Origin of the sequence: Achromobacter agilis, from assembly GCF_900496965.1 — a bacterium.
GTDB classification, from domain to species: Bacteria; Pseudomonadota; Gammaproteobacteria; order Burkholderiales; family Burkholderiaceae_B; genus Achromobacter; species Achromobacter agilis.
In genome coordinates this window covers 1-56164 of sequence record NZ_UFQB01000034.1, presented here as the reverse complement: position 1 = coordinate 56164, position 56164 = coordinate 1, and the positions used below count along the sequence as shown (strand labels likewise).

Annotated in this window: 55 protein-coding genes; 18 read left to right on the top strand and 37 right to left on the bottom strand. The window is 66.9% G+C overall.

All coding sequences use genetic code 11. The features are described from left to right. The 10 genes from AGI3411_RS27610 to AGI3411_RS27565 form a co-directional block, all read right to left on the bottom strand. Positions 1–506, bottom strand: a 506-nt coding sequence (locus AGI3411_RS27610; protein ID WP_129530507.1) for a biotin/lipoyl-containing protein, incomplete at its 3' end; no start/stop codon positions are given. A gap of 10 nt (positions 507–516) precedes the next feature. After that, positions 517–1008 carry a VOC family protein gene (locus AGI3411_RS27605; RefSeq protein WP_129530506.1) on the bottom strand — a complete coding sequence of 164 codons (492 nt, stop codon included), beginning with the start codon at positions 1006–1008 and terminating at the stop codon, positions 517–519. Then, positions 1005–3188: an alpha-ketoacid dehydrogenase subunit alpha/beta gene (locus tag AGI3411_RS27600; RefSeq protein ID WP_129530505.1), complete on the bottom strand. Its 2184-nt coding sequence runs from the start codon at positions 3186–3188 to the stop codon at positions 1005–1007. Before AGI3411_RS27600 ends, AGI3411_RS27605 begins: the two co-directional genes overlap by 4 nt. A 36-nt stretch (positions 3189–3224) precedes the next feature. After that, positions 3225–4013: an SDR family NAD(P)-dependent oxidoreductase gene (locus AGI3411_RS27595; protein WP_129530504.1), complete on the bottom strand. Its 789-nt coding sequence runs from the start codon at positions 4011–4013 to the stop codon at positions 3225–3227. Positions 4014–4048: 35 nt separating this feature from the next. Further along, the gene (locus AGI3411_RS27590) at positions 4049–4768 is read right to left on the bottom strand and encodes an ABC transporter ATP-binding protein (RefSeq protein ID WP_129530503.1); all 720 of its coding nucleotides are present in this window, start codon (positions 4766–4768) and stop codon (positions 4049–4051) included. A gap of 8 nt (positions 4769–4776) precedes the next feature. Further along, positions 4777–5529, bottom strand: a complete 753-nt coding sequence (locus tag AGI3411_RS27585) for an ABC transporter ATP-binding protein (protein ID WP_129530502.1) — start codon at positions 5527–5529, stop codon at positions 4777–4779. Further along, a complete protein-coding gene (locus AGI3411_RS27580; protein WP_129530501.1) occupies positions 5526–6794 on the bottom strand; it encodes a branched-chain amino acid ABC transporter permease in 1269 nt (422 codons plus the stop codon). The genes AGI3411_RS27585 and AGI3411_RS27580 overlap by 4 nt, the downstream gene beginning before the upstream one ends. Beyond that, a complete protein-coding gene (locus tag AGI3411_RS27575; RefSeq protein ID WP_129530500.1) occupies positions 6791–7732 on the bottom strand; it encodes a branched-chain amino acid ABC transporter permease in 942 nt (313 codons plus the stop codon). Before AGI3411_RS27575 ends, AGI3411_RS27580 begins: the two co-directional genes overlap by 4 nt. A gap of 264 nt (positions 7733–7996) precedes the next feature. Next, a complete protein-coding gene (locus AGI3411_RS27570; protein WP_129530499.1) occupies positions 7997–9232 on the bottom strand; it encodes a branched-chain amino acid ABC transporter substrate-binding protein in 1236 nt (411 codons plus the stop codon). Between the two features lie 54 nt (positions 9233–9286). Continuing rightward, a complete protein-coding gene (locus AGI3411_RS27565; RefSeq protein WP_129530498.1) occupies positions 9287–10084 on the bottom strand; it encodes a shikimate dehydrogenase family protein in 798 nt (265 codons plus the stop codon). Positions 10085–10322: 238 nt separating this feature from the next. Here AGI3411_RS27565 and AGI3411_RS27560 point away from each other — a divergent pair, with 238 nt between their 5' ends. Together AGI3411_RS27560 and AGI3411_RS27555 are read left to right on the top strand one after the other, a co-directional pair. After that, a complete protein-coding gene (locus AGI3411_RS27560) occupies positions 10323–11060 on the top strand; it encodes an SDR family NAD(P)-dependent oxidoreductase (RefSeq protein WP_129530497.1) in 738 nt (245 codons plus the stop codon). Between the two features lie 97 nt (positions 11061–11157). Then, entirely contained in the window at positions 11158–11904 is a 747-nt protein-coding gene (locus AGI3411_RS27555; protein ID WP_129530496.1) for a FadR/GntR family transcriptional regulator, read from the top strand. A gap of 275 nt (positions 11905–12179) precedes the next feature. Here the strand turns inward: AGI3411_RS27555 and AGI3411_RS27550 are convergent, their stop codons facing one another. The 6 genes from AGI3411_RS27550 to AGI3411_RS27525 form a co-directional block, all read right to left on the bottom strand. Beyond that, positions 12180–13517 carry an NAD(P)H-dependent oxidoreductase gene (locus AGI3411_RS27550; RefSeq protein ID WP_129530495.1) on the bottom strand — a complete coding sequence of 446 codons (1338 nt, stop codon included), beginning with the start codon at positions 13515–13517 and terminating at the stop codon, positions 12180–12182. Positions 13518–13605: 88 nt separating this feature from the next. Next, complete coding sequence (locus AGI3411_RS27545) at positions 13606–14166, bottom strand: 5'-3'-deoxyribonucleotidase (protein ID WP_129530494.1); 561 nt, start codon at positions 14164–14166, stop codon at positions 13606–13608. Between the two features lie 48 nt (positions 14167–14214). Next, on the bottom strand, positions 14215–14745 hold the full coding sequence (gene thpR / locus AGI3411_RS27540) for an RNA 2',3'-cyclic phosphodiesterase (RefSeq protein ID WP_129530493.1): 531 nt from the start codon (positions 14743–14745) through the stop codon (positions 14215–14217). Between the two features lie 30 nt (positions 14746–14775). Further along, positions 14776–15489, bottom strand: coding sequence for a chemoreceptor glutamine deamidase CheD (cheD, locus tag AGI3411_RS27535; protein WP_129530492.1), 714 nt, complete (start codon positions 15487–15489; stop codon positions 14776–14778). A gap of 312 nt (positions 15490–15801) precedes the next feature. Continuing rightward, complete coding sequence (locus tag AGI3411_RS27530) at positions 15802–16710, bottom strand: cell division protein FtsX (protein WP_129530491.1); 909 nt, start codon at positions 16708–16710, stop codon at positions 15802–15804. Next, positions 16707–17435, bottom strand: coding sequence for a cell division ATP-binding protein FtsE (locus tag AGI3411_RS27525; RefSeq protein WP_129530490.1), 729 nt, complete (start codon positions 17433–17435; stop codon positions 16707–16709). Before AGI3411_RS27525 ends, AGI3411_RS27530 begins: the two co-directional genes overlap by 4 nt. 312 nt (positions 17436–17747) lie before the next feature. Here AGI3411_RS27525 and AGI3411_RS27520 point away from each other — a divergent pair, with 312 nt between their 5' ends. The 4 genes from AGI3411_RS27520 to AGI3411_RS27505 all read left to right on the top strand — a co-directional run bounded on the left by AGI3411_RS27520 (position 17748) and on the right by AGI3411_RS27505 (position 22022). Next, positions 17748–18764: an amino acid ABC transporter substrate-binding protein gene (locus tag AGI3411_RS27520; protein ID WP_129530489.1), complete on the top strand. Its 1017-nt coding sequence runs from the start codon at positions 17748–17750 to the stop codon at positions 18762–18764. A gap of 164 nt (positions 18765–18928) precedes the next feature. Further along, complete coding sequence (locus tag AGI3411_RS27515; protein ID WP_129530488.1) at positions 18929–20119, top strand: amino acid ABC transporter permease; 1191 nt, start codon at positions 18929–18931, stop codon at positions 20117–20119. Between the two features lies 1 nt (position 20120). Beyond that, a complete protein-coding gene (locus AGI3411_RS27510) occupies positions 20121–21221 on the top strand; it encodes an amino acid ABC transporter permease (protein WP_129530487.1) in 1101 nt (366 codons plus the stop codon). Between the two features lie 60 nt (positions 21222–21281). After that, complete coding sequence (locus tag AGI3411_RS27505; RefSeq protein ID WP_129530486.1) at positions 21282–22022, top strand: amino acid ABC transporter ATP-binding protein; 741 nt, start codon at positions 21282–21284, stop codon at positions 22020–22022. Between the two features lie 90 nt (positions 22023–22112). Here AGI3411_RS27505 and AGI3411_RS27500 read toward each other — a convergent pair whose 3' ends face one another. From AGI3411_RS27500 to AGI3411_RS27475, 6 genes are read right to left on the bottom strand one after another with little or no spacing between them, the layout of a single operon-like run. Continuing rightward, positions 22113–23270 (bottom strand): acetyl-CoA acetyltransferase, encoded by a 1158-nt coding sequence (locus AGI3411_RS27500; RefSeq protein ID WP_129530485.1) that lies wholly within the window; start codon positions 23268–23270, stop codon positions 22113–22115. After that, entirely contained in the window at positions 23267–23635 is a 369-nt protein-coding gene (locus AGI3411_RS27495) for a Zn-ribbon domain-containing OB-fold protein (RefSeq protein ID WP_129530484.1), read from the bottom strand. The genes AGI3411_RS27500 and AGI3411_RS27495 overlap by 4 nt, the downstream gene beginning before the upstream one ends. Positions 23636–23645: 10 nt before the next feature. Beyond that, a complete protein-coding gene (locus tag AGI3411_RS27490) occupies positions 23646–24908 on the bottom strand; it encodes a CaiB/BaiF CoA transferase family protein (RefSeq protein ID WP_129530483.1) in 1263 nt (420 codons plus the stop codon). A gap of 8 nt (positions 24909–24916) precedes the next feature. After that, positions 24917–25903, bottom strand: coding sequence for a Bug family tripartite tricarboxylate transporter substrate binding protein (locus AGI3411_RS27485; protein ID WP_129530482.1), 987 nt, complete (start codon positions 25901–25903; stop codon positions 24917–24919). Positions 25904–25958: 55 nt separating this feature from the next. Next, positions 25959–26393 carry a MaoC family dehydratase gene (locus AGI3411_RS27480; protein WP_013397125.1) on the bottom strand — a complete coding sequence of 145 codons (435 nt, stop codon included), beginning with the start codon at positions 26391–26393 and terminating at the stop codon, positions 25959–25961. A gap of 12 nt (positions 26394–26405) precedes the next feature. Further along, the gene (locus tag AGI3411_RS27475; protein WP_129530481.1) at positions 26406–26879 is read right to left on the bottom strand and encodes a MaoC family dehydratase; all 474 of its coding nucleotides are present in this window, start codon (positions 26877–26879) and stop codon (positions 26406–26408) included. Positions 26880–27043: 164 nt separating this feature from the next. Here AGI3411_RS27475 and AGI3411_RS27470 point away from each other — a divergent pair, with 164 nt between their 5' ends. The 6 genes from AGI3411_RS27470 (at position 27044) to AGI3411_RS27445 (ending at position 35659) form a co-directional block, all read left to right on the top strand. Next, positions 27044–27817: an IclR family transcriptional regulator domain-containing protein gene (locus tag AGI3411_RS27470; RefSeq protein ID WP_129530480.1), complete on the top strand. Its 774-nt coding sequence runs from the start codon at positions 27044–27046 to the stop codon at positions 27815–27817. A gap of 246 nt (positions 27818–28063) precedes the next feature. Next, a complete protein-coding gene (locus tag AGI3411_RS27465) occupies positions 28064–29680 on the top strand; it encodes an acyl-CoA carboxylase subunit beta (protein ID WP_129530479.1) in 1617 nt (538 codons plus the stop codon). Between the two features lie 12 nt (positions 29681–29692). Beyond that, complete coding sequence (locus AGI3411_RS27460) at positions 29693–30862, top strand: acyl-CoA dehydrogenase family protein (protein WP_129530478.1); 1170 nt, start codon at positions 29693–29695, stop codon at positions 30860–30862. A gap of 19 nt (positions 30863–30881) precedes the next feature. Continuing rightward, positions 30882–32843 (top strand): acetyl/propionyl/methylcrotonyl-CoA carboxylase subunit alpha, encoded by a 1962-nt coding sequence (locus AGI3411_RS27455; protein ID WP_165359294.1) that lies wholly within the window; start codon positions 30882–30884, stop codon positions 32841–32843. Then, a complete protein-coding gene (locus AGI3411_RS27450; RefSeq protein ID WP_129530476.1) occupies positions 32840–34654 on the top strand; it encodes an acyclic terpene utilization AtuA family protein in 1815 nt (604 codons plus the stop codon). Before AGI3411_RS27455 ends, AGI3411_RS27450 begins: the two co-directional genes overlap by 4 nt. 30 nt (positions 34655–34684) lie before the next feature. Continuing rightward, on the top strand, positions 34685–35659 hold the full coding sequence (locus AGI3411_RS27445) for a Bug family tripartite tricarboxylate transporter substrate binding protein (RefSeq protein ID WP_129530475.1): 975 nt from the start codon (positions 34685–34687) through the stop codon (positions 35657–35659). A 23-nt stretch (positions 35660–35682) separates the two neighbouring features. Here the strand turns inward: AGI3411_RS27445 and AGI3411_RS27440 are convergent, their stop codons facing one another. After that, positions 35683–36531 carry a LysR family transcriptional regulator gene (locus AGI3411_RS27440; RefSeq protein WP_129530474.1) on the bottom strand — a complete coding sequence of 283 codons (849 nt, stop codon included), beginning with the start codon at positions 36529–36531 and terminating at the stop codon, positions 35683–35685. 95 nt (positions 36532–36626) lie between these two features. Here AGI3411_RS27440 and AGI3411_RS27435 point away from each other — a divergent pair, with 95 nt between their 5' ends. The 4 genes from AGI3411_RS27435 (at position 36627) to AGI3411_RS27420 (ending at position 40491) form a co-directional block, all read left to right on the top strand. Next, positions 36627–37847: a CaiB/BaiF CoA transferase family protein gene (locus AGI3411_RS27435; RefSeq protein WP_129530473.1), complete on the top strand. Its 1221-nt coding sequence runs from the start codon at positions 36627–36629 to the stop codon at positions 37845–37847. 13 nt (positions 37848–37860) lie between these two features. After that, on the top strand, positions 37861–38706 hold the full coding sequence (locus AGI3411_RS27430) for an enoyl-CoA hydratase/isomerase family protein (RefSeq protein ID WP_129530472.1): 846 nt from the start codon (positions 37861–37863) through the stop codon (positions 38704–38706). Positions 38707–38996: 290 nt separating this feature from the next. Continuing rightward, positions 38997–40013: a Bug family tripartite tricarboxylate transporter substrate binding protein gene (locus tag AGI3411_RS27425; RefSeq protein WP_129530471.1), complete on the top strand. Its 1017-nt coding sequence runs from the start codon at positions 38997–38999 to the stop codon at positions 40011–40013. A 115-nt stretch (positions 40014–40128) separates the two neighbouring features. Then, positions 40129–40491 carry a glyoxalase superfamily protein gene (locus AGI3411_RS27420; RefSeq protein WP_129530509.1) on the top strand — a complete coding sequence of 121 codons (363 nt, stop codon included), beginning with the start codon at positions 40129–40131 and terminating at the stop codon, positions 40489–40491. Here AGI3411_RS27420 and AGI3411_RS27415 read toward each other — a convergent pair. The 14 genes from AGI3411_RS27415 to gtdA form a co-directional block, all read right to left on the bottom strand. After that, positions 40488–41180: an ABC transporter ATP-binding protein gene (locus AGI3411_RS27415; RefSeq protein ID WP_129530470.1), complete on the bottom strand. Its 693-nt coding sequence runs from the start codon at positions 41178–41180 to the stop codon at positions 40488–40490. The two genes, AGI3411_RS27420 and AGI3411_RS27415, sit on opposite strands and share 4 nt — an antisense overlap. Next, positions 41180–41932: an ABC transporter ATP-binding protein gene (locus AGI3411_RS27410; protein WP_129530469.1), complete on the bottom strand. Its 753-nt coding sequence runs from the start codon at positions 41930–41932 to the stop codon at positions 41180–41182. Before AGI3411_RS27410 ends, AGI3411_RS27415 begins: the two co-directional genes overlap by 1 nt. Next, positions 41925–42893 (bottom strand): branched-chain amino acid ABC transporter permease, encoded by a 969-nt coding sequence (locus AGI3411_RS27405; RefSeq protein WP_129530468.1) that lies wholly within the window; start codon positions 42891–42893, stop codon positions 41925–41927. Before AGI3411_RS27405 ends, AGI3411_RS27410 begins: the two co-directional genes overlap by 8 nt. An 11-nt stretch (positions 42894–42904) precedes the next feature. After that, complete coding sequence (locus AGI3411_RS27400; protein WP_129530467.1) at positions 42905–43819, bottom strand: branched-chain amino acid ABC transporter permease; 915 nt, start codon at positions 43817–43819, stop codon at positions 42905–42907. A gap of 9 nt (positions 43820–43828) precedes the next feature. Next, positions 43829–45004 (bottom strand): ABC transporter substrate-binding protein, encoded by a 1176-nt coding sequence (locus AGI3411_RS27395; protein ID WP_129530466.1) that lies wholly within the window; start codon positions 45002–45004, stop codon positions 43829–43831. Positions 45005–45186: 182 nt separating this feature from the next. Continuing rightward, positions 45187–46395: a 3-hydroxybenzoate 6-monooxygenase gene (locus AGI3411_RS27390; protein WP_129530465.1), complete on the bottom strand. Its 1209-nt coding sequence runs from the start codon at positions 46393–46395 to the stop codon at positions 45187–45189. 18 nt (positions 46396–46413) lie between these two features. Continuing rightward, a complete protein-coding gene (locus AGI3411_RS27385; RefSeq protein ID WP_129530464.1) occupies positions 46414–47766 on the bottom strand; it encodes an FAD-dependent oxidoreductase in 1353 nt (450 codons plus the stop codon). Positions 47767–47809: 43 nt separating this feature from the next. Continuing rightward, a complete protein-coding gene (locus AGI3411_RS27380) occupies positions 47810–48823 on the bottom strand; it encodes a Bug family tripartite tricarboxylate transporter substrate binding protein (RefSeq protein ID WP_129530463.1) in 1014 nt (337 codons plus the stop codon). After that, complete coding sequence (locus tag AGI3411_RS27375) at positions 48816–49199, bottom strand: chorismate mutase (protein WP_129530462.1); 384 nt, start codon at positions 49197–49199, stop codon at positions 48816–48818. Before AGI3411_RS27375 ends, AGI3411_RS27380 begins: the two co-directional genes overlap by 8 nt. After that, positions 49196–49834, bottom strand: coding sequence for a maleylacetoacetate isomerase (gene maiA, locus AGI3411_RS27370; protein WP_129530461.1), 639 nt, complete (start codon positions 49832–49834; stop codon positions 49196–49198). The genes AGI3411_RS27375 and maiA overlap by 4 nt, the downstream gene beginning before the upstream one ends. Before the next feature lie 52 nt (positions 49835–49886). After that, entirely contained in the window at positions 49887–50855 is a 969-nt protein-coding gene (locus tag AGI3411_RS27365) for a Bug family tripartite tricarboxylate transporter substrate binding protein (protein ID WP_129530460.1), read from the bottom strand. An 84-nt stretch (positions 50856–50939) separates the two neighbouring features. After that, entirely contained in the window at positions 50940–52199 is a 1260-nt protein-coding gene (locus AGI3411_RS27360; RefSeq protein ID WP_129530459.1) for a flavin-dependent oxidoreductase, read from the bottom strand. Positions 52200–52201: 2 nt separating this feature from the next. Next, the gene (locus AGI3411_RS27355; RefSeq protein ID WP_129530458.1) at positions 52202–52900 is read right to left on the bottom strand and encodes a fumarylacetoacetate hydrolase family protein; all 699 of its coding nucleotides are present in this window, start codon (positions 52898–52900) and stop codon (positions 52202–52204) included. A gap of 85 nt (positions 52901–52985) precedes the next feature. Beyond that, positions 52986–54038: a gentisate 1,2-dioxygenase gene (gene gtdA / locus AGI3411_RS27350; protein WP_129530457.1), complete on the bottom strand. Its 1053-nt coding sequence runs from the start codon at positions 54036–54038 to the stop codon at positions 52986–52988. A 171-nt stretch (positions 54039–54209) separates the two neighbouring features. Here gtdA and AGI3411_RS27345 point away from each other — a divergent pair, with 171 nt between their 5' ends. Then, positions 54210–55145 (top strand): LysR family transcriptional regulator, encoded by a 936-nt coding sequence (locus AGI3411_RS27345; protein WP_129530456.1) that lies wholly within the window; start codon positions 54210–54212, stop codon positions 55143–55145. Next, entirely contained in the window at positions 55145–55696 is a 552-nt protein-coding gene (locus AGI3411_RS27340; protein WP_129530508.1) for a hypothetical protein, read from the top strand. The genes AGI3411_RS27345 and AGI3411_RS27340 overlap by 1 nt, the downstream gene beginning before the upstream one ends. Positions 55697–56164: the final 468 nt, after the last annotated feature.

Below are 56164 nucleotides of genomic sequence, written 5' to 3'. Positions count from 1 at the left end.
TCCACGTCGCGGCGGACGATGCGGCCGTGCGGGCCGGTGCCGGCCACGCCCAGCAGGTCCACGTGCCATTGCGAAGCCAGGCGGCGGGCCAGGGGGCTGGCGAAGAGGCGGCCGCCGGGGACCAGAGTGTTCGAGGCCGGCGCGGGCGCCGGCGCTTGCGGCGCGGGGCTGGCGGCAGGGGCTGCGGGCGCGGCGGCGGGCTGGGCGGGCGCGGCGGCAGCCCCGCTTTCCGCCAGGGCCTGCTCGATGGCGGACGCGTCTTCGCCCGCAGCCAGCAGCACGCCGATCACGGTATTGACCGGCACCGACGCGGCGCCGGCCGGCACCACGATGCGGCCCAGCACGCCGGCCTGTTCGGCATTGATTTCGACGATGGCCTTCTCGGTCTCGATTTCCGCCAGCGCATCGCCCACGGCAACCGCGTCGCCTTCTTTCTTGAGCCACTGGTGCAGCGTGCCGCCCGAGGTGTCGGCCGCTACGGAGGGGAGTTTGATAAGGTGTGCCACGTTGTTCGTCCTATTGTTCGGCGCCGGCCAGGTCCGGCCGGTAGGAGGCGGGGTCGTCGTATTCGACCAGTTCCAGCACGTTCCCTTCGGGGTCGCGGAAGAACGCCAGCCAGGTGCCGGGCCTGACTTCCATCGGGGCGGGCTGGCTGTCGAACACGACGCCCTTGGCTTCCAGATTGCGCACCAAGCCTGACAGGTCGTGCACGATGAAGGTCAGGTAGGTGGCGCCCTGGCGGTCCAGGATGGCAGCGCCGCGCGCGGCGGCCTCGGGCGCCACGGCGGGCTGCAGCAGCTTGATGCGTTCGCCGTAGGGCGTCTGCAGGCGCGCCACGTCGTAGCCGTGCCGCGTCAGGCCGGTGGCCTGCGCCTTGTCGGCGGGAACGGTTACGCGGTTGACGAGCTTCAGGCCGATCACGTCGGTGTAGAAGCCCAGCAGCGCGTCCAGGTCGGCGCAGCAGATGCCGACTTCCATCGGCACGGTCATTCGCAGGGGCGCGTTCATGCCTTTTCCCCCAGGTCGGCCAGCACGTCTTCCAGCCCGGCCACGACTTCCTCGGTGTCCGCGAACGCCGCGCGTTCCAGCACCTTGGAGATGCTGGGCGAGGCCTCGCCGCCGGTCACGCGCTTGATGGGCTGGTCGAGCCAGTCGAAGTAGCGGCGCTGGATCTCGTCGGCGAGCATGGCGCCGTAGGACGTGCCCCGGACGCCCTGTTCCACGATCAGCACGTTGTTGGTCTTCTGGATGCTGGCGCCGATGGTGTCCCAGTCCAGGCTGGCGCGGTCCAGGGTGCGCAGGTCGATGACCTCGGCGTCCACGCCCGCTTCTTCGGCGGCCTTGAGCGCGCGGCTGACCATCGACAGGTAGGTCAGGATGGTGACCTTGCCGCCGGTGCGGCACACGCGCGCCTTGCCGAACGGAATGGCGTAGTCCAGATCGCTGGCGGGCACCTGGCCCGACGAGGCGTACAGGTCCACGTGCTCGATCACCAGCACCGGGTCCTTGGAGGCCAGGGCGGTGTTCATCAGGCCGACGTATTCATAGGGCGTGGACGGCGCCACGATGCGCCAGCCCGGCGCGGTGGCGAAGATGCCGGCCGGGTCCATCGAATGCTGCGAGCCGTAGCCCGTGCCCATCGCGACCTTGGTGCGCAGGACGAAGGGCACGTCGATATCGCCGCCGAACATGTGGCGGGCCTTGCCGATTTGGTTGAAGATCTGGTCGGCCGCGACCCACATGAAGTCGGGGTACATGAATTCCACCACCGGCTTGTAGCGGCCGTCCATGGCCAGCCCGCCGCCCAGGCCGGCGAAGGCGTTCTCGGAGATGGGGGTGCCCAGCACGCGGTCGGGGTACTTGTCCTTCAGACCGCGCGTGGCGCCGTTGGTGCCGCCCTTCAGGCGGTGTACATCTTCGCCCAGCACGACCACGCCGCCGTCCGTTTCCATGCGGCGGTCCAGCACGTCGGCCACGGCGTCCACGAACTTGCGTTCGACGGACTCGCCCGCGTAGTCGGCGGCTTCCTGGTAGCGCAGGCCGGCCAGTTCCGAGCCGTCGCTGCGCAGGCCCACGTCGCGGAATCCCGGGCTGGGCCACAGCTCGGCGCGCACGCGGCGCTTGCCGCCGTCGGCGGCTTCCGTCAGGCGGCCGGACACGTCTTTCATCACGTCTTTGCAGCGCTGGCGCAGCGCGTCGACTTCAGCCTGCGAGATCAGCCCGCGGGCGATCATTTCGGCGGCGATACGGTCCAGCGGGTCGCGGCGGCGCCACTGCGCTTCCTCGTCCTTGCTGCGGTAGCCGAAGGCGCTGCCGGGGAAGGGGCCGTTCTGGTGGAAGAAGCGGTAGACGTCCACTTCGACGATGGTCGGGCCGTTGCCCGCGCGCATGTGCGCCACGGCCTCGGACATGGCCAGGTAGACCGCCAGCGGGTCCATGCCGTCCACTTGCCAGGACGGAATGTTGAAGGCCTGGCCGCGCGCGGACAGGCGCGGCTCGGCGGTGGATTCTTCCACCGTGGTGGACACGGCGTAGCGGTTGTTTTCGATGAAGAAGCACAGCGGCGTCTTCCAGGCCGCGGTCAGGTTCATGGTTTCCAGCACGGAGCCGATGTTCACCGCGCCGTCGCCGAAGTAGGTCACCGCCACGCGGTCGGTGCCCGCGTGCTTGTGGGCCCAGCCGGCGCCGGCCGCCAGCGGCACGCCGCCGCCGACGATAGCGTTGGTGCCCAGCGCGCCGGCTTCCAGCCAGCGCAGGTGCATGCTGCCGCCGCGGCCGCTGCAATAGCCCTGGGCCAGGCCCATGATCTCGGCCAGCGTCTTCTGCAGGACCTCGTCGATGGCGGGCGTGAGCGGGTTGCGCGGATCCAGGCCCAGCGGCGCGACGTGCTGCAGCGCCTTGGCGAGGAACTGATGGTGGCCGCGGTGCGAGCCGTTGATCTGGTCGCCGGCGCCCAGCGCCAGCACCGAGCCGACCGCGCCGCCTTCCTGGCCCACGGACGAATGCGCGGGGCCGTGCACCAGGCCCTCCGCGGCCAGGTCCAGCACGGCCTCTTCAAATGCGCGGATCCAATGCAGCTGGGTCAGCATGGAGCCCAGCAGGGCGGGATCCGCCTGTTGCCAGTCCTTGGCTTCGACCGTCAGTTGCCGCCAGGGCGCTTGGGAACCAAGCGGTTGGTAGGTGGCCATGAATGAATCTCCAGAATGTGGGTAAGCGTCAGTGCGTTAGAGGTAGCTGTAGCGGCTCCAGCCGCCGTCGGCCACCAAGGTGTGTCCGGTGATGTAGGCGGCCTGGCGCGAGGCCAGGAAAACCGCCAGGTCGGCCATCTCGGCCGGCTGCGCCAGGCGCCGCAGCGGCGTGCGCTGCTTGAGGCGTTCGGGGTCCAGGCGGCCACGCGCGGCCAGGTCGCGCACCAGGTCCGTTTCCACGTAGCCCGGCGCCAGCGCGTTCACGCGCACACCTGCGGGGCCCCATTCCACGGCCAGCGTTTCGGTTAGCAGCACGACCGCGCCCTTGGTGGCGCAATAGGCGGCGCGGTCGGGCGCGGCCACCACGCCGTACATGGAGGCCAGGTTGATGATGGCGCCCGAGCCGGCGGGCACCATGCGGCGGCCGGCGGCCTGGGCGCACAGGAAGACGCCGGTCAGGTTGATGTCGACGGCGCGGCGCCATTCGTCCACGCTGACGTCCAGCGTCGGCTTGTTGGCGGACACGCCGGCGTTGTTGACCAGCACGTCGATGCGGCCATAGGCCTGTTCGACCCGGGCGAAGGCGCGCTCGACGGCGTCGGCGTCGGTGACGGAGGCCTGGCAGGCCAGGGCCTCGGCGCCCAGCGCCGCGAGTCCGGCGACGGCTTCGTCCAGCGCGGCGGCGTCCATGTCCAGCAGCGCGATACGGGCGCCCTGGCGCGCGAACGCCTGCGCCGTGGCCAGGCCGATGCCCTTGGCGCCGCCGGTAATCACGACGGTTTGGCCGCGCAGCTCGGGATGGAGGGGTTCGTTGGTGTTGTCCACGATGTATGCCTGTAATGAGGGAGGGGCGCTTGCGCTCAGACCGCCAGCCATTCCTGGACGACGTCCTGGCGCTCATGCAGCTGCGCGGGCGGTCCTTCGAAAACGATGCGGCCGTGGCCCATCACGCTGACGCGGGTGGAAACCTTGAGCGCGATGGTCAGCTTCTGCTCCACCAGCACCACGGACACGCCGCGCTTGTGGATGTCGCGGATCACGTCGGCGATCACTTCCACGATCTTCGGGGCCAGGCCTTCGGTGGGTTCGTCGATCAGCATGATCTTGGGGTTGCCCAGCAGCGAGCGGCACATGGTCAGCATCTGCTGTTCGCCGCCGGACAGGTTGCCGGCCTTGGTGCCGCGGCGTTCCTTCAGGCGCGGGAAGTAATCGAACATCTGGTCCACCGACCAGAAGGGCGCGTCGCCGCGCTTGGGCTGCTCGCCCATGCGCAGGTTCTCGTCCACGGTCAGGTTGGCGAACACTTCGCGCTCTTCCGGCACGAAGCCCAGCCCGGCGCGGGCGATCTCGAACGGGCGTTTGTTGGTGATGTCGCGGCCTTCGATGGCGATGCTGCCGCCGGTCACGTCCACCAGCCCCATGATGCTCTTCATGGTGGTCGAGCGGCCCGCGCCGTTGCGGCCCAGCAGGCTCACGACTTCGCCGCGGCCGATCGACAGGTCGATGCCGTGCAGGATGTGGCTTTTGCCGTAATGGGCATGCACGCCGCGCAGGCTCAGCAGCGGGGCGGGTGTACTCATCGGGGTACTCATACCGTTTCCTCTCCCAGATAGGCTTCGCGCACACGGGCGTCGCTACGGATGTCGGCGGGCGTGCCGGTGGCGAGGATCTCGCCGTACACCAGCACGCTGATGCGGTCGGCCAGCGAGAACACCACCTGCATGTCGTGCTCCACGATCAGCAGGGTGCAGTCGCGGGTGACGTCCTTGATCAGCTCGACCGTGTAGTCCACTTCGTGCTGGGACATGCCGGCCATGGGCTCGTCCAGCAGGATGACCCTGGGGCGCGATGCCAGCGTCATGCCGATCTCCAGCGAACGCTGTTCCGAATAGTTGAGGTCGCCGGCGGCGGTGTCCTGCTTTCCCGCCAGCCGGACCTTCTCCAGCAGACGGTCCACGTCTTCGTTCACCGCGCGGTTGCGGGCGATGGGGCGCCAGAAGTTGTAGACCAGGCCATGCATGCGCAGCACCGCCAGGCGCAGGTTCTCGCGCACGGACAGGCGCGGGAAGACGTTGGTGATCTGGAACGAACGCGCCAGGCCCAGGCGGTTGATGCGCTCCGGCGCCAGGCCGCCGATCGGGCGCGACTGCAGGCTGATGTCGCCGGAGGTCGGCGCGAACGAGCCCGACATCAGATGGAACAGGGTGGACTTGCCGGCGCCGTTAGGGCCGATGACGGCGTGGCGCTCGCCGGCGTGCACCTTCAGGTTCACGCCGCGGATGATTTGCGCGTCGCCGAAAGACTTGCGCACGTCGGTCAGGGTCAGGATGTCGTGGCTCATTTCGCGGCCTCCAGCGAGGGTGCGGCTTCGGCGTCGTCGCGCCACAGGGCCAGCGCCCAGCGGCAGGCCGCGAGGCCCACGGCGAACAGCGCCAGCGGAACCAGCCAGGTGGACAGCGCCAGGGGCGCCCAATCCTGGCCGAACAGCGGGATGGGAGGCCAGCCCGCGCCGGGATTCATCTCGAGCAGGGAGCGGTAGTCGCGGGCGAACATGCGTTGCAGCATTTCCACCGTGAAGACCGTGGCGCAGGTCAGCAGCAGGCCCGCCGCCACCGACACGGCGGCGCGCGGCAGCCAGCGGGCCAGGCCGAGTTCGCGCAGCGCCTTGGCGGCGCGCTGCACCAGGCCGACCAGGCCGTCCGGCACGAACAGCATCACCAGCACGAAGAGAATCCCCTGGTACAACAGCCAGGACCGGGTGATGTCGGCCAGCGTCTGCGACAGGAATGTGAGGATGGAGGCGCCCAGCACGGGGCCCAGGAAGGCGTTGACGCCGCCGATGTAGGCGAACAGCACCGCATCGGTGGACAGCTTGACCTCGAACAGCACGTAGTTGCCGGCCTCGATGTTCAAGGCCTGCAGGCCGCCCGCGATGCCGGCGAACATGGCCGACAGCGCGAACACCATGGTCTTGAGCGTGTGCGGGCGGTAGCCCAGGTAGCGCAGGCGCTGGGCGTTTTCGCGCAGGCCCAGCGTCAGGCGGCCCAGCGGGGTGCGGGTCAGGCCGTACAGCGCCGCCAGCGACACCAGCACCCAGGCCAGCACCAGGAAGTACACCTCGATGTCGGAGCCGAATGTGAAGCCCCAGGCCGGCATGCGCATGGCGGACAGGCCCGCTTCGCCGCCGAACACGCCTTTCAGGTGCGGCGCGAGCGCGTGTAGCAGCTCGGCCAGCGCCAGCGTGATCATCGAGAAGTACACGCCGGCGCGCATGGTGGCGAACCAACCGGCGACCAGGCCGAACAGCAGGCCTGCCACGCCGCCGGCCAGCGGCATCAGGGGCGTGGGCAGCAGGCCCGCGCCGCCCAGCGCGTTCATGGCGTGGATGGTGGCGAACGTGCCCACGCCGAAGTACGCGGCGTGGCCGAAGGACAGCATGCCGCCCTGGCCGGCCAGCAGGTTGAAGGCGCAGGCGAACAGCGCGGCGATCAGCATTTGCACCGCCGCCACCAGCTGGCCCGGAGGCAGCAGCCAGGGCAGCGCGCACAGCGCGGCCACGCAAAGGATCAACAGGAGCGCGCCGGAAGCGCGACGGGTCTGGCTCATGCCTGTTCTCCCTTCAGGCCCGAGGGCTTGACCAGCAGCACCACCAGCATCAGCAGGAAGGGCAGGGTGGCCGCCAGGCTGGAAATCTTCACGGTCATCAGGCCGCCCACGCTCTCGGCCCATTCGCCGGCGCCGAACAGGCCGAACAGGGTGGCCAGGCTGGCGTCGATGCCCACCGAAAAGGAACTGATCAGGCCGATCAGCAGCGACGCGATCATCGCGCCTTCAAGCGAGCCTAGCCCGCCCACCACCACCACCACGAACACCAGCACGCCAAGTTCCAGCGCCATGTTCGGGTTGGTGGTGTAGAACGCGCCGGCCACCGCGCCGGCCAGGCCGGCCATGGCCGCGCCCACGCCGAACACGCTCATGAACACCAGCGGCACGTTGTGGCCCAGCGCCTCCGCCATGCGGGGGCGGTAGATGGCCGACCGCACCACGATGCCCACGCGGGTGCGCGACAGCAGCAGGTAGATAACGGCGAACATCGCCAGCGACACACCGCCCATCAGCAGGCGGTAAAACGGATAGTCCGCATCGAACACGCGGAAGGCGGCGAAGTTCAGGAATTGCGGCACCCGGTAGTCGACCGGGAAATCGCCGTAGAACAGCTTGATGAGCTCGGCCACGATGAATGCCAGGCCGAAGGTCACCAGCAGTTCCTGCGCATGGCCGAACTTGTGGACGCGGCGCAGGAAGAAGCGCTCCACGCCCATGCCCAGCACCCCGGCGATGACGGTGGCCAGCACCAGCGCCATCCAGAAACCCGTGACGGGCGTCAATGTATAGGCGGCGTACGCGCCTATCATGTAGAACGATGCGTGCGCGAAATTGAGCACGCCCATCATCCCGAAAATCAGTGTCAGGCCTGCCGACACCATGAATAGCAGCAGGCCGTAAATCACGCCGTTCAACAGCGAGACGGTAAAGTATTCCATGTCCGCTCCAGTATTCTTGCGCTAAGACGACGGACGTCTTGCGAGCGACTGCACACCTGGTTTTTCCGGCCCGCGCCGGGGTGCGCATAGTTGTTGTGGGCTTGACGCCGCCTTGGCGAGGTGCCTGGCGCCCGCCTTGCTCAGGTGTCACTTTGGCCAGGTGTCTGACACCCAACGAGACGCCCTGCGGTGAGGTGTCTGACACCCGACGAGATGCCCCTCAAACTTGAAGGGTTTCTCAGGGTGTCAGACACCAATGCGGCATCAATTCGGCCGCAGCATCTTGCAGGTCGCCTGGGCCGGGGCGGATACGTCGGCCGCGGCCAGCACCTTCACCGGTTCGAAGCCCATGTCGGTGCCGTCGGCCTTGTACTTGGCGTTCTTGCTGACCTTGGACACCACCATCGGCAGCTGCACCTGGTGGTCTTCGGCGCGCATGGTGTAGGTGCCTAGGGGCGAGGTGTACGTAACTTTTTCCAGGGCCTTGGCCAGTTCCGGCACGGACAGCTTGCCGTCCTGCGGCTTGACCTGCTTGAGCGCTTCGCCCAGGAAGGTGATGCCGATAACGGTCTGCGGTTCGGTGTAGCTGGGGTAGTGGCCGGTCTTGGACTTGTAGTCCTCGGCGAACTTGGCGCCTTCCTCGCCCGCGGCCTCGATGTTGTACGGGTGGGCGATGTAATGGCCCAGCGCGACGTCGCCGGCGTTGGCCAGGTTGCCCACCTGGTCCAGGAACACGGTGGCGAAGCGGACCTTGAGGCCGGCGGCCTGGGTGGCCTTCATCAGGAGCAGCAGGTCGTTGGACCAGTTGCCGGTGATCACGGTGTCGGGGCTGGACGAGCGGATGCGGGCCACATAGGGCGCGAAGTCCTGGATCTTGTTGACTTCGTGCAGCGTCTTGCCCACGACCTCATAGCCGTACTGCTTGGCGAAGCGCTCCGTGGCGCCTTCCATGTCCTGGCCCCAGGAGTAGTTCTGGTTGATGGCGTACACGCGCTTGCCCAGCGTGCCATCGGCGGACATGACCGAGGCCAGCGCCTTTACGCGCAGGTCGGCGTTGGTGGTGAAGCGGAAGTGGTAGAAGTGGCACTTCTGGCCGGTCAGCTCCAGCGCTTCGCCGCCCACGTTCAGGAATACGACCTCCTTGCCGGGATTGCGCAGGTTGTGCTTGCGGACGTCTTCGGTCAATTGGCCGGAGATGGCCGACGAGGATCCCTGCACCAGGATCTGCACGCCTTCGGCCGCCGCCGCGCGGAAACGATCGGACGCGCCGACCGGGCCGCCCTGATTGTCGAACTCGACCAGTTCCAGCGGCTGGCCGTTCCAGCCGCCGGCGGCGTTGATGCGGTCCAGCTCATATTTGACGGCGGCGCGGAACATCAGGCCGGTCGAGGCTTGCGGGCCCGACAGCGTTTCGATCAGGCCGATCTTGACGGGCGCGGCTTGGGCCGATGCGGCGATGCCGGCCAGGCACAGCAGGCCGGAAGTGAAAACAAACTTCATGAGTGTCTCCTCCGTGGGACGGGAGTGGGTGAGTCCGTGAATCATCAAGCGCGCTTACCGCGGCTCTTGTATGCCCAGGAATCGGGCAATTTCTGCGATCTGTCCTTCCAGCATGTACAGGCCCGGATGCGTGCGGCAGCCGCGTTCGGCGGCGGCGCGCAACAGGGGCGTGTCGACGCGGCTCATCACGGCGTCGGCGACGACCGTGCCGGCGGCCAGGGCATCCAGCTGGAAGGGCAGGGGATCGGTGTCGTTCAGGCCCAGCGAGGTCGCGTTGATGGCGATGTCGCAGGGTTCGGGGCAGGCGCTGGCCAGGCTGATGGCCAGGCCGGGATATTGGCGGGCGAGATGCTCGGCGAAGGACGCCGCCTTGCCGGCGCTGCGGTTGTACAGGCGCAGGCTGGCCGGGGCCGCGTCCGCGATGGCGCAGGCGATAGCCTTGCCCGCGCCGCCCAGGCCGGCCAGATAGACGTGGCGGCCGGCGGGATCGTGGCCCTGGCCGCGCAGGCCGGCCACGAAGCCCAGGCCGTCGAAGTTGCCGCCGGTAAGCATCCCATCCTTCAGGCGCACCGCGTTGACCGCGCCGCTCAGGCGGGCCGAGGGCGTCAGGGCATCGCACAGGGCGGTCGCGTTTTCCTTGTGAGGCACCGTCACCACGATGCCGCCCAGGTTGGCCAGCCCGCGGATGCCGGCGAACAGGCCGGGGAGGGCGTCGGGCGGCACATGGAACGGAACCATGACCGCGTCGGCGCCGCGTTCGCGCAGCAGCGCGTTGAGCCGCTGGGGCGTCTTGACGTGCGCGATCGGGTCCGCCGCAATCGCGAAAACGGTAGTGCTGCCGGTGATTTCCACCTGATTTGTCCCCTGCCGGTGCGGCGGCTGGCGCCGTGTATTGCTGACGCGCTTGCCTGAAAGCGCCACTTGATTTACGCTTTCGGAATAAGTTGTCAGTCAACTTTATTAAGTTGTCAGATAAATCATAGGGCAAGCGTTTTTCCCGTGTCAAGCGGCCGATTCAGGAGTTCAATCGGGATTGCGGCGTTCGCCGGGAAGCATGCCGGCCCGCAGGAAAAACGCTTCAGGAGACACAATGATTTCGTTTGAAGGGAAGGTTGCCGTCATCACCGGCGCGGGCAACGGGATCGGTTTGGCCACGGCGCGGCTGATGGCGGCCCATGGCGCCCGGCTAGTGCTGACCGACATCGAAAATTCGCGGCTGGAAGAGATCGCGGCCGAGCTGGACCCCAGCGGCCAGCGCGTCTACACGCGCGCCCTGGACGTGTCCACGTCCACGGAATGCGACCGCGTGTTCGAGGCGGCGGCCAGGCACTTCGGCGGGTTGGACCACCTGGTGCATTGCGCCGGCATCTACCCGGAACACCTGGTCAAGGACACTAGCGACGAATCCTGGCGCACGCTGATGCGCGTGAACCTGGACGGCACGTTCTACGTGTGCCGGGCGGCGCAGCGCCACCTGCGCCATGACGGATCCATCGTGCTGCTGACGTCGCTGGCGGCCCAGCGCGGCAGCTACGCGCACGCCGCGTATTCCGCGTCCAAGGGCGCGGTGCAGAGCTTCACGCGCAGCCTGGCCCTGGAGCTGGCGCCGCAGATCCGCGTGAACGCGGTCGCGCCCGGCATTATTGCCACGTCGATGACCCACGACCTGATCGGACAGAAGGGCGGGCAGCTGCTGGAAAGCACGCCGCTGCGCCGCTTCGGCACGGCCGAGGAAATCGCCGGATCGATCGCGTTCCTGTGCTCGCCGCTGGCCAGCTTCGTCACCGGCGAGGTCATGCAGGTCAACGGCGGTATCTACATCGCGTAAAGTCCGTGGCTGCGGTAGCCGTCGCCGCGATACGAATATTCCGATCAACAGAGTAGGCCGCGCGCTTGCGCGCGGCCAGCAGGTTCCAACGATTTACATGCAGCCTACCCAAGAACAGGATCCGCCGCGCGCCGCGCCCAAGAGTTCGCTTTCCGCGGCGCTGGGCGATGCGCTGGCGGAGCAGATACGCCAAGGGGCGCTCGCGCCCGGCGATCGCCTGCCCACGGAAAAGCAGCTGACCGAAACCTACTCGGTCAGCCGCGCCGTCGTGCGTGAAGCGCTGGCGCGCCTGAAGTCGGAAGGCCTGATCACGTCGCAGCAGGGCAGCGGCGTCTTCGTCGATCCGAACTTCCAGAAGAACGCGTTCCGCATTGCCGCGCCCACGCCCGGCGACAACCAGGACCTGGAGCACATCCTGGAACTGATGCTGTCCATCGAAGTCACGGCGGCCCGCTACGCGGCCCAGCGCCGCACCGACGCGGACCTGAAGAAGATGCGCCAGGCGCTGGTCGGCATGGAATACGCGCTGCTGAACGACAAGCTGGGCGACGAAGAGGACTACCAGTTCCATCAGGCCATCGTGCAGGCCACGCACAACCCGCACCTGGTGGCGCTGAACGACTACCTGGAAGCCAATGTCCGCCGGGTGATCCGCAGCGCGCGCAACAACACGGCGCGCATGTATGCCGAGCGCATGGCGGCGGTGCAGAGCGAGCACCAGGCCATCTTCGCCGCTATCGACGGCAGCGATCCGGACGCCGCAGGCCAGGCGGCCGAGCAGCACCTGCGCAACGCCGCGGACCGGCTGCGTCTCTTCCAGGCGGAGCGCCCCGCGCCTGTTTAGGGTGTTTTTGCTGCGGGGGGGGCAGAGCTCCGCGTTTGCGAATGTCAGGGTTCTTTAGCCGCCGAGGCTGCCCTGCGCCATTCCGATGCTCGCCCCACTGGGGCTGCGCTTCGGATGGCTCCGGGATCCTCGGCTGACAGCCGCGTCATGGGATGGTTTCTTGCCGCCGGGCCGCCCCAAGGCGAAAACGCCCCCTTGGGGGGCAGCAAGCCGAAGGCGTGGTTTTTTTTCCCGTTCATGGGCAGATGCCTCAAGAACTCCTACCTCATGCGTTTTCAGGCGAAGGTCTGCTCCATCTCCCGCCGGAACTGCACCGCCGTGGAGGTTTCGTCGAATTCGACGTCGCGCCAGCGGATGGCCTGCGATTGCCGCACCGGGTTCTTCAGCTTGACCTGGTGCGACAGCCCCAGCGGCAGGTAGCCGTCCGCCACCGAATCGCGCGCCGGCATCAGCCGACCGTACACCGTATAGCCGCCTTCACCGTCCAGGATCTGGCCGGCCGGCAGGTCGCGCTTGGCGGTGGCCACCACATCGCCGTGCCATCCGGCGGGCGCGCCGGTGGGTTCGCGCCGCAGGCCCACGCTGGCCACGCTGATACCCAGTTCCAGCCCGATCAGGTGATAGGGCTTGTACATGGCGGTGAAGTTACCGCTGGGGTCGGTGACCAGCCCGTACTCCTTGAAGCAGCGGCGCACGTAGTCGCTGTCAGCCGCCAGGGTGACGTAGACGCCCCAGCGCAGATCGCGGAACACCGGCCGGCCGTCGCGTTCCAGTGAGGAAATCACTTCCACCTGCCCGCGGTGGTGCAGGATGCCGCCGCTTTCGCGCGGGCGCAGCACCCGGGCCAGGTCGTCCACGCCGCAGGGCGGGAAATGCAGGCCGGAGGGCGAAGGCAGCAACCCCGTGGCATTGGACACCGCGGCCATCTCGATCGCGCTCTTGGTGCCGTCCAGGAAGCTGTTGAACATCTGCGCGTTGAAGTCGCCCGCCGCGACCATTTCGGCGGTGAAGCCGTAATACGGCCACACGGTGTCGGGCGTGGAGGTATGGAATTCCGGCAGGTACTTGGTGCCCTTGCCCGCGGCCATGACTTCAAAGCCGCTGGCGCGCGCCCAGTCCACCATTTCGCAGATCAGGGCGGGCTGGTCGCCATACGCCAGCGAATAGACGATGCCCGCTTCGCGCGCGCGGCGCGCCAGCAGGGGCCCGGCCAGCGCGTCGGCCTCGACGTTGACCATGATGATGTGCTTGCCGTGTTCGCAGCAGGCCAGCACATGGCTGATGCCCGCCGCCGCCTGCCCGGTGGCGTCGATGACGATGTCCACGTCGGGGCTGGCGATGATGGCGTAGGGATCGTCGCTGAAGTAGACCTTGCCGTTCTTCAGGGCGTCGGCGGTGCCGGTGGCATTGAGCGCGGTGGCCGGCCAGCCGACGCGGGTAAGCGCTGCCCGGGCGCGGTCAGGCACCAGGTCCGCCACCGCCACCAATCTCATGCCCGGCGTGCGCGGGGCCTGGCTCATGAACATCGCGCCGAACTTGCCGGCGCCCAGCAATGCAACACGCAAAGGCTTGTGATCGGCTTCTCGCTGCTTGAGCAGGCGGTGCAGATTCATGGCGCGGGCTCCTCCAGGTTGGTGTCAACAGGCCATGGGCAGGTACAGCAGCACAGAATAGCCCCAAATCATGGCGGCTGGACAGGATTCACTCGTCTGCCGTATACAGCTCGCCCGCCAGCACGTTGCGCCAGTTCTGCCAGGTGATGCGGGGGCGGTCCGCGACCTCCCGGTTGTAGGGCGCGTCGAACAGGATGTGCTTCCAGTGCGGCGTCACCGCGCCTTCGATCGCGGGTTTGTCGTCGATCAGCAGGTTGCCGTGCACCAGCGTCTTGTCTTTGGTCAGGATCAGCCGGTTGGTGGCGTCGCGTCCCAGGTGTTTTTCCACCCACAGGTATTTTTCCGCCACGCAATTTTCGAACTGGGACAGCGGTGAGGAGCAGATGCGCACGTCCATGCCCAACGCCAGCAGTTCTTTCACCGCCTCCAGGGCGCCGGGTACGGGGGGCAGGCCGCGGATGAAGCCGGGCGCGGTGTAGATGGCTTCGGCCATGCCGCGCAGCTCGGGGGCGTAGTCCTGGCGGATATAGAAGGACTTGCGGTCCTGGAACGCCACGGGCGGGATATCGGGATGGCGCGCGCGCCAGGCGTCGATGAAGGCGTGTTCGAAGTCGGCGAGCACGCCGTCTTGGTCCAGCAGGATGATCATGGCGATCCGGCGGTTATGGCGACCGTCCGATTGTGCCAGAGCGAAGGGTCAGGCAGGTTGCGGCCGGGACTGCGCCACGATGCGGTAGCGACTGCCGCCCGTCAGCGATTCGGACGCGACCAGCACCATGCGGTCATAGCGCCACAGCAGGGGCGCAGGCGCGTCGGCGGGCGGCTCGGGGCGGTCGATGTTGCGCAGCAGGGTGATGTGCGGACGGAAAGGGTGCGGCGGCGCACCCAGTCCGAACCCGGCCAGCCAATGCCATAACCCGTCATGGGCCGCCTGCAGGCCGGCGGGCGTGTCGCCGGGACCGGCCCAGAGGATGCGCTGGCGGCCGAAGACGCCGTAGCGGTCCAGCTCGATCTCTCCGGGCGCCAGACGCTTTTCAGGCGTGGCGGCGGCCAGTTCGTCCGCGAGCGCGGCATCCACCGGCCCCAGGAACGCCAGGGTCATGTGCAGGGTTTCCGTGCGCATCGCGCGTCCGCCGCAGCTGGGGCGCGCCTGTTCCGCCCAGGCCGCGAGCGATCCGGCCAGCGGGGGCGATGGCCACAGGGCGTAGAAGAGGCGGACGGTCGACATGCCGTGATTGTAGGGGCGCGACCGTGCGCTTCAACTCCCCGCGGTTTCTGGCCTGCGCCTGCGGGTAAGGCCCGTGTCGAAGCGTTCCACGCCGGGGCGGGCGGGGCGGTCGAACCGTTCGACGCCAGGCCGGGAAAAACGCTCCACGCGTGGGGGGCTTTCCGTCTTGGCCTGCACGCTCTGGGCGGCGGCCTGTTCGCGCTTGGCGATGAGTTCTTCGGCGCGCTGATGGTGCGGCGCCATCTTGCGGACCATCACCCGGCCGTCGCGCGGGAAATAGTTGATGCGGCGCGCGTGCACGTCGCCCAGGTCCTGCGCCTTGACGGGGATACCTTCCGTTTTCAGGTAGGTGAGCACGAACTGGCCGTTGCGCTCGCCGATGTTCATCTGCTGCATGGCGGAAAGCACTGCGCCGCCGCCGAACACCTTGGCTTCCAGCCGGTCGCGCACGGCGCCGGCCTTCAGCAATTCGTTGATCAGCACTTCCATGGCGAAGGCGCCATAACGCATGGTGGCCGAGGCGGGCGATTGCATGTCGCCTTCCGGCAACATGAAATGGTTCATGCCGCCCACGCCGGTCACGGGGTCGTGGATACAGGCGGCGACGCACGACCCCAGGACGGTCGAGATCATCAGGTCTTCGTCGGTGACGTAGTACTCGTTGGGCAGTACTTTCACCGCCTGACACTGGAACGCGCTATCGAAATAGTGGCGCGTTGCACGGGCTTCAAGACGGGCGGCCATGGGACGTGATAGGAGACAGGAGCGGCGAGTGGAGCACGAAGGGATGGATCGATGAAACGGTGTTTGTATCGAAATATGTAGAAAAATGTCGCTTTATTCTTGCATATCCAAGCGTCGAGTGGGAGAAATCCTGTGTAACCGCCGGCCGGACTCAGGAAGGCGTGGTGTGTCCCTTGTTTATTCGGGCTAGCGAGCCGCGGGCGCGCGCGCGCCCGCAGGGATGTATGCATCCAAGCATGCTACACAGGCGGACGGAAACCGTTCCCCGGATCACGGGGAGGAAGGGGGGCTATACGAAGCCTTTGGGCGGCCTCAGAAGCGCGTGCTGCGGGTAACCGACCAGCGGGCGGACAGCGCGCCCAGCGCGGCGGCCGCGATGACGGCGCCGATCAGCACTGCGGGGCCGGGCAGGTGCAGGGCGAATTCCGCCCCGTAGCTGCGGGCCAGCCCGACCAGCGCGTCGTTCAGGGGGGACAGCGCGATCGCCGCCACGCCGATGGACAGCAGCGCCGCCACGGCCCCCGAGAGCGCGCCCAGGTACAGGAAGGGGCGGCGCACGAAGGATTCGGTGGCGCCGACGAGCCGCGCCACGCCGATTTCCTCGCGCTGAGAGAGCGCCTGCATGCGCACGGTGTTGAAGACGGTGGCCAGCACGACGACGGCCACGCAGGCGGCCAGGAACCCCAGCCCGATGCGGGCGAAGCGCAGGATCGCTTCCAGCCGCTGGACCCAGGCGCTGTCGAGCTGCACCAGGTCTACGTGATTCCATTGCTTCCAGGCCGCCGCGAGCTTGTCGGCCCGCCCGGCCAGGTCTTCGCCGTCGGCCAGCGTGACGACCACCGCGTCCGGCAGCGGGTTGCCCGGCAGCACGGCCAGCGCCTGCTGCCAGGCCGGGTTCGCGCGCAGATCGGCCAGGGCATCTTCGCGGCCCACCACGCGCACGGCGCGGACATCCTGCCCATATTCGCCCTGGATGCGCTTGGCCACGTCGGCCGCGGCGCCGGCGGGAGCGTCCACGCGCATGAAAACGGTGACCTCCGGGGTGACGGACATTTCGCGCGCCACGGGCTGCACCGAGACCAGGATGGCGCTGCCCAGGAGCGGCAGAGCCAGCGCCAGGGCCATGACCAGCAGGTTGGCCAGCGAGGAGAACGGCTGCTTGACCAGGCGGCGCAGCGTAACCATCAACGCATAGCGGTGTTGCCGCAGCCAGGCGTTCATGCCGGTTCTCCCGGTTGGCCGTAGCCGGGCGCCGCGCGCACGGCGCCCGCGTCGGGCGTCTGGGCGCCATGGGAATCGGCGAATTTGCCCGGCTCGATGCGCAGGGTGCGGCTGGCATAGCCCGCCATCAGCTCCTGGTCGTGCGAGGCGATCAGCGTGGTGACGCCGACGCGATTGAAATCGCGGAAAACATTCATGATGCGCTGCGCGTTGTCATGGTCGAGGTTGGCGGTGGGCTCGTCCGCGATCAGGATCGCCGGCCGGTTCACGATGGCCCGCGCAATCGCCAGCCGCTGCTGCTCGCCGCCAGACAGCTCGATGGGATTCAGGTCTTCCTTGCCCGACAGGCCCACCTTGTCCAGCGCGGCGCGGGCGCGGGCGGCGGCCGAATTCCAGGCATGGCCGGTGACGGCCAGCGGCAGCATCACGTTTTCGAAAGCGCTGCGGTCGAACAGCAGGTGCGTGTCCTGAAGGATGACGCCGACTGCGCGCCGCAGGTACGGGCGCGCGCGCGCGGGCAGCTTGTCCAGCCGTTGGCCGTTGACCTGGATGGACCCCCGGCTGGCGGGCTCGAGCCCGCCGATCAGCTTGAGCAGGGTGGACTTGCCGGCGCCCGATGGCCCCGATACGAAAACGAACTCTCCCGCGCTTACGCGGAAGTTGATGTCGGCCAGAATATTGCGGCCGCGACCATACGATTTGAATACGTGCTGGAATTCGATCATGGCGGCAGTCAGATGAAGCCGCAATAGTAACTCGGGGACAGTAAGGTGGCCTAAGCAGACGGGGGGAGGTGGCGTGAAAATTTTCCGACCGGCGCTTGCCGCCTCCGCAGGGAGGCCTTGCCCCGGGGCGGCGCGGCGGCGGGGAAAACGTCCCTGTTTTCGCAGGGAAACAGCGTTTCATTTCATCCAGTGTCCCTATATTTCAAGGGAATTCCCGGATGCGCCGCCTGCGGCGCGGACGCTACCATCCGCCCCATGCGTCCGCCCAACCCGGCCAAGCGCAAATTCGCTTTATCCCACACGGAGAACACGATGAAAGTACTGAAACTCGCTGCAGTCGGCGCCGCCTTGTTCGCTGCCTCCGCGGCAGCCAACGCTGGCGCGACGTTCGACAACGTCAAGAAAAAAGGGTTTGTCCAGTGCGGGGTTTCAACCGGCATTCCGGGGTTCTCCATCGCTGACAGCAAGGGCGAATACAAGGGCATCGACGTGGACCTGTGCCGCGCCATCGCCTCGACCATGTTCGGCGACGCCACCAAGGTCAAGTTCACGCCCCTGAACACGCAGCAGCGCTTCACCGCGCTGCAGTCCGGCGAAGTCGACGTCCTGACCCGCAACACCACCGTCACGCTGACGCGCGACACGACGCTGGGCCTGATCGGCGTGGGCGTGAACTACTACGACAGCCAGGGCGTCATGGTGTCCAAGGACCTGGGCGTGAAGAGCGCCAAGGAACTCAACGGCGCCACGATCTGCGTGCAGCCCGGCACCACGACCGAGCTCAATCTGGCCGACTGGTTCCGCGGCCAGAAGATCGAATTCAAGCCGGTCGTGATCGACAAGTACGACGAAATCATCCGCGCCTTCTCGGCTGGCCGCTGCGATGCCTTCACGACCGACAAGTCGCAATTGGCCTCGACCCGCACGACGCTCGAGAACCCGGACAAGTTCATCATCCTGCCGGAAGACTTCTCCAAGGAGCCGCTGGGCCCCATGGTCCGCCAGGGCGACGAACAATGGTTCAACATCGTCCGCTGGTCGCTCAACGCCATGCTGGAAGCCGAGGAATACGGCATCACCAAGGCCAACGTCGAAGAAATGACCAAGAGCACCAACCCCAACATCCAGCGCATCCTGGGCGTGACCCCGGGCATGGGCAAGAACCTGGGCGTGGACGACAAGTGGGCGTATAACATCATCAAGAACGTGGGCAACTACGGCGAAAGCTTCGAAAACACGCTGGGCAAGAGCAGCGCGATGAAGCTGGAGCGTGGTCTGAACGCCTCTTACAAGCAAGGAGGCTTGATGTACGGCTGGCCGGTGCGCTAACGCGCGGCTGCCTGGTGAAACGGAGCCTGGCGCTCCGTTTTGCCTAGGGCCTGTTGACACCAGACGGAGCGTCGCACAGGCCCTAGCCCGCCTCGAGCGGGCGGCAGGAGTGGGTGGCTGGGCCTCGGGCCCCGCCACCGGATGTTCGACTTCTGTAGATTCATATGACGACTCCCAATAAAAACGCCCCGCTTTCGGCGCCTCCGCGGCGCCTGAACTGGAACGATCCCGGCGTACGCTCCGTGGTCTACCAGGTACTCGCGCTGAGCGCCGTTGCCTGGGCCGTGTGGTTCCTGGTTTCAAACACGCTGCACAATCTGTCCGTGCGCAACATCGCTACGGGCTTCGGCTTTCTTAGCCGAGAGGCCGGATTCGCGATCGGCGAAACCCCCATTTCGTATTCCCCTTCGGATGACTACGGGCGCGCCATTCTGGTCGGCCTGCTCAACACGCTGCGCGTGGCCGTTATCGGCATCGTGCTGGCGACGATACTGGGCACGCTGATCGGTATCGGCCGGCTGTCCAAGAACTGGCTGGTCTCCAAGGTCACTTCGTTCTACGTCGAGGTGATGCGCAACGTGCCGCTGCTGCTGCAGCTTTTCTTCTGGTACGCGCTCATCACGGAAAACATGCCGGGTCCGCGCCAGGCGCACAATCCGCTGCCAGGCGTCTTCATTTCCAACCGTGGCCTGAAAGTGCCGGCGCTGGAAGGGAATTCGCTGGACTGGATGCTCGGCGGGCTGGGCGTGGCCATCATCGCCATCATTGTCCTGGGCCACTGGGGCAAGAAGCGCCAGGAGGCCACCGGCCGAGTATTCCCGCTGGGCCGCGCGGCCATCGGCCTGCTCATCGGCATGCCCATCGGGGGTTGGTTGATCAGCGGCGCGTCGCTGACGCTCGACATGCCGGTGCTCAAGGGCTTCAACTTCTCGGGCGGCCTGACGCTGTCGCCGGAATTCGCGGCGCTGCTGGCTGGCCTGGTGATCTACACGTCGGCGTTCATCGCCGAGGTGGTCCGCTCGGGCATCCAGGCGGTGAACAACGGGCAGTGGGAGGCCGCGGGTTCCCTGGGGCTGCGCCGCAAGCAGGTGCTGCGTCTGGTGGTCCTGCCGCAGGCCTTGCGCGTCATCATTCCCCCGATGACCAGCCAGTACCTGAACCTGACCAAGAACAGCTCGCTGGCCGTGGCCATCGGCTACCCGGATATCGTGTCGGTGGTGAACACGACGCTGAACCAGACCGGGCAGGCCATCGAGGGCATCCTGATCATCATGGCCGCGTATCTCACGGTCAGCCTGTCGATCTCGATATTCATGAACTGGTACAACAAGCGCATCGCGCTGGTGGAGCGTTGATATGAGCAGCACTACGCATACCCCCACCGACGCCATGCCGCCGCCCAGCTCGCATGTGGGCCTCTGGGCGTGGCTCAAGTCGCGGCTGTTCTCATCGCCGCTGAACATCCTCATCACGGTGCTGCTGGCATGGTTCCTGCTCATGGCGGTGCCGGCGCTGGTGGAATGGGCCTTCATCAAGGCCGACTTCAACGCGACCAACGCCCAGGAATGCCGCGCCTCCGGCGGCGCCTGCTGGGCGTTCATCGTCGAGAAGCACCGCCTGATCCTGTTCGGCACCTATCCGTTCGACGAGCAGTGGCGCCCGCTGATCGCGACCATCATCCTCGTCGCGGTGATCGTCTGCAGCGGCATCCGCCGTTTCTGGAACTGGAAGCTCGCCATCATCTGGACCGTGGGCCTGACGGCCGTGGCGATCCTGATGTGGGGCGGCGTGCTCGGCCTCACGTACGTGGAAAACGCGCGCTGGGGCGGCTTGCCGCTCACGCTCATCCTGTCCACGTTCGGCATCGCCTTCGCGTTCCCGATCGGCGTGCTGCTGGCCCTGGGCCGGCGCTCGAAGATGCCCGCCATCAAGGCGCTGTGCGTCGTGTACATCGAGCTGATCCGCGGCGTGCCGCTGATCAGCCTGCTGTTCATGTCGTCGGTGATGCTGCCGCTGTTCCTGCCCGAGGGGTTCTCCATCGACAAGCTGCTGCGCGCGCAGATCGCGATCATCATGTTCGCCGCGGCGTACATCGCGGAAACGGTGCGCGGCGGCCTGCAGGCGATCCCGAAGGGCCAGTACGAAGGCGCCGATTCCCTGGGCCTGAGCTACTGGCAGCAGATGCGCAAGATCATCTTGCCGCAGGCGCTGAAGATCGTGATCCCGCCGCTGGTCAGCATTTTCATCGCCTTGTTCAAGGATACGTCGCTGGTGGTGATCATCGGCATTTTCGACCTGACGCTGGCGGCCAAGGCGGCCCTGTCCGACGCGGCATGGCGGGGCTTCGGGGTGGAGGCGTACCTGTTCATCTCGCTCATCTACTTCGTGTTCTGCTTTTCCATGTCCAAATACAGCCAAGCGCTGGAGAAACGCCTGGCCACCGGCCACGCACGCTAGCAACTTGCCGCGCGTTCGCCTCTGGCGGGCGCGCCCAGCGATATCTACGGGAGTACAGGCATGTCCAATGCCATCATCAGTCTGCAGGACGTGAACAAGTGGTACGGCCAATTCCACGTGTTGCGCAACATCAACCTGGAAGTGGCGCCCGGCGAACGCATCGTGGTGTGCGGGCCGTCCGGCTCGGGCAAGTCCACCATGATCCGCTGCATCAACCGCCTGGAAGAGCACCAGAAAGGCCACATCATCGTGGACGGCACGGAGCTCACCAATGACCTGAAGCACATCGAGACCATCCGCAAGGACGTCGGCATGGTGTTCCAGCACTTCAATCTGTTCCCCCACCTGACGGTGCTGGAGAACCTGACGCTGGGCCCCATGTGGGTGCTGAAGAAGCCGCGCGCGGAAGCCGAAGCCACCGCCATGAAGTATCTGGAGCGGGTGCGCATTCCCGAGCAGGCCGCGAAGTTTCCCGGCCAGCTGTCGGGCGGCCAGCAGCAGCGCGTGGCGATCGCGCGTTCCCTGTGCATGAACCCCAAGATCATGCTGTTCGATGAGCCCACCTCCGCACTGGACCCGGAAATGGTCAAGGAAGTGCTGGACGTCATGGTCAGCCTTGCCCAGGAAAGCGGCATGACCATGATTTGCGTGACCCACGAAATGGGCTTCGCGCGCAAGGTCGCCAACCGCGTGATCTTCATGGACCGGGGCGAGATCATCGAGCAGAACAGTCCGGACGAGTTCTTCGATAACCCGCAGAATGACCGGACCAAGCTCTTCCTGAGCCAGATCCTGCATTGATTCCGGCCTTGAGTTTCCAGGAACCCGCCGCCGGGGTTCAATGAACGAATCCCCACGAAGCGCTACGCCAAGTGGGGATTTTTTCCGACGCTACAGCGCCGCGGCACTGCCGAGAATGACCGTACTCTGGCTGGACAGCGTGCCGCCGTTGCCGTGCGCGAGCGCGGTGTGGCAGTCGGCGACCTGCCGCTCGCCGCATTCGCCGCGCAGCTGGCGGGTGGCTTCGATCAGCGCGAAGATGCCGTACATGCCGGGGTGACAGTACGACAGGCCGCCGCCGCTGGTGTTGACGGGCAGCTCGCCGCCGGGCGCGATGCGGCCGTTTTCGACGTAGCGACCGCCTTCGCCCTTGGGGCAAAAGCCCAGGTCTTCGAGAAAGAGCAAGGGCGTGATCGTGAAAGCATCGTAGAGCTGCAGGACGTCGATATCGCTCGCCGCCAGGCCGGCCATGCGATAGGCCTGGGCGCCGGACGCCACGGCGGCCGTGGCGGTGAGGTCGGGCATGGCGGAGATCGAGTAGTGTCCGAGCGCCTCGCCCACGCCCAGCACGTAGACGGGCGGGCGGCGCAGATCGCGCGCGCGCTCGGCATGGGTGAGAACGAGCGCGCCGCCGCCATCGGTGACCAGGCAACAGTCGCGCAGAGTGAGCGGCTCGCTGATCATGGGCGAGGCCAGGACCTCTTCGACGGTGAGCGGCCTTTTCTCCCAGGCGGCCGGATTGAGCAGTGCCCATTGGCGGGCGGCGACGGCGATGTCGGCGAGTTGCCGGCGGGTCGTGCCGTACTGGTGCATGTGGCGCGAGGCGGCCAGCGCGTAGGAGCTGGCGGTATACATGGGCCGGTAGGGGGCTTCGTGCGGATTGGGATCGGGCGCGGCGACGTTGGCCCGCCCCATGCTGCGCTGGGTGCTGCCGTAGGCGACGACAGCGACTTGGCACAGGCCGGCCTCAATGGCGGCTTGCGCTCGCGCGACCATGGTCATGAACGAGGCGCCTCCCATATTCGTGGCGTCGTGGTAGCGCGGCTGAATGCCGAGGTATTCGGCCAGCGCCAGCGTGGGCATGCGGCTTTGCGAGGTGGTGGCGAACAGCCCATCGACTTCGTCCAATTGCAGGCCGCAGTCGTCCAGCGCGCGCGCCGTGGCCTGCGCCATGAGGTCGATGGGGCCGAGGCCGGGAATGACCTTGCCCAGGTCGGATTCGGCTACGCCGACGATGGCGACGCTGCCGCGTTGCAGGGTGGCGTTCATGCGGACTCCTCGATATCGAAGACGGGATAGGGAGGGCTGCCGTCGGGCGGCGTATGCGCGCGCATGCGCACACGCATGCCTATGGCCGGTCGCCCGTCTACCTGGCTCATGAGGCGAAAGCCTTCGTCCAGGTCGATCAGGACGACGTTGTAGGGGGCCTGGTCGCGTGGATGCACGACCGTCACGGCGTGCACGGTGCCCAAGCCTGCGCTCAGCCGCCATTCGAGCGCGGGGTTGCCGGAGCCCGGGCCGAGTACGCGCGGCGGAAAGACTGCGCTGTCGGTGCGCGTATCGTACTGATAGGCCAGGTGTCCGGCCGACAGGTGGTGGCGGTAGGTCGCCAGGGGGGATTCCGGTTGCGTCATGGGGGGGTCTTCAAACGATGCGTTGTTCGCGCAGTCCGGCGATTTGTTCGGCGCTGTAGCCCAGGAGCGCGCTGAGCACGCTGTCCGTGCTGTCGCCCAGCCGTGGCGGCGGCAGGTCGTAGCGCGGCGGCGTGTCGCTCAGCCGCAGAGGGCTGGCGATGGTGGAAACCTGACCGTCGATGCCGGCGTGGGCGGGCCGGGGAATGTCCACGCGCAGGCCGCGGTGCACCACCTGGGGATCCTGGAACACTTGCTCGTAGTCGTTGATGCGGCCGCAGGGAACGCCGCTCGCCTCCAGCCTTTCGATCCAATCGGCGGCGGGCCGCGCCAGCATGCTGCGGGCCAGCTCGGGCACCAGGGTGTCGCGGCCCTGGATGCGTCCCGTGACTTTGGTCCAGCGCGCATCGGCGCCGAGGTCCGGGCGCTCGATGGCCGCGCAATAGCGTTGCCATTGATCGTCGTTGCCCACGGCTACGACGATCTCGCCGTCGGCCACCGCGAAGACCTGATAGGGCACCAGGCTGGCATGGGCATTGCCGTAGCGCTTGGGCAGCTTGCCATTGGCGAAGTACCCCGTCACCTGGTTGCCGCCCAGCGCCACGATGCAGTCGAGCAGCGCCATGTCGATGTACTGGCCCAAGCCGGAGACATCGCGGTGATTCAACGCAGCGAGGATGGCAATCGAGGCGTACATCCCGGTGATGACGTCGGCGATGGCGATGCCGGCTTTCTGCGGCCCGCCGCCGGGCAGGTCGTCGCGTTCGCCGGTAATGCTCATGAGGCCGCCGATGGCCTGGAAGACGAAGTCGTAGCCGGGCTTGCTGGCGCTGGGGCCCTCCTGTCCGTAGCCGGTGATGGAGCAATACACCAGGCGCGGGTTGATGGCGCGCAGGCTGGCGTAGTCCAGGCCATAGCGTTTGAGGTCACCGATCTTGTAGTTCTCGATGACCACATCGCTTTGCGCCGCCAGTTCCCGCACGATGCGCTGGCCCTCGGGCTTGGAGATGTCGAGGGTCAGCGACTTCTTGCCGCGGTTCGCGGCGGCATAGTAGGAAGAGTCGCGCGTATCCTGGCCTGCGCCGTCCCGGATCCAGGGCGGCCCCCAAGCGCGCGTGTCGTCGCCCGTGCCGGGGCGTTCGATCTTGATCACGTCCGCGCCCAGGTCGGCCAGGTTTTGCGTGCACCATGGGCCTGCCAGAATTCGCGAGAGATCCAGCACGCGGATATGGGAGAGAGCGCCGCGCGCCGGCGTATTGCTTGGTGTTGCCGTCATGCCTGCTCCTACTGGATGGTGATCTGTGCGTCGTTAACGACCTTGGCCCACTTGTCCATTTCCGCGTTGACGAAGCTCGCGTACTCGGGCTGCGTCATCGTTCCCGGCAGGGCGCCTTGCTGCGCGAACTGCTCCTGGATGGACGGAGAACGCAACGCGGCCAGGACGTCGCCGGATATCTTGGCGAGCAGCTTGGGATCCATGTTGCCCGGCGCGTACAGGCCGAACCAGGCCGTGGCCTCGAAACCCTTCACGCCCGCTTCGTCCATCGTCGGCACGTCTGGCAGGGCCGCGGAACGCGTCAGCGAGGTGACGGCCAAGGCGCGCAACTTGCCGGCCTTGATGTGCTGGAGCACTCCGGGAACGGAGTCGAACATGATCGGGATCTGGCCCCCCAGCAAGTCGTTCAGGGCCGGCGCGGCGCCCTTGTAGGGGATGTGGACCATGGACACGCCGGTCATGGACTTGAACAACTCACCGGACAGGTGGTTGGCGCCGCCGGTGCCCGCCGAACCGAAATTCACCTTGCCGGGATTGGCCTTGGCATAGGCGATCAGGTCGGCGACGCTGTTTATCTGATTGCGCGCGGCGAAGTCGGGGTTGACGACGAGCACGTTGGGCACTGCGGCCACCTGCGCGACCGCGGTGAAGTCCTTCCTGCTGTCGTAGCGCAGGTTCTTGTACAGCGCCGGGTTGATCACGTGATGGGTGGCGGTCACCATCAGCGTGTAGCCGTCGGCCGGCGTGCGGGCCAGCTGCTCGGAAAAGATCGTGCCACTCGCTCCGGGTTTGTTTTCGATCACCACGGGCTGTTTCCATTCCGTGCCCAGCGCGTTGCCCAGCATGCGGGCCAGGATGTCGGTGGTGCCGCCGGGCGGGAAGGGCACGACCAGGCGGACGGGATGATCGGGGAAGGCCTGGGCGCGCGCGCCCAGGGGTAAAAGGCACAGCACTCCCAGGCACAGGGAGGCTGCAGTGTGCAACCAGCGATTCATTGTTGTCTCCTCGATTGTTCTCGACCGGTATCCGCACGGCGGATACCGGAGGGCCTCAGCGGGGGAATTCCACCATCGCTTCGCCCGCTGCCACGGTCTCGCCGCGCTGATTGAGCACTTGCACGTCCAGCGTCGCCCAATGGCTTTTCTCAGTCTTGCGCGTGGCCGTGATCACCGCCAGCGGGGTGATCGTGTCGCCCGGCTTGACGGGTGCCTTCCAGCGCGTTTCCAGGCGGCGTTGCACGCCGCCGCGCTCATAGAGCCAGTCGGTCAGCATGCGCGTGATCACGCCGAAGTTGTTCATGCCGTGCATGATGATGCCGCCGAAGTTGGTGCGGCCGAAGTCGCCCTGCATGTAGTTGTCGTCCAGGTGCAGGGGGTTGTAGTCCAGCGAGGCTTCGCAGAAGGCGCGGATGGATTCGCGGGTGGGCGAGAAGGGCGCGCCTTCGATTTTCTGGCCGATCGCGAGCGAGTCGAATACTTGGGTCATCTTGAGTGCTCCTTACATGGGCCGGATAGTCCAGCCGCGGCCGGAGCAGATCACTTCGTTGTTCTGGTTGAAGAAGACGTTGTCGTGCACGACGAACAGGCGATCCTTGCGGATGAACTTGTCCAGCGCGCGGGCTTCCAGCCGGATGACGTCGCCCGGACGCGCCGGGATGTTGTAGCTCCAGGACTGACCGGCATTGACCGTGCCCGGGCTGCGCATCCAGTCGTCGGTGGGCGTGCAGGCGAACATCAGGAGGATGTGGATGGCTGGCGGCGCGATCAGGCCCTTATAGGGCGACTTCAGCGCATAGGCTTCGTCGAAGTACAGGGGATGCATGTCGTCGACGACGCGGCAGTACTTCTGAATGGCTTCCAGCGTCAGGGTGTAGGGAATGGTTTTGCGAGGCTCGCCAGGGACGATGTCGTCCCAGATCTTGCGCGTGGCGGCGTCTTTCCAGAAATCTGTCTCGAATGTGGTTTGAGTCATAGCCTTTCCAGGGCGGGTTATGGGGAAAAGGCGCATTGCCGGGCCCGGACTTGCGCGATACGGTCAGTCTGCTTATAATGACCGCTAAGCGGACATAAACATCCGCTATACGGTCATTCTGAGAGTTGGTTGCGGACGTGTCAAGCACGTATGCAGGAGCACCTATGGCAACGCCTGACAGCGAATCTTTCGTCCGCACTTTTGCGCGCGGACTCAAAATCATCGAAACCATGGGCCAGGGAGAGGCGCGCCAGACACTAGCCGACGTTGCGTCGGCCGTCGAATTGCCGCGCACGGCGGTGCGCCGCTTCTTGATGACGCTGGTCGAATTGTCTTTCGTGAAAAGCGACGGCAAGCACTACTGGCTCACGCCCAAGGTGCTGCGTCTGGGCCTGTCCTATCTGTACACGCTGCCCTTTTGGCGGCACTCGCAGCTGGCGCTTGAGGAACTGGGCGCGCGCATAGGCCAGTCTTGCGCGGTCTCGGTGCTGGACGAGGAAGACATCGTCTATGTGCAGCGCCTGCATACCAAGCGCATCCTGCCCATGAGCCCTTCGCTGGGCAGCCGCCTGCCGGCGCACGCGGTATCGATGGGCAGGGTCTTGTTGTCGGGCCTGGAAGACGAGGCTCTGCAAGGCTATCTGCAAGCGGCCAGGCTGAAAAGAATGACGGCCGCCACGGTCGTGGACACAGACAGGTTGCGCGAGGAGATTCTGCTGGCGCGCGAGCAGGGCTATGCCTGGGTGGACGGGGAACTGGACGATTCCATCGCCGGCCTGGCTGTACCGGTGCGCGATCAAGACGGCACCGTCGTGGCGGCCGTCAACGTCAGCCTGACGGCCGGCTCCTACGAGGAAGCGGCCGCGGTGGCGGAGTTTCTCCAGCCTTTACGGCAGACGGCGTCGCAATTGCGCGCGACGATGGTGGGCTTGCGCTAGCGCTCCCCGATTTTCCGACCCAGCGCTTAGCCGGGCCCTGCCCGCCATCCGTCCGAACTTTCACGAACCCGCCTCAGGCGGGTTTTTTTCGTCCATTCCGATTACGCTCGCCCGGATCACTTAAGCAATCCTTAACTATCGGCGAACGAGTTCTTGATTGTGCGGGCCGTCCGCGTAGCCCATCATAGGTTCACGCTGCCGGCCCGCACGGCGCTCCCCGGAACTCGACATAAGGTGTCTGCAACCATGGCCGATCTGGAATCCCGTCTCGACAGGCAATCCCCTGCCTACCAGCGCAACCGCGAACAAATGCTGGCGCTGCTGTCGGACCTGTCGCAGCTGGAGCAGCGGGCGGTGGACCGCTCGGCGCAGGCCGCGCCCGCGTTCCGCAAGCGCGGCAAGCTGCTTCCGCGGGAACGCCTGGAGGCGCTGATCGACGCGGGCAGTCCGTTCCTGGAGTTGATGAAGCTGGCCGGCTACTGCGGGATCGAGAACCCGGACCCCGCCACCAGCGTGCCGGGCGCAGCCATCATCGCGGGCGTCGGGCAGGTGTGCGGCGTGCAATGCATGATCGTCATCAACGATGCCGGCATCAGCGCGGGCGCGATGCAGGCCATGACGGCCCAGAAGGTGATGCGCTGCCAGGAGATCGCGCTGGCCAACCGCCTGCCTTTCATCCAGCTGGTCGAAAGCGCCGGGGGCAATCTGAAAAAGTACCGCGCAGAACGCTTCGTCCATGGCGGCGGCATGTTCTACAACCTGGCGAAACTGTCCGCCGCCGGCATTCCGGTGATATCCCTGGTGCACGGTTCGTCGACTGCCGGCGGCGCCTATTTGCCGGGCCTGTCCGACTACGTCGTCTTGGTGCGCAATCAGGCGCATGCCTTCCTGGCCGGTCCCGCGCTGTTGCAGGCCGCCACCGGTGAGATTGCCACGGAAGAAGAACTGGGCGGGGCGGCGATGCATGCATCGGTGTCGGGCCTGGCCGATTACGTGGCGGAAAACGACCGCGAGGCCATCATCCAGGTGCGCGGCATCGTGAGCGCGTTCGGATGGGCTGGGAAAGAAGACGCCCGCGCCGGTGCGCCGCCGCGGTATGAGGCTCAGGATCTGCTGGGCATCATGCCGGCCGACTACCGGGTGCCGGTGGACATGCGTGAAGTGATCGCGCGTTTGATCGACGGGTCCGACTTCCACGAGTTCAAACCCGACTACGGGGTGGCGACGGTTTGCGGCTACGGAGTGCTTCTTGGTACGCCGATAGGGCTGCTGACCAACAACGGTCCGCTCGATACGGCGGGATCCACCAAGGCCGCGCAGTTCATACAGCTGTGTTCGCAGTTGGGCAGGCCCATCGTGTTTCTGCAGAACATCACGGGGTTCGTTGTGGGGCGCGCGCACGAAGAGGCGGGCATGATCAAGCACGGCGCCAAGCTCATCCAGGCCTTGTCCAATGCAGGCGTGCCGCGCCTGACGGTGCTGTGCGGGGCCTCGTTCGGCGCCGGCAACTATGGCATGTGTGGACGCGCGTTCAAGCCGGATTTCCTGTTTTCCTGGCCGAATGCGAGGACCGCCGTGATGGGCGGCGAACAAGCCGCCATGACCATGCGGCGCGTGGCCGAGAACAGCGCCAGGCGTGCCGGCACGCTGCCCGATTCCGCCGCGTTGGAAGCGGAAAGCCGGGAAATCATCCGGACCTTCGACTTGCAGTCTTCCGCCGTGCATACCAGCAGCCTGTTGCTGGACGACGGCGTGATCGACCCGCGCGCTACCCGGGAAGTGTTGGGAGTGGCGCTGGCCGCATGCACGCGGTCGGCAAAGCGCGACGTTCATCCTATCCAGTTCGGCGTCGCAAGATTCTAACGAGGAGATTCCATGTTTACCCACGAGCACATCGCGTTGCAGGACGGCGTACGCCAGTTGATCGAGAAAGAGATCAACCCCTATCTGGACCAATGGGAGGAAGCGGAGATATTTCCCGCCCACGAAGTCTTCAAGAAACTTGGCAAGGCGGGGTACCTCGGCGTGAATAAGCCCGTCGAGTTTGGCGGGATGGGCCTGGACTATTCGTATGAGATTGCCTTCTGCGAGGCGATCGGTTCGGTGCGCGCCGGCGGCGTCGGCATGGCGATCGCGGTGCAGACGGATATGGCCACGCCGGCGCTGGCGCGTTTTGGTAATGACTCTGTGCGCGAACAGTTCCTGCGGCCTTCGATCGCCGGAGATTACGTGGCCTGCCTGGGCGTTTCCGAAACCGGCGCGGGCTCCGACGTCGCCTCGCTGAAGACGACCGCCCGCAAGGACGGCGACGACTATGTGATCAGCGGCTCCAAGATGTGGATCACGAACGCCACGCAAGCGGACTGGATGTGTCTGCTCGCCAACACCAGCGACGACAAGCCGCATCGGAACAAATCCCTGATCTGCCTGCCGCTGAAGCAGGAAAACGGCAAGCCCGTGGCCGGCGTGACGATGAGCAAGATCAAGAAGGTGGGCATGTGGTCCTCCGATACCGCGCAGGTGTTCTTCGACGAAGTCCGCGTGCCGCAGCGCTACCGCATCGGCGAAGAGGGCATGGGCTTCACCTACCAGATGCGCCAATTCCAGGAAGAGCGCCTGAGCGGCGCCACCCGGCGCGTGACGGCCCTGAGCGATGTGATCAACGACACCATCGACTACACGCGCCAGCGCCAGGTTTTCGGCAAGCCGCTGCTGGACAACCAAGCCGTCCATTTCCGGCTGGCGGAGCTGAAGACGGAGGTCGAGATGCTGCGGTCCCTGGTCTACCGCGCGGCGGGCGTGCACATGGGCGGAGGCGACATGACCGAGCTGGCTTCGATGGCCAAGCTCAAGGCAGGGCGCCTGTGCCGCGAGGTCACCGACTCGTGCTTGCAGTACTGGGGCGGCATGGGCTTCACCTGGGAGAACGCGGTGTCGCGCGCATGGCGCGATCTGCGCCTGATCTCCATCGGCGGCGGCGCCGACGAGATCATGCTCACCATCATTTGCAAGCACATGGGCATTCTGCCCTCGCGCGCAGTCTGACGCCGCAAGGATGGACATGATGAGATTCGATACCTTGCTCGTCGCCAACCGGGGAGAAATCGCGCTGCGGGTGATCCGGGCGGCGCGCAGCCTGGGCCTGCGAACGGTCGCGGTGTACTCGGACGCGGACGCGGAGTCCCGTCATGTCCGGGAGGCCGACCTGGCGGTGCATATCGGCGCCTCGCCGGCCCATGCCAGCTACCGCAATGTGGAGGCCATTCTCCGCGCCTGCGGCCAGAGTGGCGCCCAGGCAGTGCATCCGGGCTACGGCTTTCTGTCCGAGAACGCCGAGTTCGCCCGTGCCGTGGCGGAAGCCGGCCTGACGTTCGTGGGGCCGCCAGCCGAGGTCATCGCCCTGATGGGCAACAAGGCGCGCGCCAAAGAGGCGCTGCAACGCGCCGATGTGCCCACGGTGCCCGGCGCGCAAGGCATCTCCGACGACAGGGAACTGTCGGCGCGGGCGCGCGCCATCGGGTATCCAGTGCTGCTGAAGGCGGCCGCGGGCGGCGGAGGGCGCGGCATGCGGCTGGCGCACGACGATGCGGCGCTGGCGCAGGCGTTGCCGCTGGCCCGTTCCGAAGCGCTGGGGGCCTTCGGCTCGGATGAGCTGATCCTGGAGAAGGCGATCCTGGCGGCCCGCCATATCGAAATCCAGGTGCTGTGCGATGAACACGGCAATGTCCTGCACCTGGGAGAACGGGACTGCTCGCTGCAGCGGCGCTACCAGAAGCTGGTGGAAGAGAGCCCCTCGCCCGCCGTGCCGCCCGCGCTGCGCGAGCGCATGGGCGCCGTCGCGAGGCGGGCCTGCCAGGCCATCGGTTACGTGGGGGCGGGCACGCTGGAATTCCTGCTGGACGAGGCCGGCGATTTCTACTTCATGGAAATGAACACGCGGCTGCAGGTCGAGCACGGCGTGACCGAACTGGTTACCGGGATCGACCTGGTGCAGTGGCAGCTGAGGGTGGCCCAGGGCCAGCCGCTGGACTTCCGGCAGGAGGACGTGCAGCGACGTGGCCACGCGATGGAGCTGCGCGTCTGCGCGGAAGATCCCGCCTCGGGCTTCGTGCCGCAGGTCGGCTCGGTGCTCCGGTGGGTGCCGCCTTCCGGGCTGCGCGTCGATACGGCGCTGGAAGACGGCCTGGAGATCACGCCGCACTACGACTCGATGCTGGCCAAGTACCTGGCGTGGGGCGAAACGCGGGAGGAATGCATACGCAAGCTGACGCGGGCCTGCGAAGGCGGCAGCCTGCTGGGCGTGCGCTCCAACCTGCATTTCCTGGCGAAGGCGATCAACCATCCGGATTTTCTCGGTGGCGGCGTGACGACGAATTTCCTGGCCGGACAAGACATGGCGTCCGGGCACTGGCGGGCGGAGCCTTCAGAGCATGCGGTGGCCGCGGCGGCGCTGGCGCTGGCCGGCTGGCCCGTGGCCGGCGGCAGCGGCCTCGCCGCGGCAGGCGACGTGGCGCTGGATGATGTGTCCGACGGGAAGCCGAGGCTTCTGCGACTCTCGCGGGAGGCGGACGGCGGCGTGCTGGTGCGGGCTTGGGAAGGGCACGTTGCCGAAGGGGACGGCGCGCAGATCCGGGTCGGCGCCATGCATCGCCGCGAGGGCGACATGGTGCTGGTCGTGGACGGACTGCGGCGCAGCCTGCGCGTGGCCATGGCAGGGGCGGACGAGGCCTGGGTGCAGGACGGCGCCAGCGCCTGGCGCTTCTTGCGGGCCACGCGCTTTGCCGCTCGCGAGGACCAGCAGGCCGGGCAGGCTCGCCTGTTGCGGGCGCCGATGAGCGGAAGGGTGATCAGCGTCGACGTCCAGGACGGGGACAGCGTGACGGCGCAGCAGACCGTGCTGGTGCTGGAGTCCATGAAGATGGAAATGTCCATCGCCGCGGGCGCGGCGGGCGTAGTGGCGAAGCTGGCCGTTGCCGCGGGAGACCAGGTCAGCACGGGGCAGGCATTGATGGAGGTGCAGCAATGAGCGGGAACCACAGCGGGAATCCGGCGCGCCGGACGAAAGAGCGGGTGCATGTCGGATGCGCTTCGGGATTCTGGGGAGATTCCCAGATCGCGATTCCGCAACTGCTCACCGCCGAAAAACTGGACTACATCGTTTTCGACTACCTGGCGGAAACGACCATGTCCATCTTGCAGCGGGCCCGCATGCGCAACCCCGAACTGGGTTACGCGACCGACTTCGTCAACGTGCTCCGTCCGCATCTGAAGACCTTGCTGGAACGCGGGGTGCGGCTGGTGTCCAATGCCGGCGGCCTGAACCCGCAGGCGTGCCGCGACGCCATACTCGCCTTCGCCCGCGAACAAGGCCTGGCGCCGCGTATCGCCGTTGTCACCGGCGACGACGTGGCCGAGCTGCAGGCCGAGTTCACCGACGCGCAGGGGAGCGTGCTGTCCGACCTGGACGGATTCGGGCCCTTGCTGTCGGCCAATGCCTATCTGGGCGCCTATCCCATCGTCCAGGCGCTGGCGCTGGACGCGGATATCGTGATCACGGGGCGCGCGGTGGACAGCGCTTGCGCGCTGGCTGTGGCGATACACGAGTTCGACTGGTCGTTTTCAGAGTACGACAAGCTGGCCCAGGCTAGCCTGGCCGGGCACTTGATCGAATGCGGCCCGCAGGCGACAGGAGGCTTGTTCACCGATTGGGAGACCGTGCCGGACTGGGCGAACATCGGCTATCCGATCGTGGTGCTGGATTCGGATGGCGGCTTCGACCTGACCAAGCCGCCGAGCACGGGCGGCCTGGTGAGCCGCGCCACGGTGGCCGAGCAGCTACTGTATGAAATCGGCGACCCCGCGGCGTACGAGCTTCCCGACGTGGTCTGCGACCTGCGCCAGGTTTCCATTCGCGAGACCGGCCCCGACCGGGTGCGCGTGGAGGGCGCGCGCGGACGGGCGCCTTCCACGCGATACAAGATCACCGCGACCGGGCTTTCGGGCTACCAGATCGGCATCATGATGGCCATCCGCGGGCAGCGGGCGCGCGCAAAAGCTCTGCGCACCGCCGATGAACTGCTGCGGCGCACGCGCAAGCTGCTCGCATTGCACGGCCTGCCGGACTACGCCTCTACCGTCGTGGAGTTGCTGGGCGCCGAAGCCATGTACGGCGGCAACGCGCGCGAGAACGACAGCCGCGAGGTGATCCTCCGCATCGCCGCGGCTCACGCCGAGCGCAAGGGCCTGGAGTTTCTGCAGAAAGAGTCCGCTTCGGCGGGAACGTCGATGGGGCCGGGTACGCGCAGCCACTTCGGCGGCCGCTCCGACATCCAGGCCATCATCAAGACGGGATCGTTCTACATCGCCAAACAGTGCGTGCCCGTCTGGCTCGACTGCGGCGACCTGCATGCCGAGGTTGCCGTGCCGGAGAACGGCGACGACGGCGCACACATTCCACCAGCGGCCCGGCAAGCCCATGCGCCGGTGCCGGCGAGCCCGGACGGCACTCAGCGGGTACCGCTTTCGAGGCTGGCCTACGCCCGCAGCGGCGACAAGGGAGACGATTCGAATATCGGCGTTATCGCGCGCTCCGAGGCTTACTGGCCCGTGCTGTTGCGCGAACTGACGGCCGAGCGGGTGCGGGAGTACTTCAGCCACCTGGTGCAGGGCGAGGTGTCGCGTTTCGAGCTGCCGGGTACGGCGGCGGTCAATTTCGTGCTGCGGCGCGCGCTGGGAGGCGGCGGTTCGTCCAGCCTGCGCTCGGATCCCTTGGGCAAGTCATATGCCCAGATGCTGTTGGACCTGGAAATTCCTTGTCCCGGCGAAATCCTGCGATAGCGGGAGTGAAAGGATGGGAGGAGACTACAAATGGAACAGACCCGCAGGGCATTCATTCAATTGGCCGGGGCCGGCGCGCTGCTGGCGGCTTGCGGCGGAGCCCGCGCACAGGCGCTGGACAAGACGGTCCACGTGACCGTGGCGTACGGTGCGGGAGGGGCGACCGACACCATCATCCGCTATGTCGCGGACAAGATACGAGAGAAGGTGGGCAGCCCGATCATTATCGAGAACCGGCCGGGCGCCGACGGCAATATCGCCGCCGAGTACGTTCTGAGGCAATCCGGCGACGGATACAACCTGCTGGTGTCCGGGCCGTCCACGCATGCGGCCAATGCAAGCATCTACAAATCGCTGCCTTACGACCCCGAGCGCGACTTCACCCCGTTGACGACGTTGGCGACCGCGCCGTATTTCCTGGTGGTCAACCCGCAGCGCGTGAAGGCGGAAACCCTGCAAGCGTTCATTGCTACCGCGCGGGCGTCCAAGGCCAGCCTGAGCTTCGCCAGCGCCAATGTCGGCGGACGCATCGCCGGCGAACGCTTTCGCGCCCTGTCGGGGATCAATGCGGTGAATGTTCCGTATCGCGCCAGCACCCAGGCCATGACGGATCTGCTGGGCGGCCAGTATGACTTCTATTTTTGCGACGCCGTAACCGCCACTCCCCAATTGCGTGCCGGCAAAATCCGCGCCCTGGCGGTGTCCACCGCCACCCGCGTGCCCGCCTTTCCGGACGTGCCCACCGTGGCGGAACTCGGCTACCCGGGCTTTGATGTGTCGTCCTGGATCGCGATCTGGGCGGCGGCCTCGACGCCGCCCGCGGTTTCGCAGCGGCTGGCGGCGTGGATCAACGGCGCGCTCGACAACCCCGACGGCCGCCGCTTCCTGACTGACCGCGCCTTGCTGCCGCAGCCCGGGTCGCCCGAGGATCTGCGGGCCATCCAGCAGCGCGACACGGTGGAGTGGGGGAAAGTGATTGTGGCCGCCGGCATGCAGCAGCGGTAGCCGCGGGCGCGCCGGAAGACGGGTCAGGAGGGGACGAAGAGTTCGCTGAGCTTGCGGGCGCCGTCCGGATTGTCGCCTGCGCGCATGTAGAGGTGGTAGCTGGCGGAGGGCAGGGTGGGCAAGCCAAGCTCTTCCCCCACCACTTTGAGGCCGGGGGTGAGCATCTCGATGGTGCGCGGGGTAATGCCCAGGCCGGCCCGCAAGGCGGCGCGCACGCCGGCCAGGGTAGGGGTCTGGAAGGCATTGCGCCAGGGACGGTTCTCTTGGTCCAGGCGGTTCAGCGCCATGCGCCGGAAGACGCAGGGGGAGTCCACCAGCACCAAAGGCAATGGGAGATTTTGCTGATGATGGAAATGCGTGCCCGAAATCCAGACCACGGGCGAGGTCCGAAACGTGATGCGGGGGAACTCGTCGAATTGTTCGAGCTCGAGGAGCAGGTCGATGTCGCCGCGGCGCAGCGCCGATGCCAGCCAGCGGCTGCGGTTGACCTGAATTTCGATGCGCATGCCGGGATAGGTGCGCGCGCAGAGCGCCAGGTAGTCGGGCAGGATCGTGTCCACGGCGTCGGCGCATACGCCTATGCGTGTCGGCGCGTCGAAGACGCTTTTGTTCATTGCGCGGCAGGTTTCGTCATTCAGCGCAAGCATGCGCCGCGCATATTCGCGCAGGCGCACGCCTTGTTCGGTAAGGCGCTTGTGCCGTCCCACGCGCACCAGCAGTTTGCAATCCAGCAGCCGCTCGAGCCGCTGCATCTGTTGCGAGACCGCGGCCTGGGTGCGGAATACCTGGTCGGCGGCGCCCGCGAAGTTCTCGCGGTCGGCCACCGCCAGGAATGTCCTGAGCAAACCTATGTCCAGATCGCGCACCGCCATGAGAGTTCCTTGTGTGCCAGCGTACGCGGACGATTATCCGGGGCCGTGGGCGTCGGACACAAGCCCAGCCTTTCCCCAAGTCCATGGAGACAACCGTGAATTCCGCTATCGATCCGAATCCCTTGCACAGCGTGTATGACGGCCTGCGCGTGCTTGATCTGTCGCAGGGCATCGCGGGGCCGTATTGCGCGCAGATCCTGGGCCAGATGGGCGCGCAGGTGACGAAGGTAGAACCGTTCCACGGCGACTGGGGACGGACGATGGGCGTGCCGCGCGAAGGATTCAGCGCGATCGCCCTGGCCTTCAATCGGGGCAAACGCAGCCTCGCGCTGGATGCCCAGGCCGACTCCGGCCGTGAGGTCCTGCATCGGCTGGCGGCGCGGGCCGACGTGGTGGTGCAAAGCTTCCGCCCCGGCGTGGCCGACCGGCTGGGCGTGGGTTATGCCGCGCTGCGCGAAATCAATCCGCGCCTGGTGTACGCGTCGATCTCGGGGTTTGGCCTGTCGGGTCCTTATGTCGACCGTCCAGGCACCGACTCCGTCGTGCAGGCGTTGACAGGCCTGACCACCGCCAATTGCGATGGCGCGGGGTTGCCCCAGCGGGTAAAGCCGTTCATCGGCGACCTGTCCTGTGGCGTCTACACCGCCAATGCAATCGGAGGGGCGCTGTTCGCTCGCGAACGCGGGCGTTCGGGCGCACACATCGACGTCAGCTTGCTGGCCACCATGGCTGCATTGCAGAACAGCTCGTTGATCGACCATGCATTGCGCCGGGGAGAGCCCGCCACCAGCGTCACGTATCCGCAGGGGATCTTCAGCACGGCGGACGGCTATGTGCTGGTGTTCGCCATGAACAATGCGATGTTCGCGGCGATCTGCCGGGTGATCGGGCGGAGCGACTGGCTGGCGGATCCGCGCATGGACACGCCGCAGCACCGCATACAGGTAGGCGAGGAGATCAACAAAGGGGTGGCGCAGGCCCTGCGCTCGCGCCCTACCGCATATTGGACGAATCGCTTCCGCGAGAACGACATCCTGTATGGCGAAGTCAAGGATTACGACCAATTCCAGGAGGACGAACAGGTGCGGCACCTGGGCCTGGTGCAGACGCTGAGTCAGCCCGGCCTGGGCGATGTGCCGTTCGTCGGTCTGCCGGGGGCGCATTCCGCGAGCGGACCTGCCGACGGGCGCGTGCCTGCGGTGGGCGAGGATACGCAGGCGGTGCTTCTGGAACTGGATTACTCGCCGGGCGACATCATCGCGCTGGCGCAGGAAGGGATTATTCAACTGGCGGCTCCGGCCGCTGCGGCGCACTGAAGGAGCGGTAACCATGAATCTGGCGCAATCTAACGACGCGGCGGATGCGCCGCTGCTGACTCGCCGGGACGGCGCGGTTTTCCACGTCGTCCTGAATCGGCCCGAGACGCGCAATCCACTGGGCGCGGAAATGGTCGAGCGTCTGGAAGACGCGCTGAGCCAAGCTGAGTCCGACGTCACCGTGAGGGTGCTGGCCGTCAGCGCGGCCGGGCCGGCGTTCAGCGCGGGCGGCAATCTGGGCAATATCGCGGACCGGATCGCCGCGCAGCCGGAGGCCGACGGCCAGGATCCGGTCGCCATGGGCAACCGGCGCTATGGAAGGTTCCTTGAGCGTTTCGCCGGCAGCCCCAAGATCACCGTGGTGCTGGCGCAGGGGGCCGCCATGGGCGGCGGCGCCGGCCTGGTCTGCGCGGCCGACCTGGCCGCCGGTTCGCGTGGCTCGCGTTTTGGCTTTCCCGAAGTATCGATCGGATTGGTGCCAGCGCAAATTCTGCCCTTCGTCGCTGCCCGCATCGGGCTGCAGGCTGCCCGGCGGATGATGCTGACCGGCGAACGGATAGACGCTGACGCGGCGCGCGCCATCGGCTTGCTGGATTATGTGTTCGATGCCGGCCAGGACTGGGAGGATGGGGTCGCCGGCCTGCTGCGGCGCTGTGTGGATGCCGCGCCGCGCGCTGCCGGACAGACCAAGCATATGCTGCGAGGGCTGTTTGGCCAGCAGCGCTGGCACGAGGAGGAGCTGGGGGCTTATCTGGATTCGGCATCGCGTTCCTTCGCCAGCCAGTTGCGCACCGAGGCGATCGAGGGCGTCGCGGCAGCCAAGGCCAAGCGGCGGCCGGATTGGGACGCCGTTTCTTAGGGCCCGGCCGCCCGTGTCTGACACCCCCCAGCCGCCCGTGTCTGACACCCTTACGAGACGGTGGCACGAATTGAGCCGGCGTTTCCCGGGTGTCAGACACCCATTGTCCCGGTTGCCGCAGCTCGGTTCGTGTCAGACACCCTCTGGGGTATCGATAAAGCTTGGGAACTCAACTCCCCTGGGTGTCAGACACAAGCAGCGGAGGATTTTCCTGGTTTCTCTTTGTTACGCTCTTGCCCGCCCTGCGGTATGCTACTGACCGCTATTGATACGAGCGAGGAGAACACCACATGAAGCCTACCCCCCGCAGCGCCATGCGCCGCGCCCTGCTGCAAGGCGCCGTTGCGCTGGCCGCAACCCTGCCTTTCGGCGCGCCTGCCCTGGCGCAAGCCACTGATTTCCCGACCAAGCCGCTGCGCTTCGTCGTGCCTTACCCGCCCGGCGGCCCGCTGGACACCATGGCCCGCATGCTGGCCGAGAAGGTGCGCGGTTCCCTGGGCCAGCCCGTCATCGTGGAAAACCGCTCGGGCGCGGGCGGCAATATCGGGGCCGACCTCGTGGCGAAGGCGCCGGCCGACGGCTATACGCTGGTGATGGGCGCAGTCGCGACCCACGCGATCAACCCCTGGCTGTTCGCCAACCTGCCGTACGACCCGGTGAAGGACTTCGCGCCGGTCACGATCGTGGCCTCGGTGCCCAACGTGCTGGTGATGAACGTCGAGTTCGCCGAGAAGAACAAGATCGAAAAGCTGTCCGACCTGATCGATTACGCGAAGAAGAACCCCGGCAAGCTGAACTACGGTTCGGGTGGGAACGGCAGCGCCGGCCATCTGTCGGGCGAACTGCTGAAGGCGCGGGCCGACATCAAGGTCGAGCACATCCCCTACCAGGGCGCCGCTCCCGCCCAGCTGGCGCTGCTGTCGGGCCAGTCGGACTTCATGTTCGACAACCTGGCGGCCTCGGCTCCGCTGATCAAGGACGGCAAGGTGAAGGCGCTGGCCGTCACCACCGCCAAGCGTTCCTCGCTGCTGGCCAACGTGCCGACGGTCGAGGAATCGGGCATCAAGGGCTTCGACCTGGGCACCTGGTTCGGCGTGTTCACCACGGGCGGCACGCCCGCTCCGGTGGTCGCCAAGCTGAACAAGGCCTACTCGGACGCGATGCAGCAACCCGACGTGAAGCAGCGCCTGCTGACGATGGGTTCGGAAGCGGCGCCGATGACGCCCGAGGCTTTCGCCGAGTTCGTCAAGGGCGAGAAGGCGAAGTACCAGGAAATCGTGAAGATCTCCGGCGCCAGCTTGAATTAAGCGCTGTCGCTCCACGGGCGGCCGCCGCAAGGCGGGCCGCCTTTTTTTTGTCCGCCACCTTCGTTCGCGCGGCCGATGGCCTATGCTGGCGAATCCCTTCCGCCACGAGGCCGCCATGCAATTCTCCGCCGCCATCCCCATCCTGCGCATCTTCTCGGTGGAGAAGGCGCGGGAGTTCTATCTGGATTTCCTGGGCTTCGAGTGGGACTGGGAACACCGCTACGAAGCGGGCATGCCGCTGTACGCGCAGGTGCACCGCGGCGATCTGGTGCTGCATCTGAGCGAGCATCATGGCGACGCCACGCCCGGGTCGGCGGTGTTCGTGCGGATGCGGGGCGTCGATGCCTTCCACGCCGAGGTGAACGCCAAGGGCTACGGCTATATGCGGCCCGGCGTGGAAGACATGCCCTGGGGCCGCGTGATGGCGGTGCTGGATCCGTTCGGCAACCGCCTCAGCTTCTGCGAACCGGAAGACTAGACACCCAGATACCGCTGCGCCAATTCCGGCTGCGCGCTGAGTTCGGCGGGGCTGCCCAGCCACACGACGCGGCCTTTTTCCAGCACGTGATGGCGGTCCACCAGCGTGGCCATCTCTTTCAGGTTCTTGTCGATCACCAGGATGGTCTGTCCTTCCTCCTTCAGGCGGCGCAGGCAGTTCCAGATTTCCTGCCGGATCAAGGGCGCCAGACCCTCGGTGGCTTCGTCCAGGACGAGCAGGCGCGGATTGATGAGGAGTGCCCGGCCCACGGCCAGCATCTGCTGTTCGCCGCCGGACAATGTGCGGGCGGATTGCGAGCGGCGCTCCTTCAGGCGCGGGAACAGCTCGAATACGCGCGCCAGGTTCCAGCCCGCCCGCGTGTTGCGGGCGGTGGCGACGAGGTTTTCCTCCACCGACAGCGAACCGAACACGCGGCGGCCTTCGGGCACCAGTCCGATGCCCAGCTGCGCGATGCGGTGCGGGGGCAGGCCGGCGATGGGCTTGCCGTCCAGGAGGATGCTGCCGCTCTGCGCCGGCAGCATGCCCATGAGCGTCTTGACGGTGGTGCTCTTGCCCATGCCGTTGCGGCCGATCAGGGACACGACCTGGCGCGGCGCAATGTCGAGGTCTACGCCGAACAGCACTTTGCTGGCGCCATAGCCGGCCTGCAATGCCTTGATTTGCAGCATCATTCCTCCTCGCCCAGATAGGCGGCGCGCACGTCGGGATGGCGGCGCACCTCGTCGGGGGTGCCGGTGAAGATCGTCTTGCCGTAGACCAGCACCGTAATGCGGTCGGCCAGCGCGAAGACCGCGTCCATGTCGTGCTCGACCAGCAGGATGGCGTAGCGGCCCTTGAGTTCCTGCAGCAGCGCCGTCATGCGCTGCGATTCTTCGGCGCCCATGCCGGCCATGGGTTCGTCCAGCAGCAGCAGGGACGCGTCCAGCGACAGTGCCATCGCCAGCTCCAGCTGCCGCTTTTCGCCATGCGCCAGGGCGGACACCTGCACGTCGCCGCGGCCGCCCAGGCCGACGCGCTCCAGCGCCTGGCGGGCGGGCTCGCGCAACTGCGGCAGGCGGCGGGCATTCTTCCACAGGTTGAAGCCGCCGGGGCTGTGCGCCTGCACGGCCATGGCGACGTTGTCTTCCGCGGTGAAACCGGGGTAGAGCTGGCTGATCTGGAACGAGCGGGCCAGCCCCGCCGCGGGCCGCTTGTATGCGGGCATGCGGGTGATGTCGCGGCCGTCGAGCAGGATGCTGCCGGCGTCCGGCAGGATCTCGCCGCTGATCTGCGACAGCAGCGTGGTCTTGCCGGCGCCGTTGGGGCCGATGAGCGCGTGCAGTTCGCCGGGCCTGACGGCCAGGTTGACGCCCTGCGTGGCGTGCACGGCGCCGAAGCGCTTCTGCAGATCGCGGATTTCCAGTTTGCGCTGGTCAGCCATGGTGCTTCCCTCCCGCGAGCCAGCCGTAGACCCCGCGCTTGCCGAACAGCACCACCAGCACCAGCACCGGGCCCAGGATGAGCATCCAGTGCTCCGTCCAGGCAGTGGCGACCTGTTCCAGACCGAGATACACGGCCACGCCCAGCACCGGTCCGAAGATCGAGCCCATGCCGCCCAGGATGACCATGGCCATCAGTTCGCCGGATTTCTGCCACGACGACATGTCCGGGCTGACGAAGAGCGCGTAGTTCGCCCACAGCGCGCCGGCCAGTCCCGTGCCGGCCGCCGACAGCACGAAGGCGGTCAGGCGGTAGCGCAGCGGCGCCAGGCCCAGGCCGATGCTGCGGCGGGGGTTCTGCTTGATGCTTTGCAGCGCCATGCCGAACGGCGAATCGACGATGCGGCGGCAGGTCAGAGCCCACGCCGTCATGAGCGCCAGGCACACGTAGTAGAAGGTGGCGGGGTGGTTCATGTCCAGGCCGGGCAGCGTGTTGCGCGCGTCGATCGAGAGGCCATCGTCACCGCCGTAGACCATCAGGCCGACGAGGATGAAGTACAGCATCTGCCCGAACGCCAGCGTGATCATGATGAACTGCACGCCCGTGGTGCGCAGCGACAGAAAACCCACCAGCAGCCCGGCCAGCGCTGCCACGGCAATGGCCAGCGGCCACATCGCCAGCGCGGCGTTGCTGCCGCCCCAGCCGAACAGCGTGTCGCCCTGGCTCAGGTGGAAACCGGCAATGCCGATGACATATCCGCCCAGGCCGAAGAAGGCGGCGTGGCCGAAGCTGACCATGGCGCCGTAGCCCAGGATCAGGTCCAGGCTGATCGCCGCGATCGCGTAGATGAGGAAGCGGGTCATCAGGTTGACCAGAAAGGTCTCGCCCGTGGCCGACGCGATGGCCGGCACCAGGGCGAACAGCAGGAACCCGATCGCGTTGACGATCAATTTTCGTGTCATGGATATCGTTCCTAACGCTGCGCGGGCACGAGGCCCCGCGGCCTGAACAGCAGCACGACGGCCATCAGGATGTAGATGCTGGCCGACACCAGGCTGGAACTGGCGGAATCCGACAGTTCGGGCGGCAACAGCCGCGACATCCAGAACGGGATGTAGGCGCGCCCCAGCGCGTCGGTCATGCCGATCATGAGCGAGCCCGCCAGCGCGCCGCGCACCGAGCCCACGCCGCCCACCACGATGACGACGAAGGTGGTGATCAGGATGCGCTCGCCCATGCCGATCTCCACCGCCAGCAGCGGCGCCGCCATGACGCCGGCGAATCCGCAGAGCAGAGCGCCGAGCGTGAAGATCAGCGTGAACAGGCGCTGGATGTTGACGCCCAGCGCGTCGACCATCTCGCCGTCGTCCGCGCCGGCGCGCACCAGCATGCCCACGCGCGTGCGCGAAATCAGCAGCCAGAGCCCGACCGCCACCAGCACGCCCGCGCCGATGAAGGCGAGCCGCATCACCGGGTAGTTCAGGCCGGGCAGCAGCCTCACGGATCCCGACAAGAACGGCGGGATATCCATGAAGGGCGGGCTGCGGCCGAACAGCACCGTGACCAGCTCGTTGGTGAACAGCGTCAGGCCCAGCGTGGCCAGCACCTGGTCCAGGTGGTCGCGGCGGTACAGGTGGCGTATGACCAGCAACTCCACCACCAGGCCATACAGCGCCGCGCCGGCAAGCGCCGCCAGCACGGCCGCGGCGAACGACCCGGTGGCGGCCGCCGCGCTGGCGGCGCAGAACGCGCCCACCATGTAGAACGAGCCGTGCGTCAGGTTGATGACGTTCATGATGCCGAACACGAGCGTCAAGCCGGCCGACAGCAGGAACAGCAGGGCGCTGTATTGCAGGCCGTTCAGGACCTGCTCCAGGAACATCAGCATGGGAATCCCCTACATCTTGCAATCCGCCGCGTGCACGTCGGTGTGGTCGCGGGCGATGACCTTGAGGTTCTTGTAAGCCAGCTTGCCGTCCGGGCCGGCTTCGATGTGCAACAGGTACCAGTCCTGGATGGGGTGCTGGTTGGGGCCGAACTTGAACTTGCCCCGCACGCTGGGGAAGTCGGCGCGCCGCAGCGCGGCCCGGAAGTCGTCGGCGCGGCCGGTGATGTCGCCATTGACCGCTTTCAGGCCGGAGGCGATGAGATTGGCGGTGTCGTAGGCCTGCGCGGCATAGGCGGTCGGCGCGCGCTTGTAGGCCTTGGTGAAGGCTTCCACGAAGTGCTTGCTTTGCGGATTGTCCAGGTCGGCGCTCCACAGCGAGCTCAGGTAGAAGCCCGCGCCCGCCGTGCCGGTGGCGGCGAGCATTCGGTCGTCCATCGAGTAGATGGGCGTGATCATCTTGATCTGGCCGGCCAGCCCGGAGTTGGCGAATTGCTTCGTCAGGTTGATGCCCGCGCCGCCCGGATGGAACTGGAAAATCGCGTCGGGATTGAGCGAGCGGATGCGCGCCAGTTCGACCGAGAAGTCCGCCTGCTCCAGCTTGGTGTAGATCTCGTCGGCGATTTCGCCCTTGTAGGTGCGCTTGAAGCCGGCGACCGCGTCGCGTCCTGCCTGGTAGTTGGGCGCCATGATGACGACGCGCTTGGCGCCGAGCTCGTTGGCCGCCATGCCGGCGGTGTCGGCGTAGGAATCGTTCTGGAACGCGACGGAGAAGTAGTTCTGGTTGCAGGCCTTGCCGGCGTAGTTGGAGGGGCCGGCGTTCAGGCTCACGTAGAAGGCGCCGGCGTTCAGCACGGTCGGGCCGACCGCGGCCATCACGTTCGAGAAATTGATGCCGGTGAACAGGCGCACGCCGCCCTGCACCATCTTGTCGGCGATCTGCTTGGCATTGGCAGGCTTGAGCGCGTCGTCCTCGACCCGCACGTTGACCGGCACGCCGCCGAGCTTGCCGCCGCCTTCCTTCACCGCCAGCATGAAGGCATCGCGTTCGTCTTCGCCGATGTAGCCGGCGGGCGTGGACAGCGTGCCGATGAAACCGATGTCCACGGGCTTGGGCTGCGCGCCGGCCGTGAACGAGGCCAGTGCCAGTGCGAGGGCGGCGGTTCCGCCGCTGAGGGTCTTCTTCATGGCTGTCTTCTCCTGTGTTGATATTTTTCTGCTACTCGACTGCTTCAACGAAAAAGTACTTCCTGGGGCGGCAAGCCGGCGCGGCGTGGGGGCCCCTTTTTGCCGCCGGGCCGCCCCAAGGCAAAAAGCGCCCCCCCCGGGGGGCAGCAAGCACGCTAGCGTGCGCGGCGTGGGGGCCGTCCTTACTCTAGGCAGTTTTCCACTTTCCACCCGTACAGCCACTGCAACGCGTCGTAAAACTGGGACTGGCTGCGGCCCGTCCACAGCATGTTGCGCACGGTGCGTTCGACGCCCCACGCGTGATAAAGCCTGCCCATTTCCCGCGTGGACCAGACCACGCGCGCGCTGCGCGGGATGCGGACCGATTCGTAGCGGCGGAAGGCGGCTTCCAGGTCATGCCCGCTCTGCCGGACGGCTTCGCCCAGCGTTACCGCGTCCTCCAGCGCCATGCAGGCGCCCTGGGCCATGTATTGCGTCATGGGGTGCGCGGCGTCGCCCAGGATGGTGACGCGGCCCTGGCCCCAGCGCTCCACGGGCTCGCGGTCGGCGGTGGCCCAGCGCTTCCAGGAGGTGGGGCGGTCCAGCATCTGGTGCGGGCGCGGGTGGATGCCTTCGAAGTAAGACAGCACTTCTTCTTTGCTGCCTTCGCGCACCCCCCATTCTTCCTGTTCGCGGCTATGGAAGGTCACCACAAGGTTGTATTGCTGGCCGCCACGCAAGGGGTAATGCACCAGATGGCAGTGCGGACCCGCCCACAGCACGGGAGCGTTGATGCGCAATTCCTCCGGCATGTTCTCGCGTTCGACCACGGCGCGGTACACGACGTGGCCCGTCACCCGCGCTGGATCACCCACCATGCGCTCGCGGATCACGGATTTCACGCCGTCCGCGCCTACCACCGCGTCGGCGCGGTAGCGGTTGCCCTGCGTGTCCACGACTTCCACGCCCTTGCCGTCCTGCGACATTGCGGCGATCTGCGTGGACGTGCGGAAGCTGATCAGCGGATTCTGTTGCACCGCTTCGAGGATCGAAAGGTGGATGTCGGCGCGGTGGATGACGGCGTAGGGGCCGCCGAAGCGTTGGCGGAAGGCGTCGCCCGTGTCGATGCGCACAACTTCCCGGGCGTCCACGGCGTCCATCATGATGATGTGGTCGGTGAATACGGCGCGTTCTCGCGCCGCCGGGCCTACGCCCAGGGCGTCCAGCGCCGCGAAGGCATTGGGCCCGAGCTGAATGCCGGCGCCGATCTCGCCGATGTGCGCGGCCTGCTCCAGCAGCTGCACCGCGATCCCCTGGCGGGTCAGCGCCAGCGCGGCGGCCAGGCCGCCGATGCCGCCGCCCACCACGATGATCGATTGCCCGGTGGACGTCGATTGTTGCGTTGCGTTCATATCCGGCCTCCGCGCCGTTCAGTCCCGGCCGCCCAGGAATGCGCCTTGCCGGCGCAACTGCGCCTGCAAGGCGGGGATGGAAACATCGGCCGGCGGGATGCCGGCCTGCAGCGCCATTGCGGATGCGGTGCCCGCGGCTTCGCCCATCACGAAGCAGCTGCCGCTGACGCGGGCGGCGGACTGGCCTTCGTGTGTCATGGACGCGCAGCGTCCGGCCACCAGCACGTTGTCCGCCACGCCGGCGCCGCGCCGGGGCACCATCATGCGGAAGGGCAGCTGGTTGTAGCCGCGCGATTGCGGAATGGGCGGCCAGACCCATTGCACGTCGCCGGCGGTATGCATCTCCAGGGGCCAGCCGTTGACGCCGATGCTGTCCTCGAAATCGGCGCAGCCGAGCACGTCCTCCCGGGTCAGCACGGCTTCGCCCACGATGCGGCGGGTTTCGCGGATCCCCAGCTGGGGGGCGATGTCCAGCACATAGGCATTCTCGAATCCCGGCACCTTGGCGCGCAGGAAGGCCAGGTATTGCACGATCTGGCGGCGGCCCTCCAGTTCGCCGGCAGACAGCGAACCAGCGTCGGTGCCGTCCGCCGCGCTGCCGTCGGCGTTGGCCAGCTGCGTCACGTTGACCCGCCATTCATAGTCGTGCTTTTGCGGGCGCACGATGGCGCCGCGGCGCGGGAAAGTGAACTCGCCGCTGGCTGCGGCCTGGTCCATCAGCTGCGGGATGGTCTTCCACGCCTCCTGGGCGCGCGCGCCGTCCACGTTGCCCACCTTGAACATCAGCGTGGGGTAGAGCATGTGGCCACGCTCGTCGCCTTTCTCGAAGGGCAGGCCGCCCCATTGGGCGATGTCGGCGTCGCCCGAGCAATCGATGAAGAGGCGCGCGCGCACGGCGCAGCGGCCGGACTTGGTTTCCAGGAACAATGCATCCACGCGGCCGTCCGCGCCGCGCGCGACGCCCGTGGCCAGGGCGTGGAACAGCACCTGCGCGCCGCTGTCCTGCACCAGGCTGTCCGCCGCGCATTTGAAGGCCGAGATGTCATAGGCCTGGGCGTGGATCTTGCCCAGGATCAGGTGCGGGTCGTTCAGGCCGTCCATGGCGCGCATGCGGTCCAGCAGTTCGTCGGTCATGCCATGGACCACCTGCCGAATATCGCCGTGGATATTGGCGTGCAGCCCGCAGAAGTTGGACACCCCCGCCGCCGTGCCCATGCCGCCCAGGAAGCCGTAGCGCTCCACCAGCAGCACGCTGGCGCCGTTGCGCGCCGCGCTGGCGGCGGCCAGCAGGCCGGCGGGGCCGCCGCCCAGCACGACGACATCGAATTCGCCGTAAAGGGGGACCTGGCGGGCGGGTTCGGTGATGACCATCGGATTCTCCTTGCTTGTACTGACAGGTTGCTTGGCGCCAGCGCTATTGGCCCTTGATGCCCAGCTTGCGGATCAGGGGCTCCCAGCGCTTGAGCTCATCGTCCATGTAGCCGCGGAATTCGGCCGGCGTGCTGCCCACCGGATCCATGAACTGGGCCTGTAGCCGCTTGGCCACTTCCGGGTCGCGGATGGCCTGGATCAGCGCGTCGGACAGTTTTTTCTGGACATCGGCGGGCACCTTGGACGACATCACGAAGCCGATCCACGCGGAGCCCTCGATGCCCGGCACGCCCACTTCCGCCAGCGTCGGGATGTCCGGCAGCAGGGAAGAACGCTTGGACGAGGTGACGGCCAGCGCTTTCAGGCGGCCGTCTTTCACCATGGGCATGACCGCGATCGGCGGAAGCGCGGCGAACTGCGTGTCCCCAGACAGCAGCGAGGTCAGCGCGGCGGGCGACGAGGGGTAGGGAACGTGGGTGGCGTGCGCGCCGATCTGCTGCAGCATCAATTCCACGGCCAGGTGCGACACGGTGCCCGCGCCCGGCGACGGGAAGTTGTACTTGTCGGGATGCTTCTTGAGCGCGCCCAGCAACTGGCCGACGTTGTCGATGCCAGCGGTGGCGGGCACGACGAGAACGTTGGGCTGGTGCACCGCGAGCGTCAGCGGCGACAGGTCGGTTGCGGGCGCGTAGGGCAGCTTGTCGAACAGCAGGGTGTTGTTGACCAACGGACCCGTGATCGAGACGCCGAAGGTATAGCCGTCTGGCTTGGCATTGGCGATGGCGTAGGTGCCGATGTTGCCGCTGGCGCCCGGCTTGTTCTCGATCACGATCGTCTGGCCCAGGATGGCGCCGGCCTTTTCGCCGACGATGCGGGCCACCTGGTCGGGGCTGGAACCCGGGCCGAACGGCACAATGGCCTTGAGCGGCTGGGCGGGCCAGGCGTCGGCATGCGCCGCGCCCAGTGGGGCCAGGGCGGCGAGCCCCAGCGCCATCGCGTGGAGCGCGATGCGGCGCGCGAGCTTCTGCGCGGCGGCCGGCGTCGAGAACTCATGCATGGGTGTCTCCCAGGTCTTTCATGCTGTTGAAGTAGGTCTGTTCATTGGCGATGAAGGCGGCGACCATCGCGCGGTAAGTGGCGTCCACCACCTGATCCAGGTTGGCGAAGCCCTGGTTGTGGCGTTCGGCCAGCCGGCGGGCCTTCTCGAAGACCTGGGCCTGGCGGGCGGGCGCGCTGACCTGGAAGGCATCGCGCTTGAAGCGCGCGGCGTCCTTAACGTACATGGCGCGTTCGGCGATCAGGCGGACGATGTCGTCGTCCAGCCGGTCGATATTGGCCCGCACGTCGGCCAGCGTGGCGCAGAGCGGGCGGTAGGAGGGGTCGGTGTAGGCGCGCAGCGGAGCGCCTTGGGCGTCGGGTTCCTGGTTCGTCATTGGGCGAAGTCCGGTTGCTGGGAGGGCGCGGCCTGCTGGAAGGCGGGTTGCCCGTTGCAGTGTTCGTGGATGCGCAGCACGCGCGGGTAGGCGGAGAGGTCGCAGCCCATGCGCAGGGCGTTCGCCACCTGCGGCACCAGGCAGCAATCCGCCAGGGTGGGCGCGTCGCCGAAGCAGTAAGCGCCGTGGCCATGGCGGGCCAGCAGCGCTTCCACGGCCGTCAGGCCTTCCCGGATCCAATGCTGGTACCAGGTGTTCTTCTGTTCATCGCTCGCGCCTAGCACGTCCTGCAGATAGCGCAGGATGCGCATGTTGTTGACGGGATGGATGTCGCAGGAGATGGCGTCGGACAGTTCCAGCACGCGCGCGCGCGCCAGGGTGTCCGCGGGGATCAGGCGCGGCTCGGGATGCGTGGCGTCCAGGTAGTCGATGATGGCCAGCGACTGCGACAGTTGGACGTCTCCGTCGACCAGCAGAGGCACGCCCGCCGACGGATTCAGGGCCACGTAGTCCGTGGCGCGCTGCTCTTGCTTGCGCAGGTTCACGGGCAGGTAGCCGTAGGACAGGCCCTTGAGCGCCAGTGCGATGCGCACGCGGTAGGAAGTGGAACTGTTGAAGAAGCTATGGAGTTGCATGGAAGGGGCGTCGTTGAGAACGGTAGTCCGTGGTGGGATCGGTCCGGGGCTGCTATTCGGCCGTGATGCCGGTGCGCGCGACGATGTCGTCCCAGCGCTTGGCGTCGCGGGCGATGAGGGACCCGAATTCGGCGGGTGACGAGGTGGCGGGAACCATGCCTTGCGCGTCGAACGCGGCGGCGGTGGCGGGCGTCTTGAGCACGGCGTTGATCTCCTGGTTCATGCGGTCGATGATGGCCGGCGGCGTGCCTTTGGGCGCCAGCACGCCGTACCACATGTCCACGTCCGCGCCTTGCAGGCCCGCCTCGGTCAGCGTGGGCGTGTCGGGCAGCTGCGGCAGGCGCTTCGGGCTGCCCGTGGCGATCACCTTCAGTTTCCCGGCATGCACTTGCGGCAGCGCCACGTGCACGGGCAGGAACATGTAGTCCAGCCGGCCGCCGAGCATGTCGGTGACGGCGCCCGCCGTGCCCTTGTAGGGAACGTGCAGCATGGAGGCGCCGGTGCGGTCCAGGAACAGCGCCATCGAGAGATGGTGCGGCGTGCCCACGCCGGGCGTTCCGTAGCTGAGCTTGCCGGGCGCGGCCTTGGCGGCCTTGACGACGTCGGCGACCGTGTTGGCGGGGTTGGAAGGATGCGTCACCAGCAGGAGAGAGCCCCAGGAGGTGAGGCCCACGGGCGCGAAGTCCTGCTGCGGATCGAAACGCAGCTTGCCCTTGTAGAGGCTGCTGTTCATGACGAACGTATTCACCGTTACCAGGAAGGTGTAGCCGTCGGGCGCGGCGCGCGCTACTTTTTCGGTGCCGATATTGCCGCTGGCGCCCGCCAGGTTTTCGACCACGACGGGCTGGCCGAGCGTCTGGGGCAGGCTGGCCGCCAACTGGCGGGCGATCAGGTCGATACCCGTGCCCGGCGTGAACGGCACGACCAGCGTGACGGGGCGCTCAGGCCATGAGGCGGCGTGGCTTGCGGCAACGCCGAGCGCGAGGATCGCCGTGGCCAGGATGCGTATGAACTTGCACATGGTTTGTCTCCAATCTTGTCGCCGGTCAGGCGCCGGCTTGTTGAGGGCGGGCGGCCTGGGGCCGCGCCTGCCCGTGGGCGCGGGCTACACGTAGGGAGCCCGTGCTTTCAGCGCGGCGGGGTCGAATCCCGCTACCTCCTTGTAGCGGCGCGATATGCCTTCCAGCTCTTCGCGGCTGATGACGTCTTCGATCCGGGCGTAGGGCTTGTCCGCCGAACGCACGTGCGCTTCGCGCAGGATGGCGTCGGGCGGGTTGCTGCGATTGGTCAGGACGACGCGCGTCGTCGCCTCGACGCGGACGCGGTCGTAGTCCTGCAGCGCCTCGGCGGTCAGACCGGCGCGCTTGAGCTGGCCGGTCAGGTAGCGGGCGTCGACCACGGCCTGTCCCGCGCCATTGGAGCCGCGCGGCACCATGGGATGGGCGGCGTCGCCGAGCAGTGTCATGCGGCCTTGCGTCCAGGTGGGCAGCGGGTCCTGGTCCACCATGGGATATTCCAGGATCGCGTCGGCGTCCTGGATCAGGCGCGCCACGTCCAGCCAGTCGAAGTGCCAGCCGGAGAAGGCGGGGAAAAAGTCTTCCAGCCTGCCGCTGCGGTTCCAGTCGCGGACGGCGGGTTGGGCGGCTTCGATCTCGGCCACCCAGTTCACCAGCTGGTTGCCGTCGGCGTCGATGTTGTCGCGGATGGGGTAGATGACCATCTTGCCGGTGGACAGCCAGCCGGCGCGCACCATGCTGGCGCCGGAGAGAAAGGGCTTGCAGCGAGTGGTGCCGCGCCACATGTTCACGCCGGAATAGCGGGGCGCGCCTTCCTGGGGGTAAAGCTGCTTGCGCAGCACCGAGTGGATGCCGTCGCAGCCCACCGCGATGCGACCGCGCACCGGGGGCAGCGCGTTGCCGTCGTTGTCCTGGAAGCGCGCCGTGACGGAATCGGCGTCCTGCTCCACGCCCGTGCACCGCGCGTCGACCACCACGCTGTCGTCGCCCAGGCGCTGGCGCACGGCGGCAAGCAAGGCCATTTGCAGATCGCCGCGATGGATGGAGTACTGCGGCCAGTCGTAGCCCGCGTCGATGCCGGCGGGCTCGCCATAGATGAACTGGCCATGCCGCGTATAGAACACCGACTCGCGCGTGCGCACGGCGATCTTGTCCAGGGCGGGCAGGAGGCCCAGCTCGTCGAGTTCGCGGGTGGCGTGGGGCAGCAGGTTGATCCCCACGCCCAGCGGCTTGATCTCGCGCACGGCTTCGTACACCCGGCAGGCGATGCCGGCCTGGTGCAGGCTCAGCGCCAGCACCAGGCCCCCCACGCCGGCGCCGACAATGATCACATCGGTGTCTGTTTTCATGGCTACACCATCTCCACGCTGAGCGTGCCCAGGCCGTCGACGCCGCCGACCATCCGGTCGCCGCGCACCACCGGGCCCACGCCTTCGGGCGTGCCTGTATAGATCAGGTCGCCGGCTTCCAGCCGGAAGTACCTGGAGAGGTAGGAGACCGTTTCGGCCACGGACCAGATCAGCTTGCCGATGTCGCTTTTCTGCTTGTTGGTGCCGTTGACCTGCAGCCAGATGCCGGCCTTGCCGATGTTCTGGACGGAGGCGGCGGGATGCAGGGGGCCGATGGGGCCGCTCAGGTCGAAGGCCTTGCCCAGTTCCCAGGGGCGGCCGGCCTCGCGCATCTTCATCTGCAGGTCGCGGCGCGTCATGTCCAGGCCGACGGCGTAGCCCCAGACGTGTTCGAGCGCCTGAGCGACGGGAATGTCGGCGCCGCCGCGGCCGATGGCCGCGACCAGCTCGATTTCGTAGTGCAGGTTGGACGTCTCGGGCGGATAGGGCAGCGAGAGCGTGCTGCCTTCGGCCACGGGCACCACGGCGTCGGCGGGCTTGCAGAAGAAGAACGGCGGTTCGCGGTCGGGGTCGAAGCCCATCTCCCTGGCATGGGCGGCGTAGTTGCGGCCCACGCAGTAGACGCGGCGCACGGGAAAGCTGTCCCGGCCGCCGGCCACGGGCACGGCGACGGGGGCGGCGGGATCAAAGACGAAAGACATGGATCACCCTTTGTGCGGGACACGCACGGAATGGAATCGGAAAGGCTGCGGCGGGCGCCTTGCGCGCAGTCGCGGCCGGGAGCTTTCAGCCGACGCGGGCTTCGCGCCAGGTGCCCAGCGCGTCCTGTACCGGACGGTCGGAATAGCTGAACAGCGTGGCGTCTTCCAGCGCGGCAAGTTCCACCGGCATCCAGGACGGCGCGACGAAGACGTCGCGCGGGCTGAAGTGGAATTCCTGGTCGCCGATGCGCGCTGTGCCGCGGCCCTCGACCACGCTGTAGACCGTGGAGTCGGTGCTGCGGTAGGGCTTGCCCTGGAAGCCGGCCGGCAGGAACTGCATGAAGGTGGCCATGGTCGGCATGGGATAGCCGCCGGTGGCCGGGTTCAGGTAGCGCAGCTTTACGCCATCCCACGGATCGAGTTCGCCGTGGCGGTAGAGCTGGTCCAGCGCCTCGCGGCTGCGCTCGTAGGGATAGTTGAAGATGGGCGAAGTGCCGCTGGCGGCCTGGTGGCGCACCGGCATCATGTTGTGGCCGTAGCGCGCCATGCTGTCGCCTTCGGGGCGCGTGACCGGCTGGGTGGACGACGGGTAGTTCTCGGCGAAGCCCGCATCCAGGAAGCGCAGCAGGGGGATGTCCAGGCCATCGAGCCACACCACCGGTTCGCCGCCCTCGGCGGTTTCGGCGTTGCCGTGGTCGTGCCAGGTCCAGGACGGCGTGATGATGAAGTCGCCCGGGCGCATAGTGGTGCGCTCGCCGTTGACGGCGGTGTAGGCGCCGCGGCCTTCCACGATGAAGCGCAGCGCCGATTGCGTATGGCGATGGCTGGGCGCGATCTCGCCGGGCAGGATCAGCTGCAGGCCGGCGTACAGGCTCTGCGTGATGCTGGCCTGGCCGGGCAGGCCGGGGTTCTCCAGGATGAGCACGCGCCGCACGGCTTCCTCGGCGCTGATGAGCGCGCCGGAGGCCATGACGTCGTCGCGTACGTCGTCGTATTTCCAGAGAGCGGGCACGCAGCGCGGCGCGGGTTCGCGCGGCACCAGGTTGTGCAGCGACTCCCAGAGGGGAGCCATGTGTTTCTTGGCGATGCGCGCGTAGTAGGCGGCGCGATCGGCGTCGGGGAGGGGACCGTCGGGCATGCTTGTCTCCGGAATGTCCGGCTGGCGCCGGCTTCTGCGGGTGGCCGCCGCGTGGTTCGCGGCTGATCCTGTTGTGGAGACGATTATGCGAAAGCAGCTATGTGTTTTGAAATGAAATTATCTTATTATCCATATCAATAAGAATATACATACGAGACAAATGAGGGCTGTATGGACTGGACTCATCGATTGCGCCTGCGCAATCTGAAAATGCTGCTCAGCCTGGCCCAGACCCGCAACATCAGCCACTCGGCGGCGATGCTCAACACCACGCAGCCGGGCTTGTCCAAGTGGCTGAAGGATCTGGAAGACGACATCGGGTTGCCGCTGTTCGAGCGCCACGCGCGCGGCTTGCGGCCGACGCCGCACGGCGATGTGCTGATCGCCCATGCCCAGCGCGTCGAGGCGCAGCTGGACCGCGCCAGCGCGGACATGGCGGCGCTGCGCGAAGGCGGGGGCGGCAGGGTGGTGATCGGCGCGTCGGGCGCGTCGGCTTCGGACACGGTGCCGCTGGCGGTGATGAAGCTGCTGGAGCGCATGCCCCAGGCGCGCGTGAAGCTGGTCGAGGGCACCACCGACCATCTGCTGGCGCAGCTGGCCCAGGGCGACCTGGACATCGTGGTGGGCCGCTCGGCGCCCGAGCACCACGATCCCGCCATCCGCTTCGAGGCCCTGTACCTGGAGCCCATCCACCTGGTGGCTCGGCCCCGGCATCCCCTGTTCGCGGTGGAGCAGCCGTCCTGGCAGGACCTGCTGTCCTATCGCTGGATCCTCTGGCCCAAGGGTACGCCCATCCGCAACGCGGTGGATGCGGCCCTGGCGGCGGCGGGGCAGGCGCCCCCGCCCGACCACGTGGAGTCCAACTCCGTGACGGTCAATCTCACGTTGATCAACAACAGCGACATGATCGGCGTCGCCTCGCATCGCGCCGCGCTTCGCTTTTCGCAGATGCGCGCTATGCGTGTCATTCCCGTGCGGCTGTCCGGGTTCGGCTCGGTGGCCATGTACTGGCGCGAGGATCCCTTCCGCCCGGTCGCCGTGCAGGAGGCCATGACGGCCCTGCGCAATACGGTCGCGGAACATGCCCCGGGCGCGGCGAGGGCGTGATGGATACGCCGGGCGCGGGCCTGAACGCGCTGATCGCGCAATGCCGCAAGCTGGAGGCCGCGCTGCCCGGGCAGGATGAGCCGTCCGCGTCGGCGGCGATGCACCGCTTCGTGGCCGCCATGGACGCGCGCCGCGCGCCGGCCGGCATGTGGTCGCCCCTGGTGCTGGCCGTGCTGGTGATGATGGGTGGGTTGGGCGTGGGTATCGGGGCGCTGGACCTGCTGCTGCGGGACGCAGGGTCGGCGCTGGCGGCCTTCGCGCTGGTGCTGGTCTGCGCCGGCATGGCGCTGGCGCTGGCGATCGGCGTGGTCTCGTTCATGGGCGGGCACGCCTTCGGCCTGGTGGTGCTGAAACGCCTGGCCCTGGGCCTGGTCGCTGTCGGCATCCTGGGCGTCATCGCCTGGACTCAGGGCGACATGCGGGCCGTGGGGCCTGTGGTGGCGCTGTTGGCGGGGCTGGGGGCCTGGCTGGTGATGAACAGTAATGGGTTCTATGTGTTTGCCGGGTACCAGATGGCGCGGCGGTACATGGAGCGGGAGCGGGGGAAGTGATGGGACGGGGCTTTGAAATGCCAGCCGTCTCAGTGTCTGACACCCTTACGGGATGCCGGTACGAACCAGAGCGGTGCTTCCCGGGTGTCTGACACGCATCTGCGGCAATGGCATCCTTCTCGGTGTCAGACACCCGGGGCGGTGACTTCAAGTTCGTCGCGCTCTGCCGTAAGGGTGTCAGACACTGTGCATGGCCAGTGTCTGACACCCTTACGGGATGCCGGTGCGAACCAGAGCGGTGCTTCCCGGGTGTCTGACACGCATTTGCGGCAATGGCATCCTTCTCGGTGTCAGACACCCGGGGCGGTGACTTCAAGTTCGTCGCGCTCTGCCGTAAGGGTGTCAGACACTGTGCATGGCCAGTGTCAGACACCCTTACGGGACGCCGGTGCGAACCAGAGCGGTGCTTCCCGGGTGTCTGACACGCATCTGCGGCAATGGCATCCTTCTCGGTGTCAGACACCCGGG

Coding starts and splice junctions, on each gene's coding strand:
- AGI3411_RS27525 (WP_129530490.1), bottom strand. CDS start 17,435: ATGATCGAATTCCAGCACGTATTCAAATCGTATGGTCGCGGCCGCAAT.
- maiA (WP_129530461.1), bottom strand. CDS start 49,834: ATGCAACTCCATAGCTTCTTCAACAGTTCCACTTCCTACCGCGTGCGC.
- AGI3411_RS27440 (WP_129530474.1), bottom strand. CDS start 36,531: ATGGCGGTGCGCGATCTGGACATAGGTTTGCTCAGGACATTCCTGGCG.
- AGI3411_RS27490 (WP_129530483.1), bottom strand. CDS start 24,908: ATGACGGCAACACCAAGCAATACGCCGGCGCGCGGCGCTCTCTCCCAT.
- AGI3411_RS27510 (WP_129530487.1), top strand. CDS start 20,121: ATGAGCAGCACTACGCATACCCCCACCGACGCCATGCCGCCGCCCAGC.
- AGI3411_RS27475 (WP_129530481.1), bottom strand. CDS start 26,879: ATGACTCAAACCACATTCGAGACAGATTTCTGGAAAGACGCCGCCACG.
- AGI3411_RS27450 (WP_129530476.1), top strand. CDS start 32,840: ATGAGCGGGAACCACAGCGGGAATCCGGCGCGCCGGACGAAAGAGCGG.
- AGI3411_RS27375 (WP_129530462.1), bottom strand. CDS start 49,199: ATGACGAACCAGGAACCCGACGCCCAAGGCGCTCCGCTGCGCGCCTAC.
- AGI3411_RS27380 (WP_129530463.1), bottom strand. CDS start 48,823: ATGCATGAGTTCTCGACGCCGGCCGCCGCGCAGAAGCTCGCGCGCCGC.
- AGI3411_RS27390 (WP_129530465.1), bottom strand. CDS start 46,395: ATGAACGCAACGCAACAATCGACGTCCACCGGGCAATCGATCATCGTG.
- thpR (WP_129530493.1), bottom strand. CDS start 14,745: ATGTCGACCGTCCGCCTCTTCTACGCCCTGTGGCCATCGCCCCCGCTG.
- AGI3411_RS27485 (WP_129530482.1), bottom strand. CDS start 25,903: ATGAATCGCTGGTTGCACACTGCAGCCTCCCTGTGCCTGGGAGTGCTG.
- AGI3411_RS27340 (WP_129530508.1), top strand. CDS start 55,145: ATGGATACGCCGGGCGCGGGCCTGAACGCGCTGATCGCGCAATGCCGC.
- AGI3411_RS27385 (WP_129530464.1), bottom strand. CDS start 47,766: ATGGTCATCACCGAACCCGCCCGCCAGGTCCCCCTTTACGGCGAATTC.
- AGI3411_RS27395 (WP_129530466.1), bottom strand. CDS start 45,004: ATGAAGAAGACCCTCAGCGGCGGAACCGCCGCCCTCGCACTGGCACTG.
- AGI3411_RS27345 (WP_129530456.1), top strand. CDS start 54,210: ATGGACTGGACTCATCGATTGCGCCTGCGCAATCTGAAAATGCTGCTC.
- AGI3411_RS27460 (WP_129530478.1), top strand. CDS start 29,693: ATGTTTACCCACGAGCACATCGCGTTGCAGGACGGCGTACGCCAGTTG.
- AGI3411_RS27555 (WP_129530496.1), top strand. CDS start 11,158: ATGCAGCCTACCCAAGAACAGGATCCGCCGCGCGCCGCGCCCAAGAGT.
- gtdA (WP_129530457.1), bottom strand. CDS start 54,038: ATGCCCGACGGTCCCCTCCCCGACGCCGATCGCGCCGCCTACTACGCG.
- AGI3411_RS27425 (WP_129530471.1), top strand. CDS start 38,997: ATGAAGCCTACCCCCCGCAGCGCCATGCGCCGCGCCCTGCTGCAAGGC.
- AGI3411_RS27600 (WP_129530505.1), bottom strand. CDS start 3,188: ATGGCCACCTACCAACCGCTTGGTTCCCAAGCGCCCTGGCGGCAACTG.
- AGI3411_RS27420 (WP_129530509.1), top strand. CDS start 40,129: ATGCAATTCTCCGCCGCCATCCCCATCCTGCGCATCTTCTCGGTGGAG.
- AGI3411_RS27430 (WP_129530472.1), top strand. CDS start 37,861: ATGAATCTGGCGCAATCTAACGACGCGGCGGATGCGCCGCTGCTGACT.
- AGI3411_RS27515 (WP_129530488.1), top strand. CDS start 18,929: ATGACGACTCCCAATAAAAACGCCCCGCTTTCGGCGCCTCCGCGGCGC.
- AGI3411_RS27480 (WP_013397125.1), bottom strand. CDS start 26,393: ATGACCCAAGTATTCGACTCGCTCGCGATCGGCCAGAAAATCGAAGGC.
- AGI3411_RS27530 (WP_129530491.1), bottom strand. CDS start 16,710: ATGAACGCCTGGCTGCGGCAACACCGCTATGCGTTGATGGTTACGCTG.
- AGI3411_RS27415 (WP_129530470.1), bottom strand. CDS start 41,180: ATGCTGCAAATCAAGGCATTGCAGGCCGGCTATGGCGCCAGCAAAGTG.
- AGI3411_RS27455 (WP_165359294.1), top strand. CDS start 30,882: ATGAGATTCGATACCTTGCTCGTCGCCAACCGGGGAGAAATCGCGCTG.
- AGI3411_RS27575 (WP_129530500.1), bottom strand. CDS start 7,732: ATGGAATACTTTACCGTCTCGCTGTTGAACGGCGTGATTTACGGCCTG.
- AGI3411_RS27520 (WP_129530489.1), top strand. CDS start 17,748: ATGAAAGTACTGAAACTCGCTGCAGTCGGCGCCGCCTTGTTCGCTGCC.
- cheD (WP_129530492.1), bottom strand. CDS start 15,489: ATGGCCGCCCGTCTTGAAGCCCGTGCAACGCGCCACTATTTCGATAGC.
- AGI3411_RS27560 (WP_129530497.1), top strand. CDS start 10,323: ATGATTTCGTTTGAAGGGAAGGTTGCCGTCATCACCGGCGCGGGCAAC.
- AGI3411_RS27585 (WP_129530502.1), bottom strand. CDS start 5,529: ATGAGCCACGACATCCTGACCCTGACCGACGTGCGCAAGTCTTTCGGC.
- AGI3411_RS27360 (WP_129530459.1), bottom strand. CDS start 52,199: ATGAAAACAGACACCGATGTGATCATTGTCGGCGCCGGCGTGGGGGGC.
- AGI3411_RS27570 (WP_129530499.1), bottom strand. CDS start 9,232: ATGAAGTTTGTTTTCACTTCCGGCCTGCTGTGCCTGGCCGGCATCGCC.
- AGI3411_RS27355 (WP_129530458.1), bottom strand. CDS start 52,900: ATGTCTTTCGTCTTTGATCCCGCCGCCCCCGTCGCCGTGCCCGTGGCC.
- AGI3411_RS27545 (WP_129530494.1), bottom strand. CDS start 14,166: ATGATCATCCTGCTGGACCAAGACGGCGTGCTCGCCGACTTCGAACAC.
- AGI3411_RS27470 (WP_129530480.1), top strand. CDS start 27,044: ATGGCAACGCCTGACAGCGAATCTTTCGTCCGCACTTTTGCGCGCGGA.
- AGI3411_RS27495 (WP_129530484.1), bottom strand. CDS start 23,635: ATGACGCAACCGGAATCCCCCCTGGCGACCTACCGCCACCACCTGTCG.
- AGI3411_RS27590 (WP_129530503.1), bottom strand. CDS start 4,768: ATGAGTACACCCGCCCCGCTGCTGAGCCTGCGCGGCGTGCATGCCCAT.
- AGI3411_RS27605 (WP_129530506.1), bottom strand. CDS start 1,008: ATGAACGCGCCCCTGCGAATGACCGTGCCGATGGAAGTCGGCATCTGC.
- AGI3411_RS27580 (WP_129530501.1), bottom strand. CDS start 6,794: ATGAGCCAGACCCGTCGCGCTTCCGGCGCGCTCCTGTTGATCCTTTGC.
- AGI3411_RS27500 (WP_129530485.1), bottom strand. CDS start 23,270: ATGAACGCCACCCTGCAACGCGGCAGCGTCGCCATCGTCGGCGTAGCC.
- AGI3411_RS27505 (WP_129530486.1), top strand. CDS start 21,282: ATGTCCAATGCCATCATCAGTCTGCAGGACGTGAACAAGTGGTACGGC.
- AGI3411_RS27365 (WP_129530460.1), bottom strand. CDS start 50,855: ATGTGCAAGTTCATACGCATCCTGGCCACGGCGATCCTCGCGCTCGGC.
- AGI3411_RS27465 (WP_129530479.1), top strand. CDS start 28,064: ATGGCCGATCTGGAATCCCGTCTCGACAGGCAATCCCCTGCCTACCAG.
- AGI3411_RS27410 (WP_129530469.1), bottom strand. CDS start 41,932: ATGGCTGACCAGCGCAAACTGGAAATCCGCGATCTGCAGAAGCGCTTC.
- AGI3411_RS27400 (WP_129530467.1), bottom strand. CDS start 43,819: ATGCTGATGTTCCTGGAGCAGGTCCTGAACGGCCTGCAATACAGCGCC.
- AGI3411_RS27445 (WP_129530475.1), top strand. CDS start 34,685: ATGGAACAGACCCGCAGGGCATTCATTCAATTGGCCGGGGCCGGCGCG.
- AGI3411_RS27550 (WP_129530495.1), bottom strand. CDS start 13,517: ATGAATCTGCACCGCCTGCTCAAGCAGCGAGAAGCCGATCACAAGCCT.
- AGI3411_RS27405 (WP_129530468.1), bottom strand. CDS start 42,893: ATGACACGAAAATTGATCGTCAACGCGATCGGGTTCCTGCTGTTCGCC.